This is a genomic window from Serratia sp. FS14 (genome assembly GCF_000695995.1).
Taxonomy (GTDB): domain Bacteria; phylum Pseudomonadota; class Gammaproteobacteria; order Enterobacterales; family Enterobacteriaceae; genus Serratia; species Serratia nematodiphila.
Genome location: NZ_CP005927.1, coordinates 5202792 through 5249875, shown reverse-complemented (window position 1 = coordinate 5249875; position 47084 = coordinate 5202792). Strand labels below are relative to the sequence as shown.

Sequence of the window (47084 nt, the reverse complement as noted above, 5' to 3'; positions counted from 1 at the left end):
GCGCTTGAAAAGTTTTTTGCAATTAGGGGTTGCGGCCTGCCGAGAACTCCCTATAATGCGCCTCCACTGACCGGGAACAACGACTGACAAGCCGCCGGGTCAGCGAGAAGAAAGCGAAATAAACGCTTGACTCTCCGGGCGAAAAGCGTAGTATACGCAGCCCGCGCCGATGAGTTTCTCGGCACTGCTCTTTAACAATTTATCAGACAATCTGTGTGGGCACTCCACAAGACGATATCCAGCATCTTCGGATGCAAAAAAATATCAAGTCTTGAAGAGTGACTAACTGAAGTAAAATTCATGCAGTAAATCTTTGAGCATCGCTTCTCGAGTGGAAGCAAATCAAGCTTTTAATTGAAGAGTTTGATCATGGCTCAGATTGAACGCTGGCGGCAGGCTTAACACATGCAAGTCGAGCGGTAGCACGGGGGTAGCTTGCTCCCTGGGTGACGAGCGGCGGACGGGTGAGTAATGTCTGGGAAACTGCCTGATGGAGGGGGATAACTACTGGAAACGGTAGCTAATACCGCATAACGTCGCAAGACCAAAGAGGGGGACCTTCGGGCCTCTTGCCATCAGATGTGCCCAGATGGGATTAGCTAGTAGGTGGGGTAATGGCTCACCTAGGCGACGATCCCTAGCTGGTCTGAGAGGATGACCAGCCACACTGGAACTGAGACACGGTCCAGACTCCTACGGGAGGCAGCAGTGGGGAATATTGCACAATGGGCGCAAGCCTGATGCAGCCATGCCGCGTGTGTGAAGAAGGCCTTCGGGTTGTAAAGCACTTTCAGCGAGGAGGAAGGTGGTGAGCTTAATACGTTCATCAATTGACGTTACTCGCAGAAGAAGCACCGGCTAACTCCGTGCCAGCAGCCGCGGTAATACGGAGGGTGCAAGCGTTAATCGGAATTACTGGGCGTAAAGCGCACGCAGGCGGTTTGTTAAGTCAGATGTGAAATCCCCGGGCTCAACCTGGGAACTGCATTTGAAACTGGCAAGCTAGAGTCTCGTAGAGGGGGGTAGAATTCCAGGTGTAGCGGTGAAATGCGTAGAGATCTGGAGGAATACCGGTGGCGAAGGCGGCCCCCTGGACGAAGACTGACGCTCAGGTGCGAAAGCGTGGGGAGCAAACAGGATTAGATACCCTGGTAGTCCACGCTGTAAACGATGTCGATTTGGAGGTTGTGCCCTTGAGGCGTGGCTTCCGGAGCTAACGCGTTAAATCGACCGCCTGGGGAGTACGGCCGCAAGGTTAAAACTCAAATGAATTGACGGGGGCCCGCACAAGCGGTGGAGCATGTGGTTTAATTCGATGCAACGCGAAGAACCTTACCTACTCTTGACATCCAGAGAACTTTCCAGAGATGGATTGGTGCCTTCGGGAACTCTGAGACAGGTGCTGCATGGCTGTCGTCAGCTCGTGTTGTGAAATGTTGGGTTAAGTCCCGCAACGAGCGCAACCCTTATCCTTTGTTGCCAGCGGTTCGGCCGGGAACTCAAAGGAGACTGCCAGTGATAAACTGGAGGAAGGTGGGGATGACGTCAAGTCATCATGGCCCTTACGAGTAGGGCTACACACGTGCTACAATGGCGTATACAAAGAGAAGCGACCTCGCGAGAGCAAGCGGACCTCATAAAGTACGTCGTAGTCCGGATTGGAGTCTGCAACTCGACTCCATGAAGTCGGAATCGCTAGTAATCGTAGATCAGAATGCTACGGTGAATACGTTCCCGGGCCTTGTACACACCGCCCGTCACACCATGGGAGTGGGTTGCAAAAGAAGTAGGTAGCTTAACCTTCGGGAGGGCGCTTACCACTTTGTGATTCATGACTGGGGTGAAGTCGTAACAAGGTAACCGTAGGGGAACCTGCGGTTGGATCACCTCCTTACCTAAAGATATTAGTTCGCGTGGCGTGCTCACACAGATTGTCTGATAGAAAGTAACGAGCAGAAATACCTTTATAGGCTTGTAGCTCAGGTGGTTAGAGCGCACCCCTGATAAGGGTGAGGTCGGTGGTTCAAGTCCACTCAGGCCTACCACTTCTCATGAAGTGGAAAAGGTACTGCGCGTGACTGTATGGGGCTATAGCTCAGCTGGGAGAGCGCCTGCCTTGCACGCAGGAGGTCAGCGGTTCGATCCCGCTTAGCTCCACCATATAGTCCGGTATTTCAATACTTCAGAGTATATTGGCGACAGTATGCTGCGAAGTATTTTGCTCTTTAACAATCTGGAACAAGCTGAAAATTGAAACATGACGGCTGAAATTTATCCCTCCGTAGAAGYWYYGGGATAAAGAGTAACCTGTCATAGAGTCTCTCAAATGTTTGCAGCRCGAACGATGGAAACATCTTCGGGTTGTGAGGTTAAGTGACTAAGCGTACACGGTGGATGCCTAGGCAGTCAGAGGCGATGAAGGGCGTGCTAATCTGCGAAAAGCGTCGGTAAGGTGATATGAACCGTTATAACCGGCGATACCCGAATGGGGAAACCCAGTGTGTTTCGACACACTATCATGTCATGAATACATAGTGGCATGAGGCGAACCGGGGGAACTGAAACATCTAAGTACCCCGAGGAAAAGAAATCAACCGAGATTCCCCCRAGTAGCGGCGAGCGAACGGGGAKGAGCCCAGAACCTGAATCGGCTTGTGTGTTAGTGGAAGCGTCTGGAAAGTCGCGCAGCAAAGGGTGATAGCCCCGTACACTAAAATGCACAGGTCGTGAGTTCGATGAGTAGGGCGGGACACGTGACATCCTGTCTGAATATGGGGGGACCATCCTCCAAGGCTAAATACTCCTGACTGACCGATAGTGAACCAGTACCGTGAGGGAAAGGCGAAAAGAACCCCGGCGAGGGGAGTGAAATAGAACCTGAAACCGTGTACGTACAAGCAGTGGGAGCACCTTCGTGGTGTGACTGCGTACCTTTTGTATAATGGGTCAGCGACTTATATTTTGTAGCAAGGTTAACCGTATAGGGGAGCCGTAGGGAAACCGAGTCTTAACTGGGCGATTAGTTGCAAGGTATAGACCCGAAACCCGGTGATCTAGCCATGGGCAGGTTGAAGGTTGGGTAACACTAACTGGAGGACCGAACCGACTAATGTTGAAAAATTAGCGGATGACTTGTGGCTGGGGGTGAAAGGCCAATCAAACCGGGAGATAGCTGGTTCTCCCCGAAAGCTATTTAGGTAGCGCCTCGTGAACTCATCTTCGGGGGTAGAGCACTGTTTCGGCTAGGGGGCCATCCCGGCTTACCAAACCGATGCAAACTCCGAATACCGAAGAATGTTATCACGGGAGACACACGGCGGGTGCTAACGTCCGTCGTGAAGAGGGAAACAACCCAGACCGCCAGCTAAGGTCCCAAAGTCATGGTTAAGTGGGAAACGATGTGGGAAGGCATAGACAGCCAGGATGTTGGCTTAGAAGCAGCCATCATTTAAAGAAAGCGTAATAGCTCACTGGTCGAGTCGGCCTGCGCGGAAGATGTAACGGGGCTAAACCATGCACCGAAGCTGCGGCAGCGACGCTTAGCGTTGTTGGGTAGGGGAGCGTTCTGTAAGCCGTTGAAGGTGGCCTGTGAGGGTTGCTGGAGGTATCAGAAGTGCGAATGCTGACATAAGTAACGATAAAGCGGGTGAAAAGCCCGCTCGCCGGAAGACCAAGGGTTCCTGTCCAACGTTAATCGGGGCAGGGTGAGTCGACCCCTAAGGCGAGGCTGAAAAGCGTAGTCGATGGGAAACAGGTTAATATTCCTGTACTTGGTGTTACTGCGAAGGGGGGACGGAGAAGGCTAGGCTGGCCGGGCGACGGTTGTCCCGGTTTAAGCGTGTAGGGGGTGTGACCTGGTAAATCCGGTTGCATACTAACCCTGAGGCGTGATGACGATGCACTACGGTGCAGAAGTAGTTGATGCCCTGCTTCCAGGAAAATCCTCTAAGCTCCAGGTAACATTAAATCGTACCCCAAACCGACACAGGTGGTCAGGTAGAGAATACCAAGGCGCTTGAGAGAACTCGGGTGAAGGAACTAGGCAAAATGGTGCCGTAACTTCGGGAGAAGGCACGCTGGCATGTAGGTGAAGTCCCTTGCGGATGGAGCTGAAGCCAGTCGAAGATACCAGCTGGCTGCAACTGTTTAATAAAAACACAGCACTGTGCAAACACGAAAGTGGACGTATACGGTGTGACGCCTGCCCGGTGCTGGAAGGTTAATTGATGGGGTCAGCCGCAAGGCGAAGCTCTTGATCGAAGCCCCAGTAAACGGCGGCCGTAACTATAACGGTCCTAAGGTAGCGAAATTCCTTGTCGGGTAAGTTCCGACCTGCACGAATGGCGTAATGATGGCCAGGCTGTCTCCACCCGAGACTCAGTGAAATTGAACTCGCTGTGAAGATGCAGTGTACCCGCGGCAAGACGGAAAGACCCCGTGAACCTTTACTATAGCTTGACACTGAACATTGAGCCTTGATGTGTAGGATAGGTGGGAGGCTTTGAAGCGTGGACGCCAGTCTGCGTGGAGCCATCCTTGAAATACCACCCTTTAATGTTTGATGTTCTAACTCGGCCCCGTGATCCGGGGTGAGGACAGTGTCTGGTGGGTAGTTTGACTGGGGCGGTCTCCTCCCAAAGAGTAACGGAGGAGCACGAAGGTTAGCTAATCACGGTCGGACATCGTGAGGTTAGTGCAAAGGCATAAGCTAGCTTGACTGCGAGAGTGACGGCTCGAGCAGGTACGAAAGTAGGTCTTAGTGATCCGGTGGTTCTGAATGGAAGGGCCATCGCTCAACGGATAAAAGGTACTCCGGGGATAACAGGCTGATACCGCCCAAGAGTTCATATCGACGGCGGTGTTTGGCACCTCGATGTCGGCTCATCACATCCTGGGGCTGAAGTAGGTCCCAAGGGTATGGCTGTTCGCCATTTAAAGTGGTACGCGAGCTGGGTTTAGAACGTCGTGAGACAGTTCGGTCCCTATCTGCCGTGGGCGTTGGAAGATTGAGAGGGGTTGCTCCTAGTACGAGAGGACCGGAGTGAACGCACCACTGGTGTTCGGGTTGTCATGCCAATGGCATTGCCCGGTAGCTAAGTGCGGAAAAGATAAGCGCTGAAAGCATCTAAGCGCGAAACTTGCCTCAAGATGAGTCTTCCCTGGACCTTTAAGGTCCCTGAAGGAACGTTTAAGACTAAGACGTTGATAGGCTGGGTGTGTAAGTGCAGCGATGCATTGAGCTAACCAGTACTAATGATCCGTGAGGCTTAACCTTACAACACCGAAGGTGTTTTGGTGAGACCAAGACAATATTCAGCTTGTTTACAGATTGGATTGACCGGCTTCATGATGAAGCGGGTTGATTAAAACAGAATTTGCCTGGCGGCAATAGCGCGGTGGTCCCACCTGACCCCATGCCGAACTCAGAAGTGAAACGCCGTAGCGCCGATGGTAGTGTGGGGTCTCCCCATGCGAGAGTAGGACACTGCCAGGCATCAAATAAACGTTATCAGTGTGACGACTGGTAATGCGCAAGTCGCAGAGCGCGATATTGCCGGTATCGAAAGATACAACGTAAAAGAATCGGTGGAGCGGTAGTTCAGTTGGTTAGAATACCTGCCTGTCACGCAGGGGGTCGCGGGTTCGAGCCCCGTCCGTTCCGCCACTTAATTGATAAGCCCTGAGTTTCGACTCAGGGCTTTTTCATATCTGTATTTTGCGCTTTTCAGTCTGGAATTGTTCCTCTTTACCGCCTCGCCTTTCTCCATATTATTGCCTTTAGATCAAAAGTCTTATGCCGAACCAGGCGTTTTTGATCAATAAAAAAGTTGCCATAATCTTCCTCATACCACATCTACCTGTTAATGAGAGAAAACATTATGAGCATCCCTGCATTTGGTTTAGGTACTTTCCGCCTTCAGGATCAGGTTGTTATCGATTCTGTCAGCACTGCACTTGAGCTGGGCTATCGCACTATCGACACCGCGCAGATCTATGAAAACGAAGCGGCTGTTGGCCAGGCTATCGCTGCCAGCGGCGTGAAACGTGAAGACCTGTTCATCACCACCAAGATTTGGATCGCGAATCTGGCGAAAGGCACACTGATCCCAAGCCTGCAAGAAAGCTTGAAAAAACTGCAAACCTCCTACGTTGATCTGACACTGATCCACTGGCCGTCACCCAACGACGAAGTGCCAGTTGCCGAATTTATGGCTGAGTTGCTGGAAGCGAAAAAGCTGGGGCTGACTCGCCAAATTGGCGTATCTAACTTTACCATCGACTTGATGCAGCAAGCGATTGACGCGATTGGCGCCGATGAAATCGCCACCAACCAAATCGAGCTGTCACCGTTCTTGCAGAACCGCAAGGTGGTAGAATTCGCGCAGCAGCACGGCATCGCCATCACCTCTTACATGACGTTGGCCTATGGCAAAGCGCTGCAGGATGAAACGATTAAAAGCATCGCCGCTCGTCACAATGCAACTCCAGCACAGGTTGTCCTGGCTTGGGCATTGAAGCTGGGCTATGCAGTTATTCCTTCCTCGACCAAGCGAGAAAACCTGGCGAGCAACCTGTTGGCGCAGCAACTGGCGCTGACCGACGAAGATATGGCGCAGATCGCCGCACTGGAGTGCAACGGCCGTCTGGTTAGCCCGGAAGGCCTGGCGCCAAACTGGGATTAATCTTTCCTCGCAGTGGTCAGCATAAGGCGTCCATCAGGGCGCCTTTTTTATCGTTTCAGGTATTCACTCACAAAATCAATAAAGCTGCGCAGACGGTTGCTGACGGCGCTGTCACTGTAATAAACCGCGTTGATCGGCATGGCGACCGGCAGTGTCGCTTCCACCAGAATCGGAACCAAATCTCCACGTTTGATATCTTCGTCGCTCATAAAGTCCGACAGGCAGGCGATACCGTTGCCATGCAGACAGAGATGGCGCTGGGTTTCTCCACTATTAGTGGTCAAGCCGGGAGTGATTTCCAACTGGCTGCCATCTGAACAAGCCAGTGGCCAGCGGTTCAAACTGGGCAGGTCGTTGAAGCCGATGCAGCAGTGATGTGCAAGATCTTCTACCGTTAGCGGCGTGCCGTGCTGAGCCAGATAGGCGGGGGAGGCGAGCACATGCCGGTAGCTGGTCATCAGTTTGCGCGCTTTCAGCGTGGAATCGGTCAGCTCTCCTACGCGGATCGCAATATCCACTTTTCGCTCGATCAAATTGATAAAGTTTTCCGAAGACACCAGCGATAACGACATTTCAGGATAACGTTCGCGGAACTCCGCCACTAAAGGCGTCAGCATGTGTAGCACCACCGGCGTTGCCGCGTCGACGCGCAGCAGGCCTTGCGGGCGTTGACGGCTTTCCATCAGCGCATTTTCTGCCGCGGCCATATCGTTCAGTACCTTCTGCACCTGGCGAAAGTAATTCTCTCCTTCCTGAGTCAGACTGATTTGGCGCGTGGTGCGGTTGAGCAGCGTTACGCCCAGTTTGCTTTCCAGTTTTTTCACCGTTCGGCTAACCACGGAATTCGCTTGTTCCAGGCGTTCGGCCGCCCGGCTGAAACTGCCGCTTTCCACGACGGTGACAAAGGTGATCAGCTCGTCTGAGTTTGCTTTCATTTTTGCTCCAGTGGCAAAGTTAATTTGAAATTTTGAGCATTTTTATCATTTAAGCATAGGCCGATAATAGCAGTCATCAACTTGAATGCTATTTCGGAGTAAAAAATGCCACTCGCATTACTTGCCTTAACCATCAGCGCTTTTGCTATCGGCACGACCGAGTTCGTGATTGTCGGGTTGATTCCGACTATCGCTGAGCAGTTGGGAGTGACCGTACCGTCCGCTGGGTTGCTGGTGACTATCTATGCCCTCGGCGTGGCCATCGGCGCGCCGGTGCTGACGGCCCTGACCAGCCGCATACCGCGCAAACTGCTGCTGGTTGGCCTGATGGTGCTGTTCACTCTCGGCAACCTGTTGGCCTGGCAGTCACCCAGTTATGAATCGCTGGTAGTGGCTCGGTTGTTGGCCGGCCTGGCGCACGGCGTGTTCTTCTCTATCGGTTCCACTATCGCCACTAGCCTGGTGGCGAAAGAGAAGGCGGCCTCCGCCATCGCCATCATGTTTGGTGGCCTGACGGTGGCGCTAGTGACCGGCGTACCGCTGGGGACGTTCATCGGCCAGCAGTTTGGCTGGCGTGAGACCTTCCTGGCCGTTTCTCTGATTGGCGCTGTCGCCACGCTGGCCAGCATTATTTTGGTGCCGAGCAATATCAAGAACCAGGGCAGCGCCGGCGTGCGGGAACAGCTGAAAGTGCTGACTCATCCTCGTCTGCTGCTGATTTACGCGATTACCGCATTGGGATACGGCGGGGTCTTCACGACCTTTACCTTCCTTGCGCCGATGATGCAGGAACTGGCCGGCTTCTCTGCTCCGACCGTGAGCTGGATACTGTTGGCTTATGGCGTCGCGGTGGCGGTGGGTAACATCTGGGGAGGCAAGCTGGCCGATCGTCATGGGGCCGTGCGTGCGTTGAGCTTTATCTTTGCCGCGCTGGCCGTTTTGTTGCTGGTGTTCCAGTTTACCGCCAGCCACAGTATTGCCGCTTTGCTGACGGTGATTGTGATGGGTGTGTTCGCTTTCGGCAACGTGCCGGGGCTGCAGGTGTATGTGGTGCAGAAAGCCGCGCAATACACGCCAAATGCGGTGGATGTGGCGTCCGGTCTCAACATCGCGGCGTTCAACATCGGCATTGCGCTCGGCTCGGTGATAGGCGGCCAGACTGTTGCCTCACTGGGGCTGGCGCAGACCCCCTGGATTGGCGCGCTGATCGTGGTGGTTGCATTGTTGCTGGTTAGCCTCAGTGGCCGCCTGGATAAAAAGTCTCAGCTGCGAACGGCTTAATTCGTAAAACCCTTGCTGCCTGGCCCGCATTTTGCGGGCCTTTTCGCATTTTTCACCTATTACCCCTCACCTTTACACAGCTATACCGTCAGAAGATTGAAATCGCTGCAGGCGGCCCCTATAACTGAAAAGGTGATGCCCGCAAAAGCCATGCCCTCTATGCAGGGTAGGCGTATAATCAATTCATCGTTGGCGAGTGTTCATCGCCAGTTTTCATGTTAATGGGTAATAGGCGAATCGCGTGCCGAAACGAACTTATGCAATGAGGTATGTTGCAGGTCAGCCAGTTGAGCGAATCTTTCCTGGCGCCGTTAACCAGCCGTTGCCGCCAGGGGCGGCGCTGCCGACGACCGGCGCCTTGCGCGTTATGGTGTGGAATATTTTCAAACAGCAGCGAGCCGACTGGCTTTCGGTGCTGAAAAACCATGGCAAAGACGCGCAGCTGGTATTGTTGCAAGAGGCGCAAACCACGCCAGAGTTGGTGAGCTACGCTACCGCCAACTATCTGGCGGCCGATCAGGTGCCGGCCTTTGTGCTACCGCAGCACCCTTCCGGCGTGATGACGCTGGCGGCCGCTCATCCTGTTTACTGTTGCCCGCTGCGCGAGCGAGAGCCGCTGCTGCGGCTGTCCAAGTCGGCCCTGATCACCGTTTATCCGCTGTACAACGGCGAGCTGTTGATGGTGGTGAACATCCATGCGGTGAACTTTAGCCTGGGCGTCGACGTCTACAGCAAGCAGTTGGGGCCGATAGGCGAACAGATCGCCAGTCACCGGGGGCCGGTGATTATGGCGGGGGATTTCAACGCCTGGAGCCGCAAGCGCATCAATGCGCTGTATGACTTTGCCGGAGAGATGGCGCTGCGCGAGGTGAGCTTCACCGACGACCATCGCCGCAAGGCCTTCGGGCGGCCACTGGATTTCGTATTTTACCGCAATCTGGGGGTGGTGGAGGCGTCGGTGCTGGTGACCAGCGCGTCGGATCACAACCCGCTGTTGGTGGAGTTTCATCCGGAGAAAGACTCGCCGGTATGGTGAATCGCAGCTAATAAAAAAGCACCCCGAAGGGTGCTTTTTTTGTGCCGAACACTTAAGTATCCGGCGTTAGCTTGTTGCCGACAAACAGGGTCAGCTTCAGACCTGGCTGCAGGTTGCCTTTGGCGAGCGTTGAATTCCAACGCATCACGTCGTTAATATCGACGCCGTGACGACGTGCGATACTGGCGAGCGAATCACCTTTACGAACCTGGTAGGTGATACTGCTGTTACTGCCAGTATTGCTGGCCACTTGCAGGGTTTGCCCAACTTTTATGGCGCTCTTGGCGCGTAAGTTGTTCCAACTCTGCAAATCGCTGGTCTTAACGTTCAGCCGCTTGGCAATGCCCGATAAGGTGTCGCCGGAGCGCACTTTATACGAACTGCCACCGGTCAAACCGCTGTTCTTCGCCAACTGCGTCGTTGGCTGAGTCACGGCGATCTGGCCATCGGCCAGTGAGTCTTTCAGTTGCTCGGCATGTCCTTTGGGAACCATGATGTAATGGGGCCCGTTGGGTGCCGTAACGCCTTTTTTGTAGCCTGGGTTATACGCTTTCATCTTGGTGACTGAAAGCCCTGCCATCTCAGCCGCCTGAGTCAGCTGGATCTGCTGTCCGACATCGATACGCGCCAGCGCACGGGTTTCATCCGTTTTCGGGAGTTTCACGCCGTACTTCTTACTGTTCTTGATGATGTCGCTCAGCGCCAGCATTTTCGGGACATAGATTGACGTTTCACGCGGAAGCGACAATGCCCAGAAATTGGTTGGCTTACCCTGGCGTTTGTTTGCCTTCACCGCTTGCATCACGCGGCCTTCACCACTGTTATAGGCGGCTACGGTCAGTAACCAGTCGCCGTTAAACATGCGGTTCAAGCGCTGCATCATGTTAAGCGCAGCGGTTGTCGAGGCGACGACATCGCGTCGGCCGTCATACCACTGATTGTTTTTCAAACCATAATTGCGACCCGTTTGCGGCACGATTTGCCATAGCCCTGCGGCGTTGGCACTTGACGTGGCGTGTGGGTCAAAAGCGCTCTCCACTATGGGTAGCAGTACCAGTTCCATCGGCATATCACGTTTCTTAATCTGCCCGACTATCCAGTACATGTACGGCTCTGCCCGTAATGTTACATCGTGGAGATAGCTCTTACTTTTTAAGTACTTTCTTTTCTGATCACGGATCCGGGAATTTTCCGGAACCTCCATCTTCAGCTCGTCGCTAATGAAGTTCCACAGGTCCTGTTGCGCGGCGGGACTGTTGTTATCCAACCACCGCGCCGAGCTCGCTCGGCCATTTGCTGTGTACTCTCCTGCTTCACCATCTTGACCAGCCGAAGACAAACTCTGTGCATGCTGTTCTGGCGCCGGTGCGTCCTGCCTGGACGACTGGCAACCCACTAGCAAGACCGAGGCGAGAAATATCGCTTTAGCCTTCATGTGTGTGTCAATGTAGTTGCTTAAAAGACGAGCAATAATACTTTGCTTCGCCAAATAACACAACTAAAAGCTTAGAAGTTATCTTTCCGTAGGCGTAATTCGGAAAAAACTGAATGAAGGCTTTTTGGTGGTGAATTAAAGCCTAATTTCTTTTGTAAATCAGTGTCATGGCAACGTAAAAACAGGTTAATTTTGCGCTCTAATTGCAATGTAGTCGGCACGCTGGCTTGGCCTTTTGCCCTTAACGCTTCAACATGTTGTTGATATGTTTCAATCTCTCGATCTTCCGGCAAAATAGCCCGCGCAAACTTAAGATTTGAAAGAGTATATTCATGCGCGCAGCAAATTAAGGTGTTATCGGGAAGTTGCGCGAGTTGTTGAAATGAGTCGTACATTTGTTTGGCGGTGCCTTCAAACAGCCTGCCGCAGCCGGCGGAGAAAATGGTGTCGCCGCAGAACAGATAAGGGGCACTATAGAATGCCACATGGCCCAGCGTATGGCCGGGAACGGCGATAGTCCTGTATTGACGGCCATCGATATCAAAGGTGTCGCCGTTATGGACGATGTGGTTGGCGCCTTTGTCCGCGGTTTCCTGCGGCCCATAGACGGCCAGGCCGGGGTACTGCGCGACAATCTGCGCCACGCCGCCGACGTGATCGTGATGATGGTGGGTCAGCAGGATCGCCGCCGGCGCCAGCTGCAGGCGCTGCAACGCTTCAAGTACCGGCTGCGCTTCACCCGGATCGACGATAATGCAGCGCCCCTGTCGGTCATCCAATAACCAAATGTAATTGTCCTGGAAGGCGGGAATGCTGATAAGATTCATGGTGTACCTCTCGTTGGCAACGGCTTGAAAGAAGATAATAAATCATGAAACCAGCCCATACTCTACAAAAGCTCACCGGCCCGCAGTCCTGGGCTGAGCTGCCGTGGGGGGAGTACTATCGTGAAGCGCTCGAGCGGCAGTTGCAACCCTGGTGGCCCAAGCTGTTCGGTTTCCATCTGCTGAAGATGGGCATGCTCAGCGCCGAGCTGGCCACGGATAAATGCGCAATCTCCCATCAGGTTAACGTAGGGCTGGAGGGGAAGGGCTGCAGGTGGTCGCCGACGCTTATCAACTGCCGTTTGCCGCCAAGTCGGTAGATGCCTGCCTGTTGGCGCATACGCTGTCCTATGCGGACGATCCGCACCGCATGCTGCGTGAGGTGGACAGGGTGTTGATCGACGACGGCTGGTTGGTCATCAGCAGTTTCAATCCGTTCAGCCTGCTGGGGTTGGGCAAGCTGGCGCCCGGGTTGCGTCGTCGCCAGCCCTATGTCAGCCGCATGTTTACCCAGATGCGGCTGCTGGATTGGCTCAGCCTGCTGAATTACGAGGTGTTGCACCAGGCGCGTTTTCACGTACTGCCGTGGCACCGCAAGGGCGGCAAATTTTTATGCACCCATTTGCCGGCGCTGGGCTGCATGAGCGTGATTGTGGCGCGTAAGCGCACCTTGCCGCTGACGCCCACGCCGATGAAACTGGGGGCGAGAAAGCCGTCTCTCAGCCGCGCGGTGGGCGCGACCAAGAGCTATCGCAAGCTGCCTTAGGCTTCCGGTTGGTAACCGACGTCTTCCTGCGTCGGTTTACCGGCCGCTTCGCGCGCCAGCACGTCACAACGTTCGTTCTCCGGATGGCCGGCGTGGCCCTTGACCCATTCCCATTTCACCTCGTGGCGCTGAATGGCCTGATCCAGCCGCTGCCACAGATCGACATTTTTGACCGGTTTTTTGTCGGCGGTTTTCCAACCGCGTTTCTTCCAGTTATGGATCCAACTGGTGATGCCCTGGCGCACGTACTGGCTGTCGGTGCTGAGCGTCACGGCGCAGGGCACGGTCAGCGCTTCCAGCGCCACGATCGCCGCCATCATTTCCATGCGGTTATTGGTGGTCAGACGGAATCCTTCGCTGAAGGTTTTTTCCGTCTGCTTATAGCGTAGTATCGCGCCGTAGCCACCGGGGCCGGGGTTGCCAAGGCAGGAGCCGTCGGTGAAAATTTCTACCTGTTTGAGCATCTCTGGTAGACTCTTCCTATCAGTTTTATAAAAGCCAAGTCTGACATAAACGAGCGCTGTGAGCACTGCAATATGATCTCTACAACCACCAGACAGATTGTCCTCGATACTGAAACCACCGGTATGAACAAGCTTGGGGTGCACTACGAAGGGCACCGCATCATCGAAATCGGTGCGGTGGAGGTGATTAACCGCCGCCTGACCGGGCGCAACTTCCACGTATACATCAAGCCGGATCGGCTGGTGGATCCGGAAGCCTACGGCGTACACGGCATCAGCGACGACTTCCTGGCCGACAAGCCGACCTTCGATCAGGTTGCCGAGGAATTCCTCGACTTTATCCGCGGCGGCGAGCTGGTGATCCATAACGCGGCGTTCGATATCGGCTTTATGGATCACGAATTCCGCATGTTGCAGCAGAGCATCCCGAAGACCGAGACCTTCTGCACCATCACCGACAGCCTGCTGATGGCGCGTCGCCTGTTCCCGGGCAAGCGCAACAACCTCGATGCCTTGTGCAGCCGCTATGAGATAGACAACAGCAAGCGTACGCTGCACGGCGCATTGCTCGATGCCGAGATCCTGGCGGAAGTTTATCTGGCGATGACCGGCGGTCAGACCTCGATAGCGTTCCAGATGGAGGGGGATACCCAGCAAAATGACGCCGCGCAAGAAATACAACGCATTGTCCGCCCGGCGACGGCGATGAAAGTGGTCTACGCCAGCGACGAAGAAGTGAAGGCGCATGAGGCGCGTCTGGATCTGGTGGCGAAGAAGGGCGGTAGCTGCCTGTGGCGCGGGGCGCCGGCGGAATAACGGCGTTTTTGCGTGAAAAAACCTCACTGGATGAATCTTCGTTGAAAAACTGTGCAAACGGTTCATTTGCGGAGAAAAAGGCGTTGACGGAACCGAGAGGCGTCCGTAATATGCGCCTCGTTCCCCCGCAAGAGGGAATGGCGCGGAGCGGTAGTTCAGTTGGTTAGAATACCTGCCTGTCACGCAGGGGGTCGCGGGTTCGAGCCCCGTCCGTTCCGCCACTATTCAGAAGCCCTGAGTTAGCGATAACTCAGGGCTTCGTCGTTTCCGTTCTCTGAAAAACGGCGCGGCCCAATGAACGGGGCCGGCAGACCGGCCCCTTATCCTCAGAATAACACCGAATAGTTCAAGCCGAAGGTGCGTCCGCGGCCTTTATAGCTGTAGAGCTCAGGCGATCCGTAGGTCGGGCTGTACAGGATCGGCGCGCGTTGGCCCCAAACGGTGGTGTATTCCTTGTCCAGCAAGTTTTCCACGCTGAAGCTGATTTTCCCTACCGGTAGGGTATAGCTGCCGAGGAAATCGAGGGTGTTGTAGCCATCGATTTTGCGGCCCTGGGTGGAATTGGCCTTGGTGTAATCGCCATCGTCCGACACGTCGAAGGTTTGCTGCGACTGTAAACGCAGATTCCAGTCGCCCGGCGCCCAGCCGACATAAGCGGTGACTTTCGATGGGCTGGCGGTATCGACTACCAGCTTCTTCCATTCGCCGTTGACCTTGGTTTCGGATCGGATAACGTTGAAGTTGGTGCCGGCGCTCCAGTCGCTGTCTTCAAAGAAGTAGTCCACCGCCCCTTCCAGCCCATAGATGCGCCGCTTATCCGCATTGACGTTAATGGTCATGTCGGTTTTGTTGATGGCGATGCTCTTGTCGGACAGCGAGTAGTAGGCGGCGATTTGCGTGCGCAGGTTATCGCCGGTATAGCGCCAGCCCAGCTCGTAGGCATTGACCTTGATGCCTTCCAGCTTGGAGTCGCCGACGTTAACGCTCTTCAGCAACTGGTAATGTCCGCCGTTCAACGCGTAGGTGCCGTTACCGTAATATTTGCCCGGATCCGGGATCTCAAAGCCCTGAGAGAAGTTGAACCAGGTTTGCTGGCGCTCGGTCAGGTGCGCCAGCAGGCCGGCATTGAACAGCGCGTTGTTGTAGTCGGTTTTCCCGCCCGGTATAGCGTCGGCGGACGTCGCGGCGCCGGTGGCGATTGCCTGCTGCTGGTTATAACCGACGAAGTCATCAATCTTGTTTTCGGTGTACTGATAACGCACGCCGCCGCTCAGGGTGAAGATCGGGTTGATGTCGTAGCTGGCCTGCAGGAACGACGCCAGGTTGCTGGTGGTATAGCTCGGGTAGCGGCCGGTGCTGTAAGCGTTCTCCAGCGTCATGCCGCCCGACTGCTGAGCCTTCGCCAGGTTGAAGAACTGCTGGTTGGCGTTGAAGCTTTCATGCTCGGCGTCAATGCCGTAAGTCAGCGTCAGTGCGTCGACAGGTTTGCTGTTTAACGTCAGCTTGCCACCGTAGAAATCGGTTTTTTGCTGCGAAGCGCCAATGCTGCTGACGTAATAGTTCGGTGCTTTGCCCGCCAGCGTCGGGAACGGGTAGAAGGTCAACGTTTCGTCGCGGTAGTAGACCTGCGCCACCAAATCCTGGCCGAGGAAATCAGTGTTGGAATACTGCAGGTTGATGAGATGTCGTTCGGTGCCGGGGATGCGGTCGGAATTTAAGTTACCGCTGTTGTATGCCTTGGCGTTGCCGGTCACCGCCGCAAAGTTCTCTCCCAGGAACAGGCCGTGATCGCCGTCGGATTGGCTTTTGTAGTATTGGGTGGTCAGCTGCAGCTGTTGATGATCGTCGATGTTGAGGGTGCCGGTGCCCATCACGTCGAGGCGATTGGAATACTGCAGGCCGGTTTGGGTATTGTCGATCAATACCTCATTGCCTTTGCCGTCATACCAGCCGCCATAGCGCTGGTAAGAAACGGACAGGCGCCCAGAGGCATTGTCGTTGCCGCCGCTGACCGCCGCCGCCACGTTCTCGTCGTGATCGTTATGGCCGCCAAAGCCGGTTTTACCGCCGACCTGCAACTCGACCTGCTGTTCCTGTTGCCCTTTTTTGGTGACGATATTGATCAGGCCGCCGGTGCTGCCGCCGCCGTACAACGAGGTTGCGCCGGAAATCACCTCGATATGATCGATATTGAACGGATCGATCGAATCCAACTGGCGGCTGTCGCTGCGCGATGAATTCAGGCGCACGCCGTCAATCATCACCATCATCGAGCGGCCGCGCATATTCATACCATAGTTGGTGCGGCCCTGGCCGCTGACGTCCATGCCGGGGATCAGCTGCGCCAACATGTCCTTGATCTCTTTGCCGCCCTGAACCTGCTGTTCGATCTCCTGGCTTTCGATCACCCAGGTGGTTTGCGCCATTTCCGCCGTGCTACGGTGTGAACGGCTGGCGGAGACCACCATCTGCTCTTCGGCGCCGGCTTTCTGATCTTCTGCCCAAGCCGTCGGCGCAAGCATCGCCAGCAGACAAGGATTCAAAACCCAAAGGTGTTTGCGTTTCATCGTTATTTATTTCCCAGGTGATATTGTTATTGCGTTATTTTTGAGAATGATTCTTTTATCAATAACGTTTCTTGTTATCAATAAAATCATGATATGATTTTTTGCGATACATTAACGTAATTAATTAGTTTTATTAACATTTTACCCGCTGCGCGATCGAGCAACCCACGCCGTCAACACGGCAGCCGATCGGCCATAGGTGCAAGCGACAGCCGTTGCCGGAGAATCGAGAACATGTCCGCCAGCTACAGAATTTTTGATATCACCTTGAAAAGCAAAACGCTAATTTCACCTTCGCTGGTGCGCTGCGTGTTTGAAGGTGCGGATATTCATCGGATGAAGTTGGAAGCGCCGGATCAGCGCATCAAACTGCTGTTCCCGGCGGCGGACGGCCAGATCCCGCAGTTGGCCAATAGCCCGGACTGGTATGGCGATTACATGGCGATCCCCAAAGAGCGGCGCCCGGTGATGCGCACTTATACGCTGCGTGCGCTGCGCCGTGAGCAGAATCAGATGGACGTCGAGTTCGTGCTGCATGGCGTGAACGGCCCGGCTTCAGCCTGGGCGACCCATGCCGAACCCGGAGACACGATTCAAACGGTCGCCCCCAACGGTGACTTCGACGGCGACAGCGGCGGTTACGAATGGGCGCCGCCGGCGCAGTTGCAGCAGGCGCTGTTGATCGCCGATGAAACGGCCGTGCCGGCGGCGATGGGCATTCTGGAGCAATTGGCGCAGCAGACCAATCCGCCGCGCGTGCAGGCATTCTTCGAAGTGCCGCAGGCGGGGGATTGCCTGGATTTGACCCGCTTCCCGTTCGCCGAGGTTTACTGGCTGCCGCGCGATGTGGGCCGCCAGTTGGCGCACGGCACGTTGCTGGTGGAAGCGGTGCGCCAGCGGGTGGATATTCCCGCTTCGGCGTGCGCGCAAGCGCAGTCTTTGGCGGAAAGCAGCCTGAGCGATGAGGTGTTGTGGGAGCGGGCGGCGGGCGGCAACGCTTTCTATGCCTGGGTGGCGGCCGAGTCTTCGGCGGTGAAAACCCTGCGCCGTTACCTGATCGGCGAACGCGATCTGGACCGCGCTACCGTTAACTTTATGGCCTATTGGTGCTGAATGCGCCGCCCTTTTCCGGCGACGCTGCCGGAGAGGGGCTGGCCGCGGTTATTTCCCATCAACGAATAATCGCTTGCCAGCGGGTAGTTCGGCCGTGCTATGTTCCGCTGAAACAAAGGTTACAGCGAGAACGATAATGCAACGGTTCGACGAACGTCTGCGCCGCGACTACCCACAGCTGACGCCGCAGGAGCAGCGGGTGGCCGACTTCATCTTCGATCACTATGACGATTTGATCGGCTACAACAGCGCCGAGCTGGCGCGCCTGAGCGGCGTTTCCAAAGCCACGGTCAGCCGCTTGTTCAAACGGCTAGGCTACACCAACTACCGCGCCATGCGCGATGAGCTGCGCACCCTGCGCCAGAGTGGCATGCCGCTGACCGATAGCCGCGATGCGGTGCAGGGCGATACGCTGCTGGCGCGGCACTATAAGCAGGAAATGGCCAATCTCACCCGTTGGGTAAAGCAGATCGATGCCGAACAGTTCAGTGCGACCATCGCCGCGCTGGCGCGGGCGCGCGGCGTGATGCTGTTGGGGCTGCGCAACAGCTATCCGGTGGCGATGCACCTGCGTCAGCAACTGATGCAGGTGCGTGAACAGGTGCTGCTGGCGCCGCAGCCGGGGCAGACGCTGGCGGAAGATCTGGCGGGGCTGACACCGCAGGACATGGCGGTGGTGGTGGCGTTCCGCCGCCGGCCGCGTCAGATAAAGGCGGTGTTGACGCTGTTGCAAAGCTGCGGGGTGCCGACGCTGCTGATCTGCGAACCGCAGGCGCAGGCGCTGTTTTCGTTGGCCAGCTGGCACTTGACCGTGCCGCTCGACAGCGTGTCGGCCTTCGACAGCTATGCCGCCGCCATGAGCCTGGCCAGTTTGCTCAGCAATGCGTTGCTGCATGAGAGGCTGGCGCAGGGGCGACAGCGCATTCATCACGTCGCTGAACTGTTCCAGACGCTGGACGAACTGGAGCTGCGTTAAGCACGGCAGATCATATTCCTTCCTTCCCCCTCCGCCGTTTAAGGCGGATCGGTCACCTCATTGTGTTACTTTGGTTTCATTAATTGATCATAAGAATCTTTTGTTTCAACTGAATCCCTATCGGGAGTAGGCTGTTGGGCAGCAAACAAACGTCATGTCGACGCTGAAGGCATAACTCAATAACTTACTAAGCTGACAGGGAATGAACATGTTGGATATCTCGCAATTCGATCAGATTAACCCGCCGGCGCGCCTGCTGATGGGGCCGGGGCCGATCAACGCCGATCCGCGCGTGCTGCGCGCCATGTCGAGCCAGCTGATCGGCCAGTACGATCCGGCGATGACCGGTTACATGAATCAGGTCATGGCGCTGTATCGCGCGCTGTTCCGCACCGAAAACCGCTGGACAATGCTGGTGGACGGCACCTCGCGCGCCGGCATCGAAGCGCTGCTGGTTTCCGCCATTCGCCCGGGCGATAAGGTGCTGGTGCCGGTATTTGGCCGCTTCGGACATCTGCTGTGCGAGATCGCCCGCCGTTGCCGTGCCGAGGTGCATACGATCGAGGTACCGTGGGGTGAGGTGTTCAGCGCCGATCGCATCGAAGACGCGATTAAGCGGGTGCGTCCGCGCCTGCTGCTGACGGTGCAGGGCGACACGTCCACCACCATGCTGCAGCCGCTGCATGAGCTGGGTGATATCTGCCGCCGCCACGGCGTGCTGTTTTACACCGATGCGACCGCTTCCTTCGGCGGCAACCCGCTGGAGACCGACGCCTGGGGGCTGGATGCGGTCTCTGCCGGGCTGCAGAAGTGCCTGGGCGGCCCCTCCGGCAGTTCACCGGTCACCCTCAGCCCGCAGTTTGAAGAGATCGTGCGCCGCCGTAAATGCGTGGAGCAGGGGATCCGAACCGCCGAGCACGCCGACGGCGACGACGAGATGATCTACTCCAACTATTTCGACATCGGCATGATCATGGATTATTGGGGACCGGAGCGCCTCAATCACCATACCGAAGCCACCAGCATGCTGTTCGCGGCGCGGGAATGTGCGCGGGTGATCCTCGAAGAAGGGCTGGAGCACGCCATCGCCCGCCACCGGCTGCACGGCGCGGCACTGCTGGCGGGCATCCGGGGCATGGGGCTGGCGGTATTCGGCGATCTTGAACACCGCATGAATAACGTGCTCGGCGTGATGATCCCGCCGCAGGTACATGGCGAACAGGTGCGGCAGATGATGCTGAACGACTTCGCCATCGAGATCGGCACCTCGTTCGGCCCGCTGCAGGGAAAAATCTGGCGCATCGGCACCATGGGCTACAACGCGCGCAAGGATTGCGTGCTGCAAACGCTGGCGGCGCTGGAGGCGGTGTTGAACCGCCTCGGTTTCGCCAGCAGGCAGGGCGAGGCATTGCAGGCCGCCTGGAACGTTTATGATGCGGGACATCATGGATGACGCCGCTGGAGGCGCAGCAGGCCGCCGTACGAGTGATGGCGCGCTGTGACGAGCTGGCGGCGATCAGCGCGGAGCCCGATCGGCTCACGCGCCTTTATCTTTCTGCGGAACATCGGCGCGCCAACGTTCTGGTGGGCGAATGGATGCGCGAGAGCGGCATGGCGGTTTGGCAGGACAGCGTCGGCAATATCTGCGGCCGCTATGAAGGTTTAACGCCCGGCGTCCCCGCGCTGCTGCTCGGTTCGCATCTGGACACGGTGCGTAACGCCGGGCGCTATGACGGCATGCTCGGCGTGCTTACGGCGCTGGAAGTGGTGGCGCGCTATCACCGCCAGGGGTGCCGATTGCCGTTGGCGCTGGAGGTGATCGGTTTTGCGGATGAAGAGGGGGCGCGCTTCGGCGTGACGCTGTTGGGCAGCCGCGGCCTGACCGGCCAGTGGCCTGCAGAGTGGCTGGTGCGTACCGATGCCGACGGCGTTAGCATCGCGCAGGCGATGCGTGACTTCGGGCTGGATCCGGCGGCGATTCTACAGGCGCGCCGTGTGCCACACGACATCCGCGCCTATTTTGAGCTGCATATCGAACAGGGCCCGTGCCTGGAGGCGGCCGACCTGGCGCTGGGGGTGGTGACGGCGATCAACGGCGCGCGTCGGCTTAACTGTGTCTTTAGCGGGGAGGCGGGCCACGCCGGCACGGTGCCTATGGGGCAGCGCAAAGATGCGTTGGCGGCCGCGGCGGAATGGATGATGGCGGTAGAAACCCTGACCTGCGCCGCCGATCCGCACCTGGTGGCCACCGTGGGCTGCATCGAGAGCCTGCCGGGCGCGGTCAACGTGATCCCCGGCGAGGTGCGCTTGACGCTCGACGTGCGCGGCCCGCAGGATGCACCGCTGGCGACGCTATTGACGGCGTTGCTGGCGCAGGCGCAAGCGATCTGCGCGCGGCGCGGAGTGCGCTTCGCCAGCGAGGCGTTTTATCGCATTGACGCCACCGCCTGCGATAGCGATCTGCAGCGCCGCTGGCAGGCGGCCGTCGAGCAGGTACAGGGGCAGAGTTTGGCGCTGCCGAGCGGCGCCGGACACGACGCCATCGCCGTGGCGGCGCACTGGCCGGTCGGCATGCTGTTTGTGCGTTGCGCCGGCGGCGTCAGCCATCATCCGGCCGAAGCGGTGCGGCAGGCGGACGTGGCGCTGGCGATCCAGGCCTATTGCCTGATGATCGCCGGCTGGGAGAGTGTTTGATCAGTCAAGACGCAGAAAGCTGTCGGCGTCGCGCCAGGCCGGGAAGGCGCTGCGGTAACTCTGCAGGCTTTCCAGCGACAGCTCGGCGTCCAGCCGCGTGGCCGCGCCGGGCTCCGCATCCGCCAGGATCTCGCCCTGCGGGCTGATGATCAGGCTGTCTCCGCTGTAGTTCAGGCCGTTCGGATCGTCGCCCACCCGGTTGCAGCCCGCCACATACACCTGATTTTCAATCGCCCGCGCCGCCAGCAGCGTTTGCCAATGGCGGCTGCGCGGCGCCGGCCAGTTGGCGACATACAGCGCCAGATCGTAATCCTGCTGATAGCGCGCCCAGACCGGGAAACGCAGGTCGTAGCAGATCTGCGGCAGGATGCGCCAGCCGCGCCACTCGACGATTTCGCGCCGGTTGCCGGCCTGATAGTGCAGGTGTTCGCCAGCCATGCGGAACAGATGGCGTTTATCATAGGCATGCACCTGGCCGCCCGGCTCCACCAGCAGGAAGCGATTGACCGCGCCTTCGGCGGTTTTCAGCGCCACGCTGCCGCCGATCAACGCGTGGCTTTTCACCGCCCAGCCGTGCAGCCAGTCGATCACCTGCTGTTCGGGCAGGGCGCTCTCGCCGGCATCCATGGCAAAACCGGTGGTGAACATTTCCGGCAAGACGATGAGATCGCGCCCGACGATCGGCGCCAGCAACGCGTCGAAGGCGGCCAGGTTAGCGAGGCCGTCGCGCCAGACCAGCGGTTGCTGCAACAGGGTAATTTTTAAAGTCGACATAACCGCTCCGCAGCTGCATCCAGCGTGGCGTCCTGTTTAGCGAAGCACAGCCGGATCAATTTATGAGGGAAAGGATCGGCACAGAAGACCGACAGCGGAATGGCCGCCACGCCCACGTGCTCAGTTAACCAATGGCAGAACGCCACATCGTCCAGATCGGAGATGGCGCTGTAGTCCGCCAGCAAGAAGTATGTACCGGCGCAGGGTAAAATTTCCAGTCGGCTGCTCGCCAGCGCCTGCACAAAGCGATCGCGCTTGGCGCGATAGAACGCCGGCAGCTGTCGCCAGTGCTCAGGTTCGGCGCGCAGGCTATCCGCCAGCGCCAACTGCGCCGGAGTATTGACCGAAAAGGTCAGGTATTGATGCACCTTGCGCACTTCGGCGCTCAGCGCGGCGGGCGCCACGCAGTAACCCACTTTCCAGCCGGTCATGTGGAAGGTTTTGCCGAAAGAGGAGACCGCGATCGCGCGTTGGCGCAGCTGCGGGTGGGCCAACACGCTGGCGTGGCCGCCTTTGGCGAAGCAGATATGTTCGTAAACCTCGTCGCTGAGCACGTAGATTTCGCGTTCGGCGATGGCGTGCCACAGCTGCTGCAGGTCTTCCGCCTGCCAGGCGGTGGCGGACGGATTGTGCGGCGTGTTGACGATCACCAGGCGGGTGCGCGGCGACAGCGCGGCGGTGAACCGTTGCCAATCCACTGCAAACGCGGGCGGCTGCAGGGCGAGGCGTTTGAGTACGCCGCCGGCCAGCGTCACCGCCGGCGCGTAGCTGTCGTAGCTCGGATCGAAACAGACCACCTCATCGCCGGGGCGCACCAGCGCCGTGATGGCGGCGAACAGCGCTTCGGTAGCGCCGGCGGTGACGGTCACTTCGGCGGTGGCGTCCGGCTGCCAGCCATACAGCTCGGCAGTTTTGTCGGCGATGGCTTCGCGCAGCGCCGCCACGCCGGTCATCGGCGCATATTGGTTGGCGCCCTGGGCGACATGCCAGGCCAGGCGTGCTTTCAGGTAGTCCGGCCCGTCGAAATCGGGGAAGCCCTGCGACAGGTTGATCGCCTGATGCTGCTGCGCCAGCGCGCTCATCTGGGCGAAGATGGTGGTACCCAGGGCAGGCAGTTTACTGTCGGGAATCAATGCGGAAGTGCTCATAGCAGGTGAATACTCCAGGCGCTTATATTGCCGTCAATATAACACGATGCTAGTATTTGGCAATCAAGACGCTTAGATGGCTAAATGTGAAAAAGTGCTTAGCCTGTCGCGCAGCCGGCTAAGTTTCACCTGCTGACCGCTATACCGAACGGGAAACGATAACAATGACGGAGAATCCGCAACTTACCGCATTACTGGCGGCCTGCCACTGGATTGGCGACAAAGGCTGGTGTCCGGCGACCGGCGGCAACATGTCGCTGCGCCTCGACGAACGCCAGTGCCTGGTCACCGAATCCGGCAAAGACAAAGGCAGCCTGAGCGCCGCCGATTTTCTGCGGGTGGATATTGCTGACAATCACGTGCCGAGCGGCCGTACGCCGTCGGCGGAAACCGGGCTGCATACGCTGCTCTATCGCTTGTACCCGCACCTTGGCGCGGTGCTGCATACCCATTCCGTCAACGCCACCGTGTTGTCGCGGGTGGAACGCGGCGATGCGTTGGTGCTGCAGGGGTACGAAATGCAAAAGTCGCTCGCCGGCCAGCGCAGCCACCTGGACAGCGTGGCGATCCCCATTTTCGATAACGATCAGGACATTCCCCGGCTGGCGTCGCGCGTGGCGGCCTATGCCGAAGTCACGCCGCTGCAGTACGGTTTTCTGGTGCGCGGCCACGGTCTCTATTGCTGGGGAAGCCAGGTGGCGGAAGCCCGCCGCCATCTCGAAGGGTTGGAATTCCTGTTCCAGTGTGAACTGCAACGTCGCTTGCTGGAGGCGAAATGATCCGCGCTATCGTGACCGATATTGAAGGCACCACCAGCGATATTCGCTTCGTGCATCAGGTGCTGTTTCCCTATGCCCGTGAACGGCTGGCGGATTTTGTTCGCCGTCACGCCACGGAGAGCGAAGTCGCCGCGCCGCTGGCGGCGCTGCGCGCTGAAATTGACCAGCCACAGGCGGATCTCGACGCGCTGATCGCCGCGCTGTACCGCTTTATGGATGAAGATCGTAAATCCACCGCGCTCAAGGCGCTGCAGGGCATCATCTGGCGCAGCGGCTATCGCGAGGGTGACTTCCGCGGGCATCTGTACCCGGAGGTCGCGGGGCAGCTGGCCGCCTGGCAGCGTCAGGGGCTGCAGCTTTACGTCTATTCCTCCGGTTCGGTGGAGGCGCAGAAGCTGCTGTTCGGCCACAGCGACGCCGGCGATCTGCAGCCGCTGTTCAGCGGCTATTTCGACACGCACGTCGGCGCCAAGCGTGAAACCGCGTCGTACCGCAACATTGCGCAGGCTATCGGCATCGCGCCCGACGAATTGCTGTTCCTGTCCGATATCCACCAGGAGCTGGACGCGGCGCAGGCCGCCGGCTGGCATACCTGCCAGCTGATCCGCGATGAGGCGGACGCACAGAGCCGGCATCCGCAGGTCAGCCGTTTTGATCACATCGATTTAGGGGAGTTTGTCTCATGAGTGGATTGACCATTTTCAGTGATACAGCGCCGCAGCAGCCGCTGTGGCAGAGCCGCGACGCGCAGGAAATCCAGCGCCAGCTGGCGCAGATCGGCGTGCGCTTTGAGCGTTGGCAGGCGGATCGCGAGCTGGGCGACAATCCGCAGCCGGAGGCGGTGATCGCCGCCTACCAGCATGAGATCGACCGGCTGGTGGCGGAAAAGGGCTACCAGAGCTGGGACGTGATCAGCATGCGACCGGACCACGAACAGCGCCAGGCGCTGCGTGAAAAATTCCTGTCCGAACATACGCACGGCGAAGATGAAGTGCGCTTTTTCGTTGAAGGGGCGGGGCTGTTTTGCCTGCATCTGGACGGCAAGATCTTCCAGATCCTGTGCGAAAAGAACGATCTGATCTCGGTGCCGGCCAACACCCGCCACTGGTTCGATATGGGCTCGGCGCCGCACTTTACCGCGATCCGGGTGTTCGACAACCCGGAAGGCTGGGTGGCGCATTTCACCGGCGACAAGATCGCCGATGCCTATCCGCGTCTGGACTGATCGTTAACCGGCGGGCGTTAACCCAGCGTCCGCCGGAAAATCCCCGCTTCAACCTGTTGCGGCGTGATCACGCCGCTGTCGAATACCCACCCGCTGATGAGTGCCGCCGGCGTGACGTCGAACGCCGGATTGTAGACCGGCGCATCGGTCGGCGCCCACTGGCAGGCGCCGAAGCTGCCTGAAACGCCGGTGACTTCGGCCGCCGCGCGTTGCTCGATCGGGATGGCGGCACCGTCCGGACAGTGCGGATCGTGGGTGGTATGCGGGGCAGCCACGTAGAATGGAATGCTATGGTAGTGCGCCAGCACCGCCAGGCTGTAAGTGCCAATCTTGTTGGCGACGTCGCCGTTGGCGGCGATACGATCCGCGCCGACCCACACCGCATCGACCTGGCCCTGCGCCATCAGGCTGGCGGCCATCGAATCGCAGATCAGGCGATAGGGAATGCCCAGCTCGCCCAGTTCCCAGGCGGTCAGACGGCCGCCCTGCAGCAGCGGCCGGGTTTCATCGACCCATACCTGTTGCACCTTGCCCTGCTGGTGGGCGCGCAGCAGCACGCCGATGGCGGTGCCGACGCCGGCGGTGGCCAACCCGCCGGTATTGCAGTGGGTCAGCAGGCGGCTGCCGGGCTTGACCAGCCCAGCGCCGCGATCGGCGATGCGATCGCACAGCCGGCGATCTTCCTCCACCAACCGCAGCGCTTCGTTCACCATCGCCGGCGCCCAGTCAGGCTCCGCCAGCGCCAGCTTCATGCGATCCAGATTGTTCATCAGGTTAACCGCCGTCGGGCGGGCGGCGCGCAGCGTGTGCAGCGCCTGCTCCAGCTCGGCGCGCGGCAGACCGCGTTCCGCCAGCAGCGCCAACAACAGGCTGGCGGACAGCCCGATCAGCGGTGCGCCGCGCACCCGCAGGCTGTGAATGTGCCCGACCAACTCCTCCACGCTGTCGCAAGCGCGCCACCGCTTTTCCTGCGGCAGGGCTTGCTGATCGAGGATCCAAAGGCGGTTGTCCTGCAGGGTCAAACTGGTGGTGTTAAGCGCTTGCATCGGCGGTTAATTCCTTGTTGCGAGGTTATTGCATCTGAAACGCTATTCTGCCAACATGACTTCCAGATGTATAGACGTCCAAATGCTTTTACGTCTAAATAAACAGAATCGCTGGGGGCAGCGAGAGAGAACAGAGGGGTTGGGGAATGTCGCTTTATCGTACGTTTACGGCTGCCGATGCCGTTGAATACGCCCGCCAATATGGGCAGGTGGCCGAACCGCAGGCGCTGGTCAGCGCTGACGAGATCGGCGACGGCAACCTGAACCTGGTGTTCAAGATCCGCGATCGCGAAGGCGTGAGCCGGGTGATCGTCAAACAGGCGTTGCCATACGTGCGCTGCGTGGGCGAATCCTGGCCGCTGACGCTGGATCGGGCGCGCATCGAAGCGGAAACGCTGTTGATCCACGGCGGTTTCTGCCCGCGACATACGGTAAAAGTCCTGTACCACGATCCCGAGTTGGCGGTGATGGTGCAAGAAGATCTCTCCGATCATCGCATCTGGCGCAGCGAACTGGTGCAGGGGAACTATCATCCGCTGGCGGCCGGTCAGCTGGCGGAATACCTGGCGCAGACGCTGTTCCACACCTCCGATTTTTATCAGTCGGCGCAGCAGAAAAAAGCGGAAGTCAGCCGCTTCACCAACCCCGAGCTGTGCCAGATCACCGAAGATCTGTTCTTTACCGATCCCTATATCGACCATGAGCGCAATCAGTTCGAGGCGGCGCTGTTGCCGCAGGTGCAGGCGCTGCGTGAGGATGCGCCGCTGAAGCTGGCGGTCGCCGGCCTGAAACACCGCTTTCTCAGCAAGGCGGAGGCGTTGTTGCACGGGGATATCCACAGCGGTTCAATTTTCGTGGCGGAAGGGCGATTGAAAGCGATCGACGCTGAATTCGGTTTCTACGGCCCGATCGGTTTCGATGTCGGCACTGCGTTAGGCAATCTGCTGCTCAACTATTGCGGCCAGCCTGGGCTGTTCGGGCCGCGCGACGCCGCCGCCGGGCGCGAGCAGCGTCTGCAGGATGTGCGCGAACTGTGGCTGATCTTTGCCGATCGTTTCCTGGCGCTGTGCCATCAGCAAAGCCGCGATGCGGCGCTGGCGACGCCGGGTTACGCCGAGCAGTTCCTGCAGCAGATCTGGACTGATGCGGTAGGGTACTGCGGCACCGAGCTGATTCGGCGCACCATCGGCCTGGCGCACGTCGCCGATCTGGACAGCATCGCCGACGCCGACATGCGCCTCGGCTGTCAGCGTCATGCGCTGGGTTTGGGGCGCACGCTGATCGTCAATGCGCCGCAGATCGAGCATATCGACGCGCTGTTGGCGCGCATTCGTCAGCAAGGCTGAAAAGGCGGGTGCTCGTGGATCCTGCCCGACACCATCAGCCAACGGGCGGGGCGAACCCCGCCGTTGGGTTGCCTTACCGTTCGGATTCGTAAGCCAAAGTGGCCGCAACCTCCGAGTCTCCCAACCTGATGCGCAGTTCGCACAGCGAACCGCGGGTTAACCAGATGAACGCGATCAGCGTCATACAGACGATCACCAGCTTAAGCACGACCCGTTTTTGCTGCATTTTTGACCTCCCTATCCTTGCCTTGCGGCGGGTAAGAGGCTAACCTGATGTTGCTGGGCATCAGAGTGGCCTCGGGTTGATAATATCGACTCGGGGCCTTTCTCTTTCTCTCCTTTGCCAAGGCGCCGGACAGAAAGATCCAGAGCACCCGCTGCGCAGTCTACCCGAACTTCCTTCCCGTTAAATCCGCCGCTGCGCCAACCTGCGGCGCGGTGCGCAGTTTGTCATGAAAGCAAAAGAAAAAGGGGCGATGATGATCGCCCCTTGGATGCGTGAAGTGAACGTTAAGCCGCTTCGGTCTGCTGCTGGCGCTTAGACTGCGCCGCCGGCTTTTCCGGCTTGGCGGCCGCCAACGCATCCGGCGCAAAGTCGTCCACGTTGATGGAGCGCAGGCGGCTCTCTTCGGCTTTCACCAGGATCTTCGCCTCGTCGGCGCTGATCTTGCCTTCTTCCAGCGCGCGCTCCGCCAAACGATCCAGACGGGTGAACGGCAGGTTTTTGCCGACCGCCTTGCACAGGCGTTCGTGAATTGGCTCGGCGGCCATCACGTCGGCTAGCGCCGCTTCCAGCAGGCCGATTGGGTTATGCTCGCTCGGCGTCAGGTACTGGCCGCGCCCCAGACGGCTGCGGGTGGCGGAAGGCACCTGCAGGATCTTGGCCAGCTGATGATCCAGGCGATCGGACGGTGCGGTATGCACGCGGCCGAACGGGAAGACCACGAAGCGCAGCGCGCCGGCGATAAAGCGGTTCGGGAAGTTGCGCAGCAGATCATCCAGCGCCTGTTCGGCTTTATGCAGGCTGTCTTGCACGCCCCAATGCACCAGCGGCAGATCTTCTTTCTGACGGCCTTCGTCGTCAAAGCGTTTCAGCACGGCGGAAGCCAGGTACATCTGGCTGAGGATATCCCCCAGGCGAGCGGAGATGCGCTCGCGGCGCTTCAGGCTGCCGCCCAGCACGCCCATGGAAACGTCCGACAGCAACGCCAGGTTGGCGCTCAGGCGGTTCAACTGCTGATAGTAACGACGGGTCGCGTCCTTGGTCGGCGTGGCACTGGTGCGGCCGTTGGTCAGGCCCAGCCAGAAGCTGCGTACCTTGTTGCTGCCGACGTGGCCCAGGTGGCCGAACAGCGATTTATCGAAGGCGTTCAGATCGTTGTTCTGCGCCGCCGCCATTTCATCCAGCACATAAGGATGGCAGCGGATCGCGCCCTGACCGAAGATCATCATGGTGCGGGTCAGGATGTTCGCGCCTTCCACCGTGATGGCGATCGGTGCGCCCTGATAAGCGCGCGCTAGGAAGTTGGATTCGCCCAGCATGATGCCTTTACCGCCGGCGATGTCCATGGCGTCAACGATCGACTGCTGGCCGCGGTGCGTACAGTGGTATTTGACGATGGCCGACAGCACGGCCGGTTTCTCGCCCTGCACCAGCGCGTAGGTGATTAGCGAAGCGGCGGCGTCCATCACATAGGTGTTGCCGGCGATGCGCGCCAACGGCTCTTCGATCCCTTCCATCTTGCCGATGGAGATCTTGAACTGACGGCGAATGTGCGCGTAGGCGCCGGTCGCCAGGGCGATGGATTTCAGGCTGCCGGTGGAGTTGGACGGCAGGGTGATGCCGCGACCGACCGACAGGCATTCAACCAGCATGCGCCAGCCCTGGCCGGCCATTTTCGGCCCGCCGATGATGTAATCGATCGGCACGAACACGTCGGTGCCGCGGGTCGGGCCGTTCTGGAACGGCACGTTCAGCGGGAAGTGGCGGTTGCCGATTTCCACGCCCGGCGTGCTGGTCGGGATCAGCGCACAGGTGATGCCCGGGGATTCGTTGTCGCTCAGCAGGCGGTTCGGGTCATGCAGTTTGAACGCCAGGCCCAGCACGGTGGCGACCGGCGCCAGCGTGATGTAGCGCTTGTTCCAGGTCAGGCGCATGCCCAGCACCTGCTTGCCTTGCCATTCGCCCATGCACACGGTGCCCACGTCCGGGATCGCGCCGGCATCGGAACCCGCTTCCGGGCTGGTCAGCGCGAAGCAAGGGATCTCGTCGCCGCGCGCCAGGCCCGGCAGGTAGTGGTTTTTCTGTTCTTCGGTACCGTAATGCTGCAGCAGTTCGCCCGGGCCGAGGGAGTTTGGCACGCCGACGGTGATCGCCAGGATGCCGGAAACGCCGGCCAGTTTTTGCAGCACCATCGCCTGAGCGTAAGGGGAGAATTCCAGGCCGCCGTACTCTTTCTTGATGATCATCGCGAAGAAACGGTGTTCTTTCAGGTACGCCCAGAGTTCAGGCGGCAGATCGGCCAGTTCATGGGTGATCTGGAAGTCGTTGGCCATGCGGCAGGCTTCTTCCACCGGGCCGTCGATAAACGCCTGCTCTTCTTCCGTCAGGCGTGGTTTCGGGTAGCTGTGCAGTTTGTTCCAGTCCGGCGCACCGCGGAACAGATCGCCTTCCCACCAGGTAGTGCCCGCGTCGATCGCTTCCTTCTCGGTGGTGGACATCGGCGGCATCACCTTGCGGAAGGCGCGCAGCGCCGGCGCGGAGAGCAGAGAGCGACGCACAGAGGAAAGGTTCAGCGGCAGCAGCACGATCGCCAGCGGCAGCAACAGCCAGAAGCTCCACAGGCCGATCGCGCCCATGGCGGCGGTGTACGCCACCAGGATCAGGCTGCTGAGGGTAAGGTTCACTCGGTGGTAGAACACCACGCCGAGGAGCGCCAGTAAAACGACAATACTAAGAACCATCATAAGAAGCTCCGAAGTAGTAAGAGGTCTGACCTGTTGTGTGTATGTAATAGGTTTTAGTACAAGGCAGAATTTTTATCAATGCGTTTACAGTTTAATTACAACTCAGGTCACAAACTGACAGCACCAATCATCAAAAACCTCTCCGCTTCCTTAACCGGCGCGCTGTTTGGCTGAGAATGCTTCTCGCTGTTTCCGCGATCCGGTACACTGCGGAGCGGAAGATTTGACGATAACAAGAGGTTCCTCATGTACCACGACCTTATTCGCAGTGAACTGAACGAAGCGGCTGATACCCTGGCGAAATTTATCAATGACGACGCCAACATCGACGCCATCCAACGCGCGGCGGTGCTGCTGGCGGATTCCTTCAAAGCCGGCGGTAAAGTGATTTCCTGCGGCAACGGCGGTTCCCATTGCGACGCGATGCACTTCGCCGAAGAGCTGACCGGCCGCTACCGCGAAAACCGCCCGGGCTACCCGGCGATTGCCATCTCGGACGTGAGCCACCTGTCCTGCGTCAGCAACGACTTCGGCTATGAGTATGTGTTCTCGCGCTATGTGGAAGCGGTGGGCCGCGAAGGCGACGTGCTGCTGGGCATTTCCACCTCCGGCAACTCCGGCAACATCATCAAGGCCATCGACGCGGCGCGCGCCAAGGGGATGAAAGTGATCACCCTGACCGGCAAGGACGGCGGCAAGATGGCGGGTTCCGCCGATGTGGAAATTCGCGTGCCGCACTTCGGCTACGCCGATCGCATCCAGGAGATCCACATTAAAGCGATTCACATCTTGATTCAGCTGATCGAAAAAGAGATGGTTAAGGCGTAATAGCCTTCGGGGGGCTGCAGCTCCCCATGAATAAGACTGCGGGCGCCGCATATATGCCGCGCCCGCACAGCCTGTGTCAGTGTGGTTAAGGAGTGCTGGCGATGTGTGAACTGCTCGGGATGAGCGCAAACGTACCGACCGATATCTGCTTCAGCTTTACCGGCCTGGTACAGCGCGGCGGCCGCACCGGGCCGCATAAGGATGGTTGGGGCATTACCTTCTATGAAGGGAACGGCTGCCGTACATTCAAGGATCCGCAGCCGAGCTTCAACTCGCCGATCGCCCGCCTGGTGCAGGACTACCCGATCAAGTCTTGCGCGGTGGTGTCCCATATTCGCCAGGCCAACCGCGGCGAAGTGGCGTTGGAAAACACCCATCCGTTCACCCGTGAACTGTGGGGCCGCAACTGGACCTACGCGCACAACGGCCAATTGAAAGGCTATCGCCAGCTGGATACCGGCACGTTCCGCCCGGTCGGCCAGACCGACAGCGAATATGCGTTCTGCTGGCTGCTGCACCAGCTGGCGCTGAAATATCCGCGCACCCCGAGCCAGTGGCCGGCGGTATTCCGCTACATTGGCCTGTTGGCGAGCCAGCTGCGCAAGAAAGGGGTATTCAATATGCTGTTGTCGGACGGGCGCTTCGTGATGGCCTATTGCTCCACCAACCTGTATTGGATCACGCGCCGCGCGCCGTTCGGCAAGGCGACGCTGCTTGATCAGGACGTGGAGATTGATTTTCAGCAACAGACCACACCGAACGATGTGGTCACGGTGATCGCCACCCAACCGCTGACCGCCAACGAAACCTGGCACAAGATTGAGCCAGGCGAGTTCGCGTTATTTCACTTCGGTGAGCGGCTTGTTCTGAGCGAAGGGGTTGGTGTTGGGCGTCGGGCTGGCTGACGCGTACTGCGTCATCATGCCGCCGCTGCTCATCAGCGGTTGACCCAAGACGTACTGGCCATTGACCACGCCCATTGTCGGCGGTTGGCGGTTCTTCGCGAAGTAATCGTAGCCCGGCTTCAGCTGGCGCCAGAAGGCGATATAGCTGGATGACGCATGGCGTTTCAGGTTCTGTTCGGTCATGCGGAACGGGTAGATGCTGATGTCGACGCGGCTTTGGCCATAGGCGAAGGCGGCTTCGACGTAGCGATAGATCTCATCCATATAGGTGTTGGTCATCGCGTAACAGCCGATCGATTTACATTCGCCGTGGATCATCAGATAAGCGCCGGAATAGCCCTGCGACTTATCGTAATCGTTAGGGAAACCGATATTGATCGCCCGATAATACTTGCTGTCGGGTTTCAGATGGCGCGCGTCAACGCTATAAAAGCCTTCAGGACTTTTAAAGTCGCCTTCACGACGTTTAGGACCCAGCCCGCCGGAGAAATTACAGATCGGGAACGTGTTGACCAGGCGGAATTCATTGCCCATTCTGGCATACAATTCCAGCTTGCGTTCCTCTTTGAAGATCTGAATATAGACCGGCGAACCCAATAATTGCTGTTTAACTACCGGCGCTTCGGGTACCTGCTCGCTGGCGCTGCAGGCCGTGATCATCGGCATAGAAACAAGCATCGCAAACAACAGCGCGATTTTGCTCATTATAATTCCTGCTTATATTTATCTGCCGGCGCAATCAACCTGGCCAGCATGCCACTGATTATTGTTTTTACTGCTGCAAAACACCGCCAGATTACCAGCGCGTTTATTTTTAGCAATACGTGATATGTATAAAAAAACGACAAAGCTCGATAAAAGTGAAATGACCGGCAGATTTTAACGATAAGTAGTGAAAAACAGGCGAAATTTAATTGCGTTTGCTTGACCCAAGTCACGACGGAACGCAGAACAATGTTGCGAACAATGTTAATATTCCCTCTTCAATTTAACGCGCGGTAGCGATTGAAGCGGCAGGGGTTATGGCATATAACCCGGCCGTTTTGGTGGTTATTTGGCTACAGGCCGTTAACACATCGATTATCACGCAAACAACGGAAAGGGGGGAATCAAGGGAATGCGCGTTACCCCATATATTCACTGCGAGAAAGTTCATGTTGGGCGTGCCGCCATGCGCACTGCCCGGCAATCCTGGCATCGTCCGCACCCGCCTCTGGGGCCGGTCAGACGTGTAAACCAAACTACATCGTATAAATCCTATGATTAAGATCAGAAAAGGGTTAGATCTGCCGATAGCCGGGGCTCCGGTTCAGGCGATCCAAGACGGCCCGAACATTCAGCATGTCGCCCTGCTTGGGGAAGAGTATGTCGGAATGCGCCCCTCCATGCTGGTGCAGGAAGGCGATACCGTTAAGAAAGGCCAGGCGTTGTTCGAAGACAAGAAAAACCCCGGGGTTTTCTTCACGGCTCCCGCCAGCGGCCGCATCGCCGCGATTAACCGCGGCGAGCGGCGCGTATTGCAATCGGTGGTGATTGCGCTGGAAAACGGCGGCAACGATCAGCTCGAGTTCGCGCACTACCCGCTGGGTGAACTGGCCCAGCTGCCGCGCGAGCAGGTCGAGAGCGAACTGATCGCTAGCGGCCTGTGGACCGCGCTGCGCACCCGCCCGTTCAGCAAGACGCCGGCTCCCGGCAGCGAACCGCGCGCCATTTTCGTCACCGCCATGGACACCCAGCCGTTGGCCGCCGATCCGCAGGTGATCATCGCCGAGCAGCAGGCGGCGTTCAACGCCGGGCTGGTGGTGTTGGCGCGCCTGACGGCGGGCAAGGTGCACGTGTGCCATGCCGCCGGCGCTTCGGTTGGCCAGCAGAGCGGCCCGCAGATCGCCTACAGTGAATTTGCCGGCCCGCATCCCGCCGGGCTGGCGGGCACCCACATTCACTTCCTCGAACCGGTCAGCCTGAAGAAAACCGTTTGGCACATCGGCTACCAGGACACGATCGCCATCGGCACCCTGTTCACCACCGGCAAGCTCGACACCCGCCGGGTCGTGGCGCTGGCCGGGCCGCAGGTGACGCAGCCGGCGCTGCTGCGCACTCGTCTGGGAGCCAGCCTCGATGAGCTGACCGCCGGCCGCCTGAAAGAGGGCGAGAACCGGGTGATCTCCGGTTCGGTGCTGAACGGCATGCACGCAGCCGGGCCGAACGCCTGGCTGGGCCGTTTCCACTCGCAGGTGTCGGTGCTGGAAGAAGGGCGCGACAAAGAGCTGTTCGGCTGGATCGTGCCGTCGCCGAACAAGTTCTCCATTACCCGCACCACGCTGGGCCATTTCCTGAAGAACAAACTGTTCGCCTTCTCGACCACCACCAACGGCGGCGAGCGCGCCATGGTGCCGATCGGCAACTACGAGCGGGTGATGCCGCTGGATATTTTGCCGACGCTGCTGCTGCGCGATCTGCTGGCGGGCGACAGCGACAGCGCGCAGGCGCTGGGTTGTCTGGAGCTGGACGAGGAAGATCTGGCGCTGTGCACCTTCGTTTGCCCCGGCAAGTATGAGTACGCGCCGGTGCTGCGCGAGGTGCTGACCAAGATTGAGCAGGAAGGATAACCGATGGGCCTGAAGAATTATTTCGAGAAGATAGAGCATCACTTCACGCCGGGCGGCAAACTGGAAAAGTGGTACCCGCTGTATGAAGCGACCACCACGGTGTTTTATACCCCCGGCACGGTGACGCGCGGCGCTTCGCACGTGCGCGACGCCATCGATTTGAAACGCATGATGATCCTGGTGTGGCTGGCGGTGTTCCCGGCGATGTTCTGGGGCATGTACAACGTCGGCCAGCAGGCGATCCCGGCGCTGCACCATCTGTACAGCGGCGACGCGCTGCAACAGGTGCTGGCGGGCGACTGGCATTATCGCCTGGCGCAGTGGCTCGGCGCCTCGCTGGCGGCCGACGCCGGCTGGGTCAGCAAGATGGTGCTGGGCGCCTGTTACTTCCTGCCGATCTACGCCGTGGTGTTCGTCGTCGGCGGCTTCTGGGAAGTGCTGTTCGCCATTATCCGCAAGCATGAGGTCAACGAAGGCTTCTTCGTCACGTCCATCCTGTTCGCGCTGATCGTGCCGCCGACCCTGCCGCTGTGGCAGGCCGCGCTGGGCATCACCTTCGGCGTGGTGGTGGCCAAAGAGATCTTCGGCGGCACCGGGCGCAACTTCCTCAACCCGGCGCTGGCCGGCCGCGCCTTCCTGTTCTTCGCCTATCCGGCGCAGATCTCCGGCGATCTGGTGTGGACTTCCGCAGACGGTTTCTCCGGCGCGACGCCGCTGGCGCAGTGGAGCGCGGGCGGGGCGCACGGCCTGAGCAACGTCGCCACCGGCCAGTCCATCAGCTGGATGGACGCTTTCCTCGGCAACATTCCCGGCTCGATCGGTGAGGTGTCCACGCTGATGATCCTGATCGGCGGGGCGATTATCCTGTTCGGCCGCGTGGCCTCCTGGCGCATCGTCGCCGGCGTAATGCTCGGCATGGTGGCTTCCGCCCTGTTGTTCAATGCCATCGGTTCGGACACCAACCCGATGTTCGCCATGCCGTGGTACTGGCATCTGGTGCTGGGCGGCTTCGCCTTCGGCATGATCTTTATGGCGACCGACCCGGTTTCCGCCTCCTTCACCAATAAGGGGAAATGGTGGTACGGCATTCTGATCGGCGTGATGTGCGTGCTGATTAGGGTAGTCAACCCCGCCTATCCGGAAGGCATGATGCTGGCGATCCTGTTCGCCAACCTGTTCGCGCCGCTGTTCGATTACCTGGTGGTGCAGGCCAACATCAAGCGGAGAAAAGCCCGTGGCGAATGAAGCGAAAAATGACGGCATCGGTAAAACGCTGCTGGTAGTGCTGCTGCTGTGTCTGGTGTGTTCAGTGGTGGTGGCGGGCTCCGCCGTCGGCCTGAAGTCCAAACAGCAGGAGCAAAAGCTGCTCGATAAGCAGCGCAATATTCTCGACGTAGCCGGCCTGTTGCAGCCGAAAATGGAGAGCGAGCAGGTCAAGCGCCTGTACAGCGAGCGCATCGAACCGCGCCTGGTGGATCTGAACAGCGGCGAGTTTGTCGCCGGCAAAGCGGCGGCGTTCGATCTGGGCGCCGCGCTGCGCGACGACGCCAAAAGCGTGGCGCTGGCGGCGGGCGACGATCCGGCCGGCATCAAGCGCCGCAGCAACCAGGCGGAAATCTACCTGGTGCGCGATGAAAGCGGCCAGGTGAACAAGATTGTGCTGCCGGTATACGGCACCGGCCTGTGGTCGATGATGTACGCCTTCGTGGCGCTGGATAACGACGGCAACACGGTCAAGGGCATCACTTACTACGACCAGGGGGAAACCCCGGGGCTGGGCGGTGAGGTCGAGAACCCGTCCTGGCGCCAGCAGTGGGTCGGCAAGCAGCTGTTCGACGACAACGGCCAGCCGGCGATCCGCGTGGTGAAAGGCGGCGCGCGTCAGGGGGATGTGCACGGGGTGGATGGCCTGTCCGGCGCCACGCTGACCTCCAACGGCGTGCAGCATACGTTTGATTTCTGGTTGGGCGAGCACGGCTTCGGCCCGTTCCTGAAAAAAGTTCGTGAAGGAGCGCTGAAAAATGGCTGATTCCAAAGAGATAAAGCGGGTCCTGCTGGGGCCGCTGTTCGACAATAACCCGATTGCCCTGCAGGTGCTGGGCGTTTGTTCGGCGCTGGCGGTGACCACCAAGCTGGAGACGGCGGTGGTGATGACCATTGCGGTGACGCTGGTGACCGCGTTCTCCAGCTTCTTCATCTCGCTGATCCGTCACCATATTCCCAACAGCGTGCGCATCATCGTGCAGATGGCGATCATCGCCTCGCTGGTGATCGTGGTCGATCAGCTGCTGCGCGCCTATGCGTTCGAGATCTCCAAGCAGCTGTCGGTGTTCGTTGGCCTTATCATCACCAACTGCATCGTGATGGGGCGCGCCGAGGCCTACGCCATGAAGTCGCCGCCGATCGAGAGCTTTATGGACGGCATCGGCAACGGGCTGGGCTACGGGGTGATCCTGGTGCTGGTCGGTTTCCTGCGCGAGCTGATCGGCTCCGGCAAGCTGTTCGGCGTTCCGGTGCTGGAAACGGTGCAGAACGGCGGCTGGTATCAGCCGAACGGCCTATTCCTGCTGGCGCCGAGCGCGTTCTTCATCATCGGCCTGCTGATCTGGGTGCTGCGCACCCTGAAGCCGGCGCAGATCGAAAAGGAGTAAAGGCCGATGGAACACTATATCAGCCTGTTTGTGCGCGCGGTGTTCGTCGAGAACATGGCGCTGGCGTTCTTCCTCGGGATGTGTACCTTCCTGGCGGTCTCGAAGAAGGTCTCGACCGCCTTTGGCCTGGGCATCGCGGTGACCATCGTGCTCGGCATTTCGGTGCCGGTGAACAACCTGGTCTACAACCTGATCCTGCGGGATGGCGCGCTGGTGGAAGGCGTCGATCTGAGCTTCCTCAACTTCATCACCTTCATCGGCGTGATCGCGGCGCTGGTGCAGATTCTGGAGATGATCCTCGATCGCTTCTTCCCGTCGCTGTATAACGCGCTCGGCATCTTCCTGCCGCTCATCACCGTGAACTGCGCCATCTTCGGCGGCGTGTCCTTCATGGTGCAGCGCGACTACAACTTCGCCGAATCGGTGGTGTACGGCATCGGTTCCGGCACCGGCTGGATGCTGGCGATCGTCGCCATGGCGGGGATCCGCGAAAAACTCAAGTATGCCAACGTGCCGGCAGGGCTGCGCGGTCTGGGCATTACCTTTATCACCACCGGACTGATGGCGCTGGGCTTCATGTCCTTCTCCGGTGTTCAGTTGTAAAGGCGGGAAGAATTTATGGAAATTATTTTAGGCGTAGCGATGTTCACCGCCATCGTGATGGTGCTGGTGTTGCTGATCCTGTTCGCCAAATCGAAGCTGGTGAACACCGGCGACATCGCGGTGGAAATCAACGGCGATCTGGATAAGAGCTTCCATGCGCCGGCGGGCGACAAGCTGCTCAACGTGCTCTCCAGCCAGGGGATCTTCGTCTCCTCGGCCTGCGGCGGCGGCGGCTCCTGCGGCCAGTGCCGGGTGGTGATCAAAGAGGGCGGCGGCGATATCCTGCCGACCGAGCTCTCGCACATCAACAAGCGCGAAGCGAAAGAGGGTTGCCGCCTGGCGTGCCAGGTGAACGTGAAGCAGAACCTGAAGATCGAGCTGCCGGAAGAGATCTTCGGCGTGAAGAAATGGGAATGCGAAGTTATCTCCAACGATAACAAAGCCACCTTTATCAAAGAGCTGAAGCTGAAGATCCCCGATGGGGAAGACGTGCCGTTCCGCGCGGGCGGTTTCATCCAGATCGAAGCGCCGGCGCACGACATCAGCTACGCCGACTTCGACGTGCCGCAGGAGTATCGCGGCGATTGGGACAAGTTCAACCTGTTCCGCTACCGCTCGACGGTGAACGACACCACGGTGCGCGCCTACTCGATGGCCAACTACCCGGAAGAAAAGGGCATCATCATGCTCAACGTGCGTATCGCCACGCCGCCGCCGAACAATCCGGACGTGCCGCCGGGCATCATGTCTTCCTATATCTGGTCGCTGAAGCCGGGCGACAAGGTGACCATCTCCGGGCCGTTCGGCGAGTTCTTCGCCAAGGACACCGACGCCGAAATGATCTTTATCGGCGGCGGCGCGGGCATGGCGCCGATGCGCTCGCACATCTTCGATCAGCTCAAGCGTCTGAACTCGAAGCGCAAGATCACTTTCTGGTACGGCGCGCGTTCGCTGCGCGAGATGTTCTATGAAGACGACTTCAACCAGCTGCAGGCGGAGAACGAAAACTTCACCTGGCACGTGGCGCTGTCGGATCCGCAGCCGGAAGATAACTGGACCGGCTACACCGGCTTTATCCATAATGTTCTGCTGGAGAACTACCTGAAGAACCACCCGGCGCCGGAAGACTGCGAGTTTTACATGTGCGGGCCGCCGATGATGAACGCCGCGGTGATCAAGATGCTCAAAGATCTGGGCGTCGAAGACGAAAATATCATGCTGGATGACTTTGGTGGCTAAATTGCGCGCATTGGCGACGAAGAACTGGCTGACGGGCGTGGCGCTGAGCGCCACCCTGCTGCTGACCGGCTGCGGGCCGGAACAGGTGGATCTGACGGGTAAAACCATGGGCACCTCGTATTCGATCCGTTACGTGACCGGCGACGATACGCCGTCGGCGCGCGAGATGCAGGCGGAGATCGACAAACGGCTGGAACAGGTGAACGATCAGATGTCCACCTACCGGCCGGATTCCGAGCTGAGCCGCTTCAACGCCAGCCGCGACATTGACCGGCCGTTCCCGGTTTCGCCGGCCACCGCCGAAGTGGTGCGCGAAGCGCTGCGCATCAACCGCGTCACCGATGGCGCGCTGGACGTGACCGTCGGGCCGCTGGTCAACCTATGGGGTTTCGGCCCGGAAGGGCGGCCGGACAAAGTGCCGAGCGAGGCGGAGCTGACGCACCGCCGCGCCTGGACCGGCGCCGACAAACTGTCGGTGCAGGGCAGCGCGCTGGTGAAAAGCATCCCTGAGCTGTACGTCGATCTGTCGTCGATCGCCAAAGGGTATGGCGTGGACGTGGTGGCGGAATATCTGCAGTCCCGGCATGTGAAGAACTACATGGTGGATATCGGCGGCGAGGTGCGCACGCGCGGGCATAACGGCGAACAAAAGCCGTGGCGCATCGCCATCGAGCGCCCGACCGCCGGTACGCAGCAGCAGGCGCAGCTGGTGATCCAACCCGGGGAGATGTCGATCGCCACCTCGGGTGACTATCGCAACTACTTCGAGCAGGACGGGGTGCGCTATTCGCACACCATCGATCCGGTCACCGGGCGGCCGATCCATCATCGGCTGGTGTCGATCACCGTGCTGAGCCCGACCTGCATGACCGCCGACGGCCTGTCCACCGGCCTGAACGTGATGGGGCCGGAGCGCGGCATGGCGCTGGCCAACCTGCTCGGTATCCCGGTGTTCATGATCGTGAAAACCGCCGACGGGTTTGAGGAGCGTTATTCGGACGCGTTCAAACCCTATCTGAAAAAGCGTTCGTGAGGTTGCTATGTTGACGGTATTCGCCGCTACCTTCGTGTTGTTTCTGCTGATCGTCGGCGGCATGTCGCTGGGTTACGTGTTCAAACGCAAAAGCCTGCAGGGCAGCTGCGGCGGCATCACCGCGCTGGGCATGGAGAAAGTCTGCGACTGCCCGGAGCCGTGCGATGCGCGCAAAAAGCGCGAAGCCAAAGCGGCACAGCGGCGCGAGCAGTTGGACAAGCACCGCATTCTGTAGCGAAGCGAAAACCCGGCCTTGGCCGGGTTTTTTATTTGATAGGAAAAATGTACATCCTCTATTTTGTTCTTATCAAGCTTTAGGTCTTAAGGTTGATACAGCTCTCATTTTAAAAACATCCGGATTTTTCTGTTGCCTCTCAGTTGGTTAGCTCGTTGACTCGGTTGGTTGAAATATCGTCTTATTAGGTTTCTTTTGGATTTAGGGAGTTCCAGGATGGGACAGCAACAAGAAGGGATAAAACGGGCGTTAACGGTGGGTGAAATTAATTTGGCCCGTTCCGTGTTTGGCAGGTCAGTTTTCTATGAGAAGGTGTTTGTCCACTGCGATAGCTATCTGCCGTTTGGATTGCAAGCCAGCAGAACGGCGATGGCGCCCAACGGAGAAGTCTGGTTTAGACAAGCTTTGTATAAGGCTGATTTTTCCACGGCCGCTGCAGGTTTCCAGCATGTATTTATCCACGAAATGAGCCATGTCTGGCAGCACCAAAAAGGTATGTGGGTGAGAACCCGAGGTTTATTGAGTTGGGCTGCTGAATACAAATATCGACTCGATGGTAAACAGCTGTTGCATAACTACTCTATGGAACAGCAAGCTTCTATCATCGCTGATTATTGGTTCCTGAAGAAGTATGGTTACACTATCTGGCTGGGCGCGATTAACAATGGCGTGAATTTTCAGGGCGTAACGGATAAAACGATCGCCAGAAAATACGAATATACGCTTTCTCAGTTTCTTAAGCAGAGGTAACAGGATGAACCGCATTATTTTGGTTGGAACTCTGGCTTTGCTGCTCGCCGGCTGCATGCACATGAACGATCCGAGGCCAGAAAACTACTTGGCCAACGCCACTGTCGTTGATAACCACGTCTGTGTGCGGGTTCAACCTGAAGGGGACGAGCGGTTGGCCGGCGTTATTATCGAAGAAATCGGCAACGCCAACGCTATCTTCGGCAAGCACTTCACGGATAACGAGATGCCTGCGGTCACCGCAGCTACGTGTATTCCCGACGATAATTATAAATTCGAAGACGGGAAGTCTTATGGGGTATCGGTGACGCTGTTGTCGCCGGATAAACGAAATAAAGGTCTTGAGCCTGCCGCCCGGCTATTCGGCGCTGGGTTTAGTGTTCGCAATGAAAATGGCATCATCCAGGTAGTTCCTGCTCACTAACGGATGTTGAAAGCCATAAGGGCATGAGGTGGGATGTCGAACCGCCTTATGCCGTAGCCGGTTATTTATTTCGCCTTGCGGAAGCTTTTCGCCTCGGCCGGCGAGTTGACCATCACGCCGTCGGCGCCCAGCGCCAGCGCCTGCTGATATTCCTGCGGCGTGTTGACGCCGAACAGAATGATGTGCGCCGGGCCCTGCGAGCGGAAACAGTCCATCGATTCTTTATCCCAGGTCAGAAACGCCTTCGAGCGCCCTTCGCCGAGGGTGTACTTCTCTACCACTTCCACCTCACGCTTCAGCTCCAGCCCATACCAGCGCGGCTGTCGGTTGTCAGGTTTGACATCGCACTGGTGCGCCATGGTGACGTTGGCCAGCAGCGTGCGGGTTTCGTCGCGGCTTTCGAAGCGCGGGATGGCCGGCGGCAGCGCCTGCAGGTATTTGGCATCGGTAGAGTAAACGCGGGTGCGGTTCAGGCTGTCGGTGCTTTCCAGCGTCGCCAGCAGCGCCTGGCCAAACTGCGCCGGATCGGCGTCCGGGGATTTGATGTCCAGATAGAAGGTGACGTGCGGAAACGCCTTTAGCACCTCGTCCAGCCGCGGAATGCCGATGCCCTGGCCGCGGAAAGGATGCGTATCGCCTTTGGCGAAGGCCCAGCCGGCATCGGTCTCGGCCAATTGCGCGGCGGTATAGGCAGAGACCGGGCCCTGCCGGTTGGTCAGCGCCTTCAGATCCGAGGGGCGATACAGCACGATGACGCCGTCTTTGGATGCTTGCAGGGTGATCCAAATGGCGTCGGCACCGTTTTTCAGCGCGGTTTCGATGGCGATGCGGGTGTTCTCCGGCGCATCGGCGGTGCCGCCGCGATGGGCGACGATCGCCGGCGCGTGACCGGCGGCGGCGCTGGCTGCCAGCGCGCTCAGCGACAGCGCGGAAGTCAGCAGCAAATAAGAAAATCTGATCATGTAGGGTACCTTGTCGTTATCGTTGTGGTGAGCTGCACGGGATGGCGGAAATCATACTATTGAAAAATTAAGCTTTTTTAACAACACGGAAATATCTGGCGGAAACGGTGCTTTCATCGAAGCCTGCGGCCTTGAGCTTTCGGTATCTGGCTGTATACTTATACAGTGTTACTGGAGGGTGCGATGCGTAAAATCATTCATGTCGATATGGACTGCTTCTTCGCGGCGGTGGAAATGCGCGACGATCCCAGCCTGCGCGATATCCCGCTGGCGATTGGCGGCAGCGCCGATCGGCGCGGGGTGATCAGCACCGCCAACTACCCGGCGCGGCGCTACGGCGTACACAGCGCCATGTCCACGGCGATGGCGCTCAAGCTGTGCCCGCATCTCACCCTGCTGCCGGGGCGCATGGCGGCCTACAAAGAGGCTTCGCTGCACATCCGTGAAATCTTCGCCCGCTATACTCCGTTGATCGAGCCACTGTCGCTCGATGAAGCCTATCTCGACGTGACCGACAGCCCGCAATGCAACGGCTCGGCGACGCTGATCGCCCAGGAGATCCGTCAGGCGATTGCCGATGAGCTGAACCTGACCGCGTCGGCCGGCGTCGCGCCGATCAAGTTTCTCGCCAAAATCGCCTCCGAGATAAACAAGCCGAATGGGCAATACGTGATCACGCCGGCGCAGGTGCCGGCGTTTTTGCAGCAACTGCCGCTCAGCAAAATCCCCGGCGTCGGCAAGGTGACCGCCAAGCGGTTGGAGGACGTGGGGCTTATCACCTGCGCCGACGTGCAGCAATACGATTTGGCGCAGCTGCTCAAGCGCTTCGGCAAGTTCGGCCGGGTGCTGTGGGAGCGGTGTCAGGGCATCGATCGGCGCGAAATCTCGGCGGAGCGGCTGCGTAAATCGGTGGGCGTGGAGCGCACGCTGGCGGAGGACATTCACGACTGGGAAGACTGCGAAACGCTGATTATCGACAAACTCTACCCCGAGCTGGAGATGCGGCTGCGTAAGGTGAAGCCGGATCTGCACATCGCCCGGCAGGGCGTGAAGCTGAAGTTTCAGGATTTTCAGCAAACCACCCAGGAGCACGTGTTCCCGGTACTGAACCGGCAGGATTTGCTGGAGGTGGCGCGGCAGGCGTGGCGCGAGCGGCGCGAAGGGCGCGGCGTGCGGCTGGTGGGGCTGCATGTAACGCTGCTCGATCCGCAGCTGGAGCGGCAGCTGGCGCTGCCTTGGGAATAAAAAAGCCGGCAAGTCGCCGGCTTTTTGCGTTAAGCGCGCAGATTACGCGCGCTCAGGGATCGCTTTCAGCAGCGAGGTCAGCAGCTTCCAGTACAGACCGACGCTTTCGATATGCACCTGCTCATCCGGCGAGTGCGGGCCGGTGATGGTTGGCCCGATCGATACCATGTCCATGTTTGGATACGGCTTTTTGAACAGACCGCATTCCAGGCCGGCGTGGATCACCATGATGTTCGGCGTCTTGTTGAACAGCTCCTGATACAGCTCGCGCACCAGGTGCATCACCGGCGAGTCGGCGTCCGGCTGCCAGCCCGGGTAGCCGCCCTTCGGCGCTACCTTGGCGCCGGCCAGCTGGCCCAGCGCGGTCAGCATCTCGACCACGTAATCTTTGCCGCTGTCGATCAGAGAGCGGATCAGGCAGATGATTTCCGCTTCGTTTTCGCTGGTGGTGACCACGCCGACGTTCAGCGAGGTTTCCACTACGCCTTTCACCGCGTCGCTCATGCGGATCACGCCGTTCGGCGTGCCGTTCAGCAGCGCCAGGAAGCGTTGCTGGCTGTCGGCGCTCAGCGCCTGCGAAGCGCTGGTGGTCGGCTCCAGCAGCACGGTGATGTTCTTCTCTTTGGCGGAGAGTTCGTTCTGCAGCACGGCCAGGAACTCTTGGCTCAGCGCTTTCAGCGCGTCGGCTTTTTCCGCCGGTACCGCTACCACCGCGGAGGCTTCACGCGGGATGGCGTTGCGCAGGGTGCCGCCGTTCAGGTCCAGCACGCGCAGGTTCAGCGCCTCCGCATGGGCGAACAGGAAACGCGCCAGCAGTTTGTTGGCGTTGCCCAGCCCGACGTGGATCTCGGCGCCGGAATGGCCGCCTTTCAGGCCCTTGAGAGTCAGCTTCAGGGTTTGGTAACCGGCCGGCACCGCTTCGCGCTGCAGCGGCAGGGTGGTGATGAAGTCGATACCGCCGGCGCAACCCATGTAGATTTCGCCTTCTTCTTCGGAATCGGTATTGATCAGGATGTCCGCCTGCAGCCAGTTCGGCTGCAGCCCGAAGGCGCCGTCCATCCCCGCTTCTTCGGTCATGGTCAGCAGCACTTCCAGCGGGCCGTGCTCAACGCTGTCGTCGGCCAGCACCGCTAGGGCGGAGGCCATGCCGATGCCGTTGTCGGCGCCCAGCGTGGTGCCGCGCGCTTTCACCCACTCGCCGGCGATATAAGGCTGGATCGGATCCTTGGCGAAGTCGTGCACGGTGTCGTTATTCTTTTGCGGCACCATGTCCAGGTGCGCCTGCAGCGCGACCGGCTTGCGGTTTTCCATGCCTTTGGTGGCCGGTTTGCGCAGCAGGATATTGCCGACCTGATCGCGCTCGGCGTGCAGGTTCTTCTCTTTGGCCCAGGTGAGGATGTGCTGCGCCAGCGCTTCTTCATGATAAGAAGGGTGTGGGATAGAACAGATCTTGGCGAAAATATCCCACAGCGGCTGTGGCGAAAGCTGAGACAATTCAGACACTATAAGTCTCCTGTGACGGCAGGCTCCGACAGGACGGGCGTGCCGCGCGGTTAAGGTGAGTGGGCATCTGTGCGTCGTGGCACGATCATCAGAGAATATCACTTTATTTCCGGCGGTGCGCGCCCCGTATTGTGCGGTTTAAGCGCTTGATCACACGGCTTCGCTGCGGGAACGTTCGTTTTTTCAGCATCAATCACCGGAAAGCTGCGCGGCGGAAATCACGAGGTTTTCCTCGGTACAGCTGGAATTCAACGCGGCCAGTCTCTATAATCTCGCGCAACCTTTTTTCCCCTGAACTATAAAGTAAGCCGCTTCACCAGCCGGCTGGGACACGATTCTATGAGCGAAAAATACGTTGTTACCTGGGATATGCTGCAAATACATGCACGCAAGCTGGCGCACCGCCTGCTGCCTGCCGACAAATGGACGGGCATCATTGCCGTCAGCCGCGGCGGCCTGGTGCCGGCGGGCCTGCTGGCGCGCGAGCTGGGCATCCGCTATGTGGATACTGTCTGCATTTCCAGCTACGACCATGACAACCAGCGCGAAATGAAAGTGCTCAAGCGCGCCGAAGGCGACGGTGAAGGCTTCATCGTGGTGGACGATCTGGTGGATACCGGCGGCACCGCAAAAGCGATCCGCGACATGTATCCGAAAGCGCATTTCGTCACCATCTTCGCCAAGCCGGCGGGCCGTCCGCTGGTGGACGACTATGTGATCGACATCCCGCAGGACACCTGGATCGAACAGCCGTGGGACATGGGCGTCAGCTTCGTTCCCCCTATCGGCGGTCGCTAAGCCCAGCCAGTTCCAAGTCAACGCCCGGTTATGCCGGGCGTTTGTTTAAGGATAAACGTGATGGCGTTGTCAGGCTTACCGAAGGCAAGATATAAAAAATAAGGAAAATCAATTTATTGATTTTCGGCCGTTGACCACAAAGGAGGAAAAACCACGCTTTTTCCTTCTTTGTCAGCCGCCTGACGCCCGGTTATGCCGGGCGTTTGCGTTATCTTGGTTTATCCCGCCAGAGTTAGGTACACTACCTCCAGTTAAGTAGGCCTGTTGCGGCCTATCGCCAGATTTACGGAGGCTGTTGTTACCATGGCACAGGCCAACCTTTCTGAAATTCTTTTCAAGCCAAAATTCAAACACCCTGAAACCTCGACGCTGGTGCTGCGCGCGCGCAACAAAGTCAGCGCCGCCATGCATTCCGCATTGGAAG

The 47084-nt window shown here is 58.7% G+C and carries 40 protein-coding genes, 4 tRNA genes, 3 rRNA genes and 1 pseudogene (1 of these 48 only partly in view); 35 read left to right on the top strand and 13 right to left on the bottom strand.

Going from position 1 to position 47084, the window contains the following annotated elements; translation table 11 throughout:
* The first annotated feature begins 351 nt into the window (after positions 1-351).
* The 7 genes from L085_RS24090 (at position 352) to dkgB (ending at position 6683) form a co-directional block, all read left to right on the top strand.
* Positions 352-1894 (top strand): 16S ribosomal RNA (locus L085_RS24090).
* A gap of 74 nt (positions 1895-1968) precedes the next feature.
* Positions 1969-2045 (top strand) — tRNA-Ile (locus tag L085_RS24085).
* Positions 2046-2084: 39 nt separating this feature from the next.
* A tRNA-Ala gene (locus L085_RS24080) sits at positions 2085-2160 on the top strand.
* Positions 2161-2367: 207 nt separating this feature from the next.
* Positions 2368-5275: ribosomal RNA gene (locus L085_RS24075) — 23S ribosomal RNA — on the top strand.
* Between the two features lie 103 nt (positions 5276-5378).
* Positions 5379-5494 (top strand): 5S ribosomal RNA (rrf, locus tag L085_RS24070).
* The 16S, 23S and 5S rRNA genes sit together here with 3 tRNA genes alongside, the layout of an rRNA operon.
* 94 nt (positions 5495-5588) lie before the next feature.
* Positions 5589-5665, top strand: a tRNA-Asp gene (locus L085_RS24065).
* Between the two features lie 214 nt (positions 5666-5879).
* Entirely contained in the window at positions 5880-6683 is an 804-nt protein-coding gene (gene dkgB / locus L085_RS24060; protein WP_044031902.1) for a 2,5-didehydrogluconate reductase DkgB, read from the top strand.
* 47 nt (positions 6684-6730) lie between these two features.
* On the opposite strand, the gene yafC is transcribed toward dkgB, so the two are convergent.
* Positions 6731-7618 carry a DNA-binding transcriptional regulator YafC gene (gene yafC, locus L085_RS24055; protein WP_004930183.1) on the bottom strand — a complete coding sequence of 296 codons (888 nt, stop codon included), beginning with the start codon at positions 7616-7618 and terminating at the stop codon, positions 6731-6733.
* Positions 7619-7723: 105 nt separating this feature from the next.
* Here yafC and L085_RS24050 point away from each other — a divergent pair, with 105 nt between their 5' ends.
* Together L085_RS24050 and L085_RS24045 are read left to right on the top strand one after the other, a co-directional pair.
* Positions 7724-8899, top strand: a complete 1176-nt coding sequence (locus L085_RS24050) for an MFS transporter (protein ID WP_044031901.1) — start codon at positions 7724-7726, stop codon at positions 8897-8899.
* A gap of 241 nt (positions 8900-9140) precedes the next feature.
* A complete protein-coding gene (locus L085_RS24045) occupies positions 9141-9935 on the top strand; it encodes an endonuclease/exonuclease/phosphatase family protein (RefSeq protein WP_025160092.1) in 795 nt (264 codons plus the stop codon).
* A 52-nt stretch (positions 9936-9987) separates the two neighbouring features.
* Here L085_RS24045 and mltD read toward each other — a convergent pair whose 3' ends face one another.
* Positions 9988-11370: a murein transglycosylase D gene (gene mltD, locus L085_RS24040; protein ID WP_144240711.1), complete on the bottom strand. Its 1383-nt coding sequence runs from the start codon at positions 11368-11370 to the stop codon at positions 9988-9990.
* 71 nt (positions 11371-11441) lie between these two features.
* The gene (gene gloB / locus L085_RS24965) at positions 11442-12197 is read right to left on the bottom strand and encodes a hydroxyacylglutathione hydrolase (protein WP_071841661.1); all 756 of its coding nucleotides are present in this window, start codon (positions 12195-12197) and stop codon (positions 11442-11444) included.
* Between the two features lie 44 nt (positions 12198-12241).
* Here gloB and L085_RS24030 point away from each other — a divergent pair.
* Positions 12242-12960, top strand: a pseudogene (locus L085_RS24030) (class I SAM-dependent methyltransferase).
* On the opposite strand, the gene rnhA reads toward L085_RS24030, so the two are convergent.
* Positions 12957-13424: a ribonuclease HI gene (rnhA, locus tag L085_RS24025; protein ID WP_004930193.1), complete on the bottom strand. Its 468-nt coding sequence runs from the start codon at positions 13422-13424 to the stop codon at positions 12957-12959. The pseudogene L085_RS24030 and the gene rnhA sit on opposite strands and share 4 nt — an antisense overlap.
* Positions 13425-13496: 72 nt before the next feature.
* Here rnhA and dnaQ point away from each other — a divergent pair, with 72 nt between their 5' ends.
* Complete coding sequence (gene dnaQ, locus L085_RS24020; protein ID WP_044031899.1) at positions 13497-14240, top strand: DNA polymerase III subunit epsilon; 744 nt, start codon at positions 13497-13499, stop codon at positions 14238-14240.
* 144 nt (positions 14241-14384) lie between these two features.
* Positions 14385-14461: transfer RNA gene (locus L085_RS24015), tRNA-Asp, on the top strand.
* Between the two features lie 105 nt (positions 14462-14566).
* Here the strand turns inward: L085_RS24015 and L085_RS24010 are convergent.
* Positions 14567-16807, bottom strand: coding sequence for a TonB-dependent siderophore receptor (locus L085_RS24010; RefSeq protein ID WP_044031898.1), 2241 nt, complete (start codon positions 16805-16807; stop codon positions 14567-14569).
* A 234-nt stretch (positions 16808-17041) separates the two neighbouring features.
* Between L085_RS24010 and L085_RS24005 the strand changes: the two genes are divergently transcribed.
* From L085_RS24005 to hpxK, 4 genes are all read left to right on the top strand, one after another.
* Positions 17042-17920 (top strand): siderophore-interacting protein, encoded by an 879-nt coding sequence (locus L085_RS24005; RefSeq protein WP_044031897.1) that lies wholly within the window; start codon positions 17042-17044, stop codon positions 17918-17920.
* A 136-nt stretch (positions 17921-18056) separates the two neighbouring features.
* Complete coding sequence (locus L085_RS24000; protein WP_044031896.1) at positions 18057-18896, top strand: MurR/RpiR family transcriptional regulator; 840 nt, start codon at positions 18057-18059, stop codon at positions 18894-18896.
* A 208-nt stretch (positions 18897-19104) separates the two neighbouring features.
* Positions 19105-20349 carry an alanine--glyoxylate aminotransferase family protein gene (locus tag L085_RS23995; protein WP_015376720.1) on the top strand — a complete coding sequence of 415 codons (1245 nt, stop codon included), beginning with the start codon at positions 19105-19107 and terminating at the stop codon, positions 20347-20349.
* Complete coding sequence (hpxK, locus tag L085_RS23990; RefSeq protein ID WP_044031895.1) at positions 20346-21590, top strand: allantoate amidohydrolase; 1245 nt, start codon at positions 20346-20348, stop codon at positions 21588-21590. The genes L085_RS23995 and hpxK overlap by 4 nt, the downstream gene beginning before the upstream one ends.
* On the opposite strand, the gene L085_RS23985 is transcribed toward hpxK, so the two are convergent.
* Positions 21591-22364: an amidohydrolase gene (locus L085_RS23985; protein ID WP_044031894.1), complete on the bottom strand. Its 774-nt coding sequence runs from the start codon at positions 22362-22364 to the stop codon at positions 21591-21593.
* Positions 22352-23512: a pyridoxal phosphate-dependent aminotransferase gene (locus tag L085_RS23980; RefSeq protein WP_044031893.1), complete on the bottom strand. Its 1161-nt coding sequence runs from the start codon at positions 23510-23512 to the stop codon at positions 22352-22354. The genes L085_RS23985 and L085_RS23980 overlap by 13 nt, the downstream gene beginning before the upstream one ends.
* A gap of 164 nt (positions 23513-23676) precedes the next feature.
* Here L085_RS23980 and L085_RS23975 point away from each other — a divergent pair, with 164 nt between their 5' ends.
* Genes L085_RS23975 through L085_RS23965 form a run of 3 tightly spaced genes read left to right on the top strand, consistent with a single transcriptional unit; the run spans position 23677 to position 25516 of the window.
* Complete coding sequence (locus L085_RS23975; protein ID WP_015376724.1) at positions 23677-24291, top strand: methylthioribulose 1-phosphate dehydratase; 615 nt, start codon at positions 23677-23679, stop codon at positions 24289-24291.
* Positions 24288-24977 (top strand): acireductone synthase, encoded by a 690-nt coding sequence (gene mtnC, locus L085_RS23970; protein WP_021505012.1) that lies wholly within the window; start codon positions 24288-24290, stop codon positions 24975-24977. Before L085_RS23975 ends, mtnC begins: the two co-directional genes overlap by 4 nt.
* Complete coding sequence (locus tag L085_RS23965; protein WP_015376726.1) at positions 24974-25516, top strand: acireductone dioxygenase ARD; 543 nt, start codon at positions 24974-24976, stop codon at positions 25514-25516. The genes mtnC and L085_RS23965 overlap by 4 nt, the downstream gene beginning before the upstream one ends.
* Before the next feature lie 17 nt (positions 25517-25533).
* Here L085_RS23965 and mtnA read toward each other — a convergent pair whose 3' ends face one another.
* Positions 25534-26562 (bottom strand): S-methyl-5-thioribose-1-phosphate isomerase, encoded by a 1029-nt coding sequence (gene mtnA, locus L085_RS23960; RefSeq protein ID WP_004930214.1) that lies wholly within the window; start codon positions 26560-26562, stop codon positions 25534-25536.
* 146 nt (positions 26563-26708) lie between these two features.
* On the opposite strand from mtnA, the gene mtnK reads away from it, so the two are divergent.
* A complete protein-coding gene (gene mtnK, locus L085_RS23955) occupies positions 26709-27908 on the top strand; it encodes an S-methyl-5-thioribose kinase (protein WP_044031892.1) in 1200 nt (399 codons plus the stop codon).
* A gap of 73 nt (positions 27909-27981) precedes the next feature.
* On the opposite strand, the gene L085_RS23950 is transcribed toward mtnK, so the two are convergent.
* Together L085_RS23950 and fadE are read right to left on the bottom strand one after the other, a co-directional pair.
* Positions 27982-28134, bottom strand: coding sequence for a Hok/Gef family protein (locus L085_RS23950; RefSeq protein WP_004930217.1), 153 nt, complete (start codon positions 28132-28134; stop codon positions 27982-27984).
* A 284-nt stretch (positions 28135-28418) separates the two neighbouring features.
* Positions 28419-30875: an acyl-CoA dehydrogenase FadE gene (gene fadE, locus L085_RS23945; protein WP_044031891.1), complete on the bottom strand. Its 2457-nt coding sequence runs from the start codon at positions 30873-30875 to the stop codon at positions 28419-28421.
* A 246-nt stretch (positions 30876-31121) separates the two neighbouring features.
* On the opposite strand from fadE, the gene lpcA reads away from it, so the two are divergent.
* Both lpcA and L085_RS23935 read left to right on the top strand, forming a co-directional pair.
* Positions 31122-31703: a D-sedoheptulose 7-phosphate isomerase gene (lpcA, locus tag L085_RS23940; RefSeq protein WP_004930220.1), complete on the top strand. Its 582-nt coding sequence runs from the start codon at positions 31122-31124 to the stop codon at positions 31701-31703.
* A 101-nt stretch (positions 31704-31804) separates the two neighbouring features.
* Positions 31805-32608 (top strand): class II glutamine amidotransferase, encoded by an 804-nt coding sequence (locus tag L085_RS23935; protein WP_004930222.1) that lies wholly within the window; start codon positions 31805-31807, stop codon positions 32606-32608.
* Here the strand turns inward: L085_RS23935 and dpaA are convergent.
* The gene (dpaA, locus tag L085_RS23930) at positions 32543-33313 is read right to left on the bottom strand and encodes a peptidoglycan meso-diaminopimelic acid protein amidase (RefSeq protein WP_004930225.1); all 771 of its coding nucleotides are present in this window, start codon (positions 33311-33313) and stop codon (positions 32543-32545) included. The genes L085_RS23935 and dpaA overlap by 66 nt on opposite strands.
* Before the next feature lie 554 nt (positions 33314-33867).
* Between dpaA and L085_RS23925 the strand changes: the two genes are divergently transcribed.
* The 10 genes from L085_RS23925 (at position 33868) to L085_RS23880 (ending at position 42152) form a co-directional block, all read left to right on the top strand.
* Positions 33868-35217: a Na(+)-translocating NADH-quinone reductase subunit A gene (locus L085_RS23925; protein WP_044031890.1), complete on the top strand. Its 1350-nt coding sequence runs from the start codon at positions 33868-33870 to the stop codon at positions 35215-35217.
* Positions 35218-35220: 3 nt separating this feature from the next.
* Positions 35221-36462 carry an NADH:ubiquinone reductase (Na(+)-transporting) subunit B gene (locus L085_RS23920; RefSeq protein ID WP_044031889.1) on the top strand — a complete coding sequence of 414 codons (1242 nt, stop codon included), beginning with the start codon at positions 35221-35223 and terminating at the stop codon, positions 36460-36462.
* Positions 36452-37246, top strand: a complete 795-nt coding sequence (locus L085_RS23915; protein WP_015376731.1) for a Na(+)-translocating NADH-quinone reductase subunit C — start codon at positions 36452-36454, stop codon at positions 37244-37246. Before L085_RS23920 ends, L085_RS23915 begins: the two co-directional genes overlap by 11 nt.
* Positions 37239-37868 (top strand): NADH:ubiquinone reductase (Na(+)-transporting) subunit D, encoded by a 630-nt coding sequence (locus L085_RS23910; protein ID WP_004930232.1) that lies wholly within the window; start codon positions 37239-37241, stop codon positions 37866-37868. Before L085_RS23915 ends, L085_RS23910 begins: the two co-directional genes overlap by 8 nt.
* 6 nt (positions 37869-37874) lie before the next feature.
* Complete coding sequence (gene nqrE, locus L085_RS23905) at positions 37875-38471, top strand: NADH:ubiquinone reductase (Na(+)-transporting) subunit E (RefSeq protein WP_015376732.1); 597 nt, start codon at positions 37875-37877, stop codon at positions 38469-38471.
* 15 nt (positions 38472-38486) lie between these two features.
* Positions 38487-39710, top strand: coding sequence for an NADH:ubiquinone reductase (Na(+)-transporting) subunit F (nqrF, locus tag L085_RS23900; RefSeq protein ID WP_033634097.1), 1224 nt, complete (start codon positions 38487-38489; stop codon positions 39708-39710).
* Positions 39694-40743 (top strand): FAD:protein FMN transferase, encoded by a 1050-nt coding sequence (locus L085_RS23895; RefSeq protein ID WP_044031888.1) that lies wholly within the window; start codon positions 39694-39696, stop codon positions 40741-40743. The genes nqrF and L085_RS23895 overlap by 17 nt, the downstream gene beginning before the upstream one ends.
* A gap of 7 nt (positions 40744-40750) precedes the next feature.
* Positions 40751-40978: a (Na+)-NQR maturation NqrM gene (gene nqrM / locus L085_RS23890; RefSeq protein ID WP_004930244.1), complete on the top strand. Its 228-nt coding sequence runs from the start codon at positions 40751-40753 to the stop codon at positions 40976-40978.
* 216 nt (positions 40979-41194) lie between these two features.
* Entirely contained in the window at positions 41195-41728 is a 534-nt protein-coding gene (locus L085_RS23885; protein WP_044031887.1) for a hypothetical protein, read from the top strand.
* A 4-nt stretch (positions 41729-41732) separates the two neighbouring features.
* Positions 41733-42152: a putative T6SS immunity periplasmic lipoprotein gene (locus L085_RS23880; RefSeq protein WP_044031886.1), complete on the top strand. Its 420-nt coding sequence runs from the start codon at positions 41733-41735 to the stop codon at positions 42150-42152.
* Positions 42153-42217: 65 nt separating this feature from the next.
* Here L085_RS23880 and L085_RS23875 read toward each other — a convergent pair whose 3' ends face one another.
* Complete coding sequence (locus L085_RS23875) at positions 42218-43114, bottom strand: glycerophosphodiester phosphodiesterase family protein (RefSeq protein ID WP_044031885.1); 897 nt, start codon at positions 43112-43114, stop codon at positions 42218-42220.
* Between the two features lie 183 nt (positions 43115-43297).
* On the opposite strand from L085_RS23875, the gene dinB reads away from it, so the two are divergent.
* Positions 43298-44359 carry a DNA polymerase IV gene (gene dinB, locus L085_RS23870; protein ID WP_044031884.1) on the top strand — a complete coding sequence of 354 codons (1062 nt, stop codon included), beginning with the start codon at positions 43298-43300 and terminating at the stop codon, positions 44357-44359.
* 42 nt (positions 44360-44401) lie between these two features.
* On the opposite strand, the gene pepD is transcribed toward dinB, so the two are convergent.
* Positions 44402-45862 (bottom strand): beta-Ala-His dipeptidase, encoded by a 1461-nt coding sequence (pepD, locus tag L085_RS23865; RefSeq protein ID WP_042783741.1) that lies wholly within the window; start codon positions 45860-45862, stop codon positions 44402-44404.
* A 339-nt stretch (positions 45863-46201) separates the two neighbouring features.
* Between pepD and gpt the strand changes: the two genes are divergently transcribed.
* Both gpt and frsA read left to right on the top strand, forming a co-directional pair.
* A complete protein-coding gene (gene gpt / locus L085_RS23860; protein WP_004930253.1) occupies positions 46202-46660 on the top strand; it encodes a xanthine phosphoribosyltransferase in 459 nt (152 codons plus the stop codon).
* Positions 46661-46963: 303 nt separating this feature from the next.
* Positions 46964-47084: the 5' end (the start) of an esterase FrsA gene (gene frsA, locus L085_RS23855; RefSeq protein ID WP_044031883.1), read on the top strand. Its footprint extends 1127 nt past the window's final position; 121 of the gene's 1248 nt are visible here — the first part of the coding sequence; its start codon is at positions 46964-46966; its stop codon lies beyond the right edge, outside the window.

Bases quoted from the DNA above. Each gene is read 5' to 3' on its own strand.
- dkgB (WP_044031902.1), top strand. From the start codon at position 5,880: ATGAGCATCCCTGCATTTGGTTTAGGTACTTTCCGCCTTCAGGATCAG.
- yafC (WP_004930183.1), bottom strand. From the start codon at position 7,618: ATGAAAGCAAACTCAGACGAGCTGATCACCTTTGTCACCGTCGTGGAA.
- L085_RS24050 (WP_044031901.1), top strand. From the start codon at position 7,724: ATGCCACTCGCATTACTTGCCTTAACCATCAGCGCTTTTGCTATCGGC.
- mltD (WP_144240711.1), bottom strand. From the start codon at position 11,370: ATGAAGGCTAAAGCGATATTTCTCGCCTCGGTCTTGCTAGTGGGTTGC.
- gloB (WP_071841661.1), bottom strand. From the start codon at position 12,197: ATGAATCTTATCAGCATTCCCGCCTTCCAGGACAATTACATTTGGTTA.
- rnhA (WP_004930193.1), bottom strand. From the start codon at position 13,424: ATGCTCAAACAGGTAGAAATTTTCACCGACGGCTCCTGCCTTGGCAAC.
- dnaQ (WP_044031899.1), top strand. From the start codon at position 13,497: ATGATCTCTACAACCACCAGACAGATTGTCCTCGATACTGAAACCACC.
- L085_RS24010 (WP_044031898.1), bottom strand. From the start codon at position 16,807: ATGAAACGCAAACACCTTTGGGTTTTGAATCCTTGTCTGCTGGCGATG.
- L085_RS24005 (WP_044031897.1), top strand. From the start codon at position 17,042: ATGTCCGCCAGCTACAGAATTTTTGATATCACCTTGAAAAGCAAAACG.
- L085_RS24000 (WP_044031896.1), top strand. From the start codon at position 18,057: ATGCAACGGTTCGACGAACGTCTGCGCCGCGACTACCCACAGCTGACG.
- L085_RS23995 (WP_015376720.1), top strand. From the start codon at position 19,105: ATGTTGGATATCTCGCAATTCGATCAGATTAACCCGCCGGCGCGCCTG.
- hpxK (WP_044031895.1), top strand. From the start codon at position 20,346: ATGACGCCGCTGGAGGCGCAGCAGGCCGCCGTACGAGTGATGGCGCGC.
- L085_RS23985 (WP_044031894.1), bottom strand. From the start codon at position 22,364: ATGTCGACTTTAAAAATTACCCTGTTGCAGCAACCGCTGGTCTGGCGC.
- L085_RS23980 (WP_044031893.1), bottom strand. From the start codon at position 23,512: ATGAGCACTTCCGCATTGATTCCCGACAGTAAACTGCCTGCCCTGGGT.
- L085_RS23975 (WP_015376724.1), top strand. From the start codon at position 23,677: ATGACGGAGAATCCGCAACTTACCGCATTACTGGCGGCCTGCCACTGG.
- mtnC (WP_021505012.1), top strand. From the start codon at position 24,288: ATGATCCGCGCTATCGTGACCGATATTGAAGGCACCACCAGCGATATT.
- L085_RS23965 (WP_015376726.1), top strand. From the start codon at position 24,974: ATGAGTGGATTGACCATTTTCAGTGATACAGCGCCGCAGCAGCCGCTG.
- mtnA (WP_004930214.1), bottom strand. From the start codon at position 26,562: ATGCAAGCGCTTAACACCACCAGTTTGACCCTGCAGGACAACCGCCTT.
- mtnK (WP_044031892.1), top strand. From the start codon at position 26,709: ATGTCGCTTTATCGTACGTTTACGGCTGCCGATGCCGTTGAATACGCC.
- L085_RS23950 (WP_004930217.1), bottom strand. From the start codon at position 28,134: ATGCAGCAAAAACGGGTCGTGCTTAAGCTGGTGATCGTCTGTATGACG.
- fadE (WP_044031891.1), bottom strand. From the start codon at position 30,875: ATGATGGTTCTTAGTATTGTCGTTTTACTGGCGCTCCTCGGCGTGGTG.
- lpcA (WP_004930220.1), top strand. From the start codon at position 31,122: ATGTACCACGACCTTATTCGCAGTGAACTGAACGAAGCGGCTGATACC.
- L085_RS23935 (WP_004930222.1), top strand. From the start codon at position 31,805: ATGTGTGAACTGCTCGGGATGAGCGCAAACGTACCGACCGATATCTGC.
- dpaA (WP_004930225.1), bottom strand. From the start codon at position 33,313: ATGAGCAAAATCGCGCTGTTGTTTGCGATGCTTGTTTCTATGCCGATG.
- L085_RS23925 (WP_044031890.1), top strand. From the start codon at position 33,868: ATGATTAAGATCAGAAAAGGGTTAGATCTGCCGATAGCCGGGGCTCCG.
- L085_RS23920 (WP_044031889.1), top strand. From the start codon at position 35,221: ATGGGCCTGAAGAATTATTTCGAGAAGATAGAGCATCACTTCACGCCG.
- L085_RS23910 (WP_004930232.1), top strand. From the start codon at position 37,239: ATGGCTGATTCCAAAGAGATAAAGCGGGTCCTGCTGGGGCCGCTGTTC.
- nqrE (WP_015376732.1), top strand. From the start codon at position 37,875: ATGGAACACTATATCAGCCTGTTTGTGCGCGCGGTGTTCGTCGAGAAC.
- nqrF (WP_033634097.1), top strand. From the start codon at position 38,487: ATGGAAATTATTTTAGGCGTAGCGATGTTCACCGCCATCGTGATGGTG.
- L085_RS23895 (WP_044031888.1), top strand. From the start codon at position 39,694: ATGACTTTGGTGGCTAAATTGCGCGCATTGGCGACGAAGAACTGGCTG.
- nqrM (WP_004930244.1), top strand. From the start codon at position 40,751: ATGTTGACGGTATTCGCCGCTACCTTCGTGTTGTTTCTGCTGATCGTC.
- L085_RS23885 (WP_044031887.1), top strand. From the start codon at position 41,195: ATGGGACAGCAACAAGAAGGGATAAAACGGGCGTTAACGGTGGGTGAA.
- L085_RS23880 (WP_044031886.1), top strand. From the start codon at position 41,733: ATGAACCGCATTATTTTGGTTGGAACTCTGGCTTTGCTGCTCGCCGGC.
- L085_RS23875 (WP_044031885.1), bottom strand. From the start codon at position 43,114: ATGATCAGATTTTCTTATTTGCTGCTGACTTCCGCGCTGTCGCTGAGC.
- dinB (WP_044031884.1), top strand. From the start codon at position 43,298: ATGCGTAAAATCATTCATGTCGATATGGACTGCTTCTTCGCGGCGGTG.
- gpt (WP_004930253.1), top strand. From the start codon at position 46,202: ATGAGCGAAAAATACGTTGTTACCTGGGATATGCTGCAAATACATGCA.